This window comes from Novosphingobium colocasiae (assembly GCF_014652555.1).
GTDB lineage: Bacteria > Pseudomonadota > Alphaproteobacteria > Sphingomonadales > Sphingomonadaceae > Novosphingobium > Novosphingobium colocasiae.
Genome location: NZ_BMZA01000001.1, coordinates 1 through 48,137, shown reverse-complemented (window position 1 = coordinate 48,137; position 48,137 = coordinate 1). Strand labels below are relative to the sequence as shown.

The window sequence follows — 48,137 nt, the reverse complement described above, 5'->3', positions numbered from 1 at the left end:
GCCAATTGCCCAGTGAGCGCGAAGATCACGCGACCTTCTGGACTTCCGCCACGATCTTCTTGGCCGCATCGCCCAGATCGTTCGCCGGAACGATGGCAAGGCCCGAGTTGCCGAGGATTTCCTTGCCCTTCTCGACGTTGGTGCCTTCGAGGCGAACCACCAGCGGAACCGACAGGTTCACATCCTTGGCCGCGGCCACGATGCCCTCGGCAATGACGTCGCAGCGCATGATGCCGCCGAAGATGTTGACGAGAATGCCCTTCACGTTCGGATCGGCAAGAATGATCTTGAACGCCGCAGTCACCTTCTCGGTGGTGGCACCGCCGCCCACGTCGAGGAAGTTGGCCGGGAACATGCCGTTTAGCTTGATGATGTCCATCGTCGCCATGGCGAGGCCGGCGCCGTTGACCATGCAGCCGATATCGCCATCGAGCTTGATGTAGGCGAGGTCGTACTTGCTGGCTTCGATTTCGGCCGGGTCTTCCTCGGTCTCGTCGCGCAGGGCGAAGATGTCGGGGTGACGGAACAGCGCGTTCGAATCGAAGCTCATCTTGGTGTCGAGCACGAGCAGCTCGGCAGGCTTGGAGTCACTGGCCTTGCTTTCGACCAGCGGATTGATCTCGAGCATGTCGCAATCCATGGCGATGAACGCTTCGTAGATCTGCTTCGAGAGCTTCTGGGCCTGCTTGTTGAGATCGCCGGTCAGCTTGAGGGCAAAGGCGACGGCGCGGCCGTGGTGCGGCTTGAAGCCTTCAGCCGGATCGATGGTGACGGTGGTGATCTTCTCGGGCGTGCTGTGGGCAACCTCCTCGATGTCCATGCCGCCTTCGGTCGACACGATCATGGCGACGCGGCCGGTCTTGCGATCGACGAGCATCGAGAAATAGTATTCCTTGTCGATATCAACGCCGTCCGTCACGTAGAGGCGGTTGACCTGCTTGCCCGCATCACCCGTCTGGATGGTGACGAGGGTGTTGCCAAGCATTTCCTTGGCGAAAGCTTCAACTTCCTCGACCGACTTGGCGAGGCGCACGCCGCCCTTGGCGTCGGGGCCGAGTTCCTTGAACTTGCCCTTGCCACGCCCGCCGGCATGGATCTGGGCCTTCACCACATAGAGCGGCCCGGGGAGCTGCTTGGCGGCGGCGACCGCTTCCTCAACCGTGAGGGCGGGGATGCCGGCAGAAATGCCGACGCCATACTTCGCAAGCAGTTCCTTGGCCTGATACTCGTGAATGTTCATCGCGGTCTCGCCTTCTTGTGCTGATGTCCTGGGGGTGGCGCGGGGGGAAAGCCTTATTGCGGTGCCGCATAAGCATATCCCTTCGCACTTGAAAAGGCCCGTCTCGGAACGCGACGCTGCACTGCGGCGGCTTGGCGGCACAGAATGCTCGAAAGAAAAGGATTTCACTGGCCGCCGGGCTGGCGCAAGGACTGCCCGCATGATTGATCGCGCGCGACTCGAATCGATCGTCCGCGAAGCCGGACGGATCGCCCTGGCCGGATGGCCCGGAGACGGCCACGCGCTCGATCACTGGGAAAAGGACCCGGGCAGCCCGGTGTCGGCGATCGACCTCGCGGTCGATTCCTATCTCAAGAAAGAACTGGGGGCGCTGCTGCCCTCGGCCGGGTGGTTGTCCGAGGAAACGGTCGACGCCCCCGAACGGACGCTGGGCGATCTGGCGTGGCTGGTCGATCCGATCGACGGGACCCGCGATTTCATTGCCGGGCGCACCGGCTGGGCGGTATCGGTGGCACTGGTGAACACCCGCCGGCCGCTGCTCGGATATCTCTATGCGCCGGCGCGACGGCGGGACGAGGGTGGCGAGTTCTGGCATGCCGAGGCGGGCCAGGGTAGCTGGCGCAACGGCACCCGCCTGCGCGCCAGCGCCCGCACCGCATTGTCGGGCGCGCGGGTTCCGGCGGTCCGGCTGCCGATCGCCGATGCCGACCTGGTCATGGTGGACCAGCCCAATTCGATCGCGCTGCGCATGGCGATGGTGGCGGCGGGCGAGGCGGACCTGCTGGCAACGCTGCGCTGGGGCTTCGAATGGGACATCGCCGCCGCCGCGCTGATCGCCCGCGAAGCCGGCGCGGCGGTGACCGACGCCTTCGGCCAGCCGCTCAACTACAACAAGCACGATCCGCGCGCTTTCGGCGTGCTGGCGACATCACCCGCCATCCACCCGCAAGCGGTGGCCCGCCTGCGCGACCGCGCGCTGGCCTATGTCGGCCGGCCGTGATCGCACCCAACCTTGGCGCATGAAAAAGGGGAGCTGCGGTTGATGCCGCGGCTCCCCCCTGTCGGTTTTCGTGAGCGCTGCGGCCTTACTTGGCGGCGGCGGCCTCGTCGGTGGTCACCGGGGTGATCTTGATCTCGACCCGGCGGTTGAGCGCGCGGCCTTCGGGCGTATCGTTCGTGGCGACCGGCGTCGTTTCACCCATGCCCTTGGTCTGGATGCGGGCGGAAGAGACGCCGCGCGAGATCAGGTAGCGGGCGACGGCATCGGCGCGGCGCTTGGACAGGTCCATGTTGTAGGCGTCCGACCCGGTCGAATCGGTGTGGCCGTACACGTCGATGAGGCTGTTGGGATACTGCACCATCGATTGCGCGACCTTGTCGAGCGAGGCCTGGAAGCCGGGGCTGATCTCGGTCGAATTGACCGCGAAGGTGACGTCGGGGAGGTTGACCAGGATGCCGTCACCCTGCTGAGAAACGTCGATGCCCGAACCGGCGGTCTGTTCCTTCAGCTCCTTGATCTGCTTGTCCATCTGGTAGCCGACCACTGCGCCGGCAACGCCGCCGATGCCGGCACCGGCGATGCGCGCGGTCTTGCCGCCGATCACGCTGCCGAGCAGATAGCCAAGGCCGGCACCGCCGACGGTGCCGATGGCAGTGCGCGAAACCTTCTTCTCTCCGGTGTTCGGATCGGTGACGCATGCGGAAACCGCGACCAGCGAAAGCGCTGCTGCGGCGGAGGTGAACAGGCGCGATCTCTTCATGGAATGTGTCCCTTCCTAATTATGGCGATCCCGTGGATGCCTTGCTTCTTGCGTGCGATAGTGGACATGAATGCCCGATGGATGATTGGGGCGTAAACCGTTCGGGCTACGAAGTGTTCCCATGGAACAGTCGAGACCGGCTGCGGGAACCGAAACCCGCGCCCGCGCGCTTCGCATTGCCCGCAAACTCTGCTAGCGCCAGGCCATCGTGACGCCCTTTCCCTGGACCGACCTTTTCATCATAGCCGGGCTGATCCTGCTCAATGGCCTGTTCTCGATGTCGGAACTGGCGATCGTCTCCGCGCGCTCGGCGCGGCTGAAGGTCGCGGCGGACAAGGGCAGCGGCGGTGCCAAGGCCGCGCTGGCGCTGGCGGACCAGCCGGGCCGTTTTCTCAGCACCGTGCAGATCGGCATCACCCTCATCGGCATCGTCGCCGGTGCCTATTCGGGCGCGAGCCTGGGCGGGCCGGTGGGCGAACGGCTGCAACTGGCCGGGGTGCCGCCGCGCGCGGCCGGCGAAGCGGGCTTTGCGCTGGTGATCGTCGCCACTACCTTTGCCAGCGTGGTGATCGGCGAACTGGTGCCCAAGCAACTGGCCCTGCGCATGGCCGAGCCGGTGGCGCTGATCATGGCGCGGCCGATGGCCTGGCTGTCCACGGCGATGGCCCCGTTCGTATGGTCGCTCGACCGTTCCTCCACCCTCATCCTGAGACTGTTTTCGGTGCGCGGGGCAGGACAGGAACAGCTTACCGCCGAAGAGCTGCAGATGATCTTCGCCGAAGCCACCCGCACCGGGGTGATCGAGGAGGAAGAACGGGCGATGATGGCCGGCGTCATGCGGCTGGCCGAACGGCCTGTGCGCGAACTGATGACGCCGCGCAACCAGATCGACTGGATCGACATCAACGCCGACGAGGCCACGCTGCGCGCCTGTATCGAGGCTTCGCCCCATTCGCTGATGCCGATCGCCAGCGAAGGCACGCCCGACATGGTGCTGGGCGTGCTCAAGGTGCGCGATGCGCTGGCGGCGATGCTGGCCGGGCGACCATTCACCATCGCGGCGATGATGCGCAAGGCCGAAGTCATCCCCGACCAGCTCGATGCGATGGATGCGCTGCGCAAGTTGCAGACCGCAGAAGTGGCGATGGCGATGGTGCATGACGAATATGGCCACCTTGAGGGGCTGGTGACGCCTTCGGACATCCTCTCGGCACTGGCCGGCACTTTCGTCAGCCACCAGGACGAGGGCGATTCGCCGATGGTGGTCGAACGCACCGATGGTTCGCTGCTGGTCTCCGGCGCAATGCCGGCCGATGCCATGGCCGATCGGCTGGGGATGACCCTTCCCGAAACCCGCGAATACGCCACCGCCGCCGGGTTCGTGCTGGCGGTGATGAAGCGCATGCCGCACGAGGGCGATCACTTCGTGGAGCAGGGACGGCGGTTCGAGGTGATCGACATGGACGGCCTCAGGATCGACAAGCTGCTGGTCGAGCTGCCCGACGAAGACGGCAACGGCGATGGCGTGACCGGCGAGGGCTGAGCCGGCCGTGGGATGTGTTACTGCCTGACCGGGTTGGTCAGCCGGGCCATGATCGAGGCGACATAGGCGCGCGTTTCGCGGATGTTGGGGATGCCGCCGGCGGCAATCACCCGGTTCGGCCCGGCGTTGTAAGCGGCCAGCGCCTTTTCGATATTGCCGTTGAACGCATCGAGCTGCATCCGCAGATAACGCGCCCCGCCTTCAAGGTTGGCGGCCGGATCGGACGGGTTGATGCCCATCTGCGCCGCCGTGCCCGGCATCAGTTGCGCCAGCCCGCGCGCGCCCACGGGCGACAGCGCCACTTCGTTCCAGCGGCTTTCCTGCCAGACCACCGCTTCGAGCAGGGCCGGGCTGATATCGTACTTGCGGGCAAGGCGGGCGACCGCTTCGCGCCAGCGGGTCGGCCCGGCCGCATCCAGCGCCTCGGTGACGCTGGCCGGATGGAGCATGCCGTCAAACCGCGCGGTCTCGCCCGGCGTGGCGTCATCGATCGACACCGCCGTCCCGGCAAGCCCCATGGTGTCGCCCGGCAAGCCCGCAGCGGGCGGCAGTGCGGTGGGATCGCTCATCGCCGCGGGGCCACCGGCGGTCCAGCTATAGCCGGCGCTGCCGATCTCCATGACGTCGGCCCGCGCCGCTCCCGGCAGCGCCGCGCCGGTCATGCCCATAAGCAGGCAGCCAAGTTGCCATGTCCGCTTCAAGATTGCCGTCCCACCCGTCTGTCCGATCGAAACCCGCGCCGCTTATATCGCGGCGCAGCATGACTCTCAAGCACGTTGCGGGAAGCCAAGCGGGATCAAGGCAGTTGCAGCGCCGCCGCCACGTCCTGCCATGAGACCAGCTTGAAATTCTGCGCCGCCGGGGCGTTGTCGCCATCCTGCGCCACCATCAGCCCGTTCGGAAACGCCGGGCCGAAATCGCCGGGCAGCACTTCGATGCCGTCGGTGTCACTGGTTGCGCCGAACCGGCCGGGGGCGATGCGGAAGCGGCCAAGCAGGCGCGCATCGTCCGCCGCGAATACGGCATAGGCGTTGTCGCCCTGGCTGGAGGCGACAAGCAGCGTGCGGCCCGCGCCATCTCGGGTGACCGCCAGCCCTTCGACATCGTCCACCAGACCATCGGGCTGGCCGACGCCGGCGAAGCGCGTAGCCGTCAGCGTGGCGGGAGCGAGCGGCACCCGCCAGATGCCGGCGTCCTCTTCGGCGACGAACAGCGTGCCGGAGGCATCATCGACCACGCAGCCTTCCGATTGCGTCGCGAACTTCACGTCACGCAGATGTTCGGCCACGATCCGGCCCTGCGCCTCGACCAGCCGGCTTTCGGCGACGGTGCCGTCCTTCAGCACGACATAGGCGCGCGCCAGTTCGCCCGGGGCCCGCGCCGCCGCCATGCAGAAGCCATAAGCCTCGGCCGGAGCGTGGCCTGCGGGCAGGAACCCTTGCGTACCGGTGCCCGCCAGCTTGCCGGTGGTACCGTCCAGCCAGAACAGCGCGATGCGCGGCTCGGCCCGGTCGGTCCGGTCGCTGGCACCCACCAGGATGCGCCGGGTACCGTCGGTCAGCGTCACTTCCCGCAGATCCACGTTGTTGAGCGCACCAGCGGCGACGAAATCGCGCACCTTGCCATCAAGGCCATAGACATAGAGCCCGGCCTTCTTGTCCGTCCCGACGATCAGGCTCTGGGCCGGGTTGGCGGCATTGCGCCAGATCGCCGGATCATCGGCAGCATCGGCGGCGGCGGTGCCGACCGGAGCTGTCTCGCCCTTCGCGGCTACATCCTGCGCCGGGTAATACGGGCGCGGTGCCGTCGGCACGCTGGCGCAGGCGGCGGCGAGCAGGAGCGGCAGAACCGCCCCCGCCCCCATCAAGCCTCCCCGCATCAGAAGGTCACCCGCGCGCCGAACTTCACGGTGGAGCCGTATTCCTCGAACTGCAGCAGGCGACGGGCCCCGGCGAAGTTCTGATAGGCAAAATACTTGGCATTGTTCACGTTCACCCAGTCGGCGAACAGGCGCACGTTGTCGGTCAGCTTGTACTTGGCCGACAGGTCGAGCTGGAAGTGCTGCTGGACGTAGCGGTCGCCCTCCGGGTTGTCGCCCACCTCGTCGACGTACCCATCGCGGTAGGAGCCGGCAGCGCGCAGATCGATGGGGCCCTTGGTATAGCCCAGCACCACGTTGAACGTGTTCCTGGCGCTAGCCGGAAGCGAGATTTTCCGCGCGAACCCGTCTTCATCCTGCACCGTGCCGCGCGCGTCGGTGTAGGTGTAGTTCACCTGTGTCAGCAGACCGTCAAACGGTGCGGGCAGCATCGTGAACGCCTGATTGTAGCTGACCTCGAAGCCGACGATCTCGGCCTTGTCGCCGTTGGTCGGAATGGTAAGCTGGTCATACGTCGCGCCATTGAAGGTGAAATCGCTGTAGACCGTCTTGATGATGTAGTCGTCGATCGACTTGTAGAAGCCGTTGAACGACACCCCGGCGTTGTCGCTGAAGTAGTAGTCGAAGCCGAAATCCGCGTTCCAGGCCCGGTAAGGCTTGAGATAGGGGTTCCCCACCTCCGCTTCGTTATCTTCGTTGACCGTGAAGCGGGGCGCGATGTCCTTGAGGTTCGGGCGCATCAGGCTCTTGTAGACCGCAGCGCGCGCGACGAGGTTGCGCTGGGGGCTATAGCGCAGGGTCAGGCTGGGGAGCCAGTCGGTGTAGCTGCGCTCGAAGTGCACCGGCGTGACGGACGGCAGATCGAGGTTGTCCTCGTCGTCCACCACCAGATTGCCGTCCATTTCGTTGCGCGTGCGCTCGATGCGGACGCCGCCGATGACGCGCATCGTGTCGCTGTCCCAGCGCGCCAGCAGGTATCCGGCCAGGATGTCTTCCGAAACCGAATAGTCGCTGGTCGCCGAATCCAGCGCAGAAGCGTAATCGTTGATCGACAGATCGGCTTCATTCGCGCGGAACCAGTCGGCGGTTCCCCCCTTGAGCGCCACCGGCCCCATGTCGATCAGGCGATAGGTCTGGCTGCCCAGCACATCGGCCAGGGTGAAGTCCTTGGACTTCTTGTAGCGGATCATGTTGAAGTCATAGGACTTGTCGCGCCAGCGCGCCTTGCCGCCCGCCTGGATCGTGAAATCGCCGCCGTCCGCCGCGAAAGTGCGGGCGAGGTCGGCCTTGACCGCCCATTCCTCGTCCTGACTGTCGGACAGCGTGGTGAGTTCCACGCGGTTGAGCGTGTAACTGGCGGCGTCGTTCACCGCATCCGCGCCCGAGATGACGCTGTAGGTCGGGTAATACTTGCCGGCGTTGTCGAAATCGATCGCCACGCCCGATTCGTCGTCAAAGTCGGCCGCGAAGCGCACCGGATCGAGCGAGAAGGTCTCCTTCTCGGTCGACTTGGCATAACTGGCCGACCAGTCGAATTTCCAGGTGCCGGTATCGGTCTTGCTGCCCAGCACGACCGAACGGATGCGCTGACGCTCGAAGCGGTCCTTCAGATCGCGCTCGATGGTGATGTCGTTGTCGGCGCTGTCGAAGCTGACCATCGAACCGTCAGTGGCCGACGGGCCATCGTCCTCGAACGCGGACAGGTCGAACGTGGTGCGACGGCGGTATTCGTGATCGTCGAACTGCGACCAGTTGCCGCGCACATAGGCGGTCGTCGTGTCCGATGCGCGCCAGTCGAACGACAGCGCGCCGCTGATGCGGGTGCGTTCGACGTCGTAGTCGCGATATTCGAGCGATTCGCTGTACGGCGCGCCGTCGTCCACCTGCTTCCAGAAATCGCTCTCGACGTTATCGGTCTCGAACTTGCGCTTGTAGTAGCTGATGCCGCCGGCCACGCCGAAATCGTCGCCCAGCCGCTTGGAAAAGTCGAAGCTGCCCTTGGGCGTGGTCTTGCCGGAATAGTCGTTCCAGCTCCCTTCGGCGCTGACCGCGTAATAGTCCTTCTTGCGATCGAAGGCGCTGGTGGTGTTGATCTCGACCGATGCGCCGATGGTATCGCCGTCCATGTCGGGAGTGAGCGACTTCTTGACCTCGATCGATTCGATGATGTCCGAAGAGATCACGTCGAGCGCCACCTGGCGCACATCGCTTTCGGGTGAAGGCAGGCGCACCCCGTTGACCGAAGTGGAGTTGAGGTTGGGATCAAGCCCGCGCACCGAAACGAAGCGCCCCTCGCCCTGATCGTTGAGGATGTTGATGCCGGGGAGACGGCGCAGCGATTCCGCCGCGTTCTGATCGGGAAACTGGCCGATGGCATCGCGCGTCAGCACCGATTCGACCCCGTCCGCCGCCTTCTGCCGCGACAGCGCGCTGGTCATGTTGGCGGCCAGCCCGGTGACGAGGATATCACCGCCGCCGATCGCAGACAGCGTCAGGTTGCCGTCCACCCGGCCGCTGGCGGGTACCGCCACGCTGCGCGTGGTGATCTCGGCCCCGACATAGCGTGCCTCCAGCGTATATGTCCCGGCCGGCAGATCGGCGATCACATAACCGCCATCGCGACCGGTCTCGACCTCGCGGCCCAGTTCGACGACCCGTACCGTCGCCGATTGCAGCGCGCGCGTGCCGCCGGCGTCATAGACGTTGCCGACAATATCCCCGGCCTGGGCGATGGTCGCCCCCGAACAGGTGGCAAGCAGCCCGGCAAGAAGGCGAAGTGACGATTTCATGATGATCTGACCCCCTGATGGTCCGGATTGCTCCGGTCTGCGGGGGCGCAGATATGGTTCTAATGTGACACCAGCGTTCCGGTTACGCGACGGTTCGATGACAGGGGCGCAAGTTTTTGTTGCGACGCACAAGGGCGCGCGAGCGGCCGCCAGCCGGACGTCGGGGGCCACCAGTCTGTTGTGTAACGAAAATGGTGCTGCTGGGGAGGATTGAACTCCCGACCTCACCCTTACCAAGGGTGCGCTCTACCACTGAGCTACAGCAGCGGATCGAACGGCCGCGCGGGCCGTCTCCGGGCCCGGCGTGCCGGGCAGGCGCGGCCTATTGTCTGCGAGGGGGGAATTGTCAAGCGCTGCTTGCGCTTTGGCGGGCGCGGCGGCATGGCTGGGACATGGCAGACCGGTCAGACCCGCCCCCATCGCAGGCTACCCGCGAGCAGCGCCTTGCCGCGCGGCTGCGCGAGAACCTGCACCGGCGCAAGGCGCAGGCGCGCAGTCTGGCGCGGATGGAAGATGCCGCCACGCCGGTCGATCACCCCGATTCGCACGGGCTTCCCAAAAGCCGCCCCGAAAGCTAGGGGCACCTGATCGATATCGCGCGCGCGTTTCGGCCGGACCCGGGTTCTGCCGCAAGGCCCGCGCCCCGTCCGGGAGCCTTGTCCTTTGCCTCGTCTGATCCTTCTTCGTCACGGCCAGAGCCAGTGGAACCTTGAAAACCGCTTCACCGGGTGGTGGGACGTGGATGTGACCGAGAAAGGCGAGGCCGAGGCGCGCGCCGCCGGCGCGCTGCTCAAGGACAAGGGCATCCTGCCCGATGTCGCCTTCACCTCGGTCCAGACCCGGGCGATCAAGACCCTGCACTTCGCGCTTGAGGCGGCGGGCATCCTGTGGATCCCGGAAAGCAAGGACTGGCGGCTGAACGAGCGGCACTATGGCGGTCTGACCGGGCTCGACAAGGCCGAGACCGCCGCCAAGCACGGCGAGGATCAGGTCAAGGTGTGGCGTCGCAGCTTCGATATTCCGCCCCCGGTGCTGGAGCGCGGCAGCGAATTCGATCTGTCGAGCGATGTCCGCTACGCCGGGATCGACGTGCCGCAGACCGAAAGCCTGAAGGACACCATCGCTCGCGTCCTGCCCTATTACGAAAGCACGATCGTGCCGCACCTCAAGGCCGGGGCCACGGTGCTGGTCGCCGCGCACGGCAATTCGCTGCGCGCGCTGGTGAAGCACTTGTCGGGCATTTCCGACGAGGAGATCACCAGCCTCGAAATCCCGACCGGCCAGCCGATCGTCTACGATCTGGCCGACGATCTGGCGGTGCTTGACCGCTACTACCTGTCCGAGCGCTGATCCGGTGACCGCCGCGCCCGCGCCCGTCGCGATCATCATGGGCAGCCAGTCCGACTGGCCGACCATGAAGAAGGCTGCCGACATGCTCGACAAGCTGGGCGTCGCCTGGGACGCGCGGATCGTGTCCGCGCACCGCACGCCCGACCGGCTGGTCGCCTTCGCCAAGGGCGCGGAGGCCGAAGGGTTCAAGGTGGTGATCGCCGGGGCCGGTGGCGCGGCGCATCTGCCGGGCATGGTGGCGTCGATGACCCACCTGCCGGTGCTGGGCGTGCCGGTCCAGTCCAAGGCGCTGTCGGGGCAGGACAGCCTGCTGTCGATCGTGCAGATGCCCGCCGGCATCCCGGTCGGCACGCTGGCAATCGGCGAGGCGGGTGCGGCCAACGCCGGCCTGCTGGCCGCCGCAATCCTGGCATCCAACGACGCCGGGCTGACCGCAAGGCTCAAGGCCTTCCGCGCCGCGCAGACCGCCGCGATCGCCGAAAAGCCGGAATAAGCGCGAAACGGCGATGATCGAACCGGGCGCAACCATCGGCATCCTCGGCGGGGGGCAGCTTGGGCGGATGATCGCCGTGGCCGCCGCGCAACTGGGCTATCACTGCCACATCTACGCGCCCGAGCCCGAAAGCGCCTCGGTCGCCGCCGAGGTGGCGCTGCGCTATACCCAAGGGGAATACGACGATACCGCCGCGCTGGCCGCCTTCGCCGCCGACTGCGCGGTGGTCACATACGAGTTCGAGAACGTGGCGATCGGGGTGCTCGAACGGCTGGCGCTCGATGTCGTGCGGCCAAGCGTCAAGGCTCTGGTCACCGCACAGGACCGGATGAACGAGAAGACGTTCGTGACCGATCTGGGCGGCAAGCCGGCACCGTTCGCGGCGGTGGACAGCGCCGCCGATCTGGCCGCGGCGATGGCGCGGATCGGCACGCCCGGCATCCTCAAGACGCGGCGCGACGGCTATGACGGCAAGGGGCAGTGGCGGATCATGCATCCCGCCAATGCGGACGGGCTGGACCTGCCCGGCCAGCCGCTGATCTACGAAGGCTTCATCGATTTCTTCGCCGAATTCTCGGTCATCGCCTGTCGCGGCGGCGATGGCGCGGTGCGGTTCTGGGACAGCGCACGCAACGTCCACGAGAACGGCATCCTTGCCACCAGCACCGCCCCCGCCCCGGCCGAGGTGCTGGCGCAAGTGCCCGAAGCGCGCGCGCTCGCGGCGCGGGTGGCCGACGCGCTGGATTATGTCGGCGTGCTGACCTGCGAATTCTTCGCCACCACGGACGGCCCGGTGTTCAACGAAATGGCCCCGCGCGTCCACAATTCCGGGCACTGGACGATCGAGGGCGCGCTCACCAGCCAGTTCGAGAACCATGTCCGCGCGATCTGCGGCCTGCCGCTGGGCGATACCGCGCTTGCCGCCAAGGGCGTGGAAATGCGCAACCTGATCGGTGCGGCGGCGAACGACTGGGCGGCGATCCTTGCCGATCCGGCCAGCCACCTGCACCTTTACGGCAAGGCCGAAGCGCGCGAGGGCCGCAAGATGGGCCACGTGACGCGGCTCACACTCTGATGGTTACGCCCCGCTCCCCTTCATCCGTTCGTGTCAAGCGCAGTCGAGACACGCTGGCGTGGTGCTTGCGTGTCTCGACTGCGCTCGACACGAACGGGTAGGTTCGAAAACGTGCGCGATATCATCCTGGTCTATGCGCGGGCCGAAAACGGCGTGATCGGGCGCGATGGTGCACTGCCCTGGCATCTGCCCGCCGATCTGAAGCACTTCAAGGCGACGACGCTGGGCCCCGATGGCAAGGGGCTGCCGATGATCATGGGCCGCAAGACGTTCGACAGCTTTCCCGCCCCCCTGCCCGGCCGCCGTCATATCGTCCTGACCCGCGATACCACATGGCAGGCCACCGGGGCTGAAGTGGCGCACACCGTGGCCGACGCGCTGGCGCTGGCCGGTGAAGGCGACATTGCGGTGATCGGGGGGGCGGAGATCTATGCCCTGTTCGAACCGATCGCCACGCGGGTGGAGCTGACCGAGATCGCCGGGGCTTACGAGGGCGATACGGTGATGCCGCCGCTCGGCCCGCACTGGCACGAGAGCCGCCGCGAGGCGCACCCGGCCGAGGGCGCGCGCCCCGCTTACGCTTTCGTGACGCTCGTGCGCGGCCTATAGGCACCAGCCGACCATGATTCGCCTCGACAGCCGCCTCCCCGTCCCCGCAGACCTGCACGGTGCCGTCCTGGCGCTGGGCAATTTCGACGGGTTCCATCTGGGACATCAGGCAGTGGTCGGCGCGGCGCTGGACTGGGCGCGGGCCGAAGGGCGGCCGATGATCGTCGCCACCTTCGATCCCCATCCGATGCGGCTGTTCCAGCCCGATGCGCCACCGTTCCGGCTGACCACGCTGGACCAGCGACAGGACCTGTTCGGCGCGTTCGGTGCCGATGCCATGCTGGTGCTGCACTTCGATGCCGGCATGGCCGCGCTGTCACCCCGTGAATGGGTGGAAGACATGCTGGTCGGCCACCTGCGCGCGCGCGGGGTGGTGACCGGAGAGGATTTCACCTTCGGCAAGGGCCGCGCCGGCACGCCGAAGATTCTGGCCGAACTGGGCAAGCCGCACGGCCTGTCGGGTCGTGCCGTCGGCGCGGTGCGCGATGCCGACGGCGTCGTCTCTTCCAGCCGCATCCGGGCGGCGCTCCACGCCGGCGATTGCGCCACCGCCGCGCGGCTGCTGACCCGCCCTTTCGCGATTCGCGGCACCGTCCAGCATGGCGACAAGCTGGGCCGTACCATCGGGTTTCCCACCGCCAACATCGATATGGGCACCTATCTGCGCCCGGCTTACGGCGTCTACGCCGTCACAGGCCGCATGCCTGATGGACGCACCGTGGCGGGGGCGGCGAACCTGGGGGTGCGGCCGCATTTCGATCCGCCCAAGGAACTGCTCGAACCGCATTTCTTCGATTTTTCCGGCGATCTTTATGGCCAGGAGATCGAGGTGGCGTTCCGCCACTTCCTGCGGCCAGAGGCAAAGTTCGAAACGCTCGATGCGCTGACCGCGCAGATCGCGGCGGATTGCGAAAAGGCACGGGCGCTGTTGGCCGGGTAATCGACCGCCACCCGCCGGGCAGGCAAACTCCCAAATTGCGAAACGCCGCGCGCCCCGCTAAGGCCCGCCGGTTATGACCGAACAGCGCGACTATAGAAGCACCGTCTTCCTGCCGAAGACCGATTTCCCCATGAAGGCCGGGCTCCCCCAGAAGGAGCCGGGCATTCTGGCGCGCTGGTTGGAACAGGACATTTACGCCCGCACCCGCGCCGCGCGCGCCGGGCGCGAACAGTTCATCCTCCACGACGGCCCGCCTTATGCCAACGGCGACATGCACATCGGCCATGCGCTGAACCATATTCTGAAAGACATGGTGGTGCGCACCCAGACCCTGCTGGGCAAGGACGCGCCCTATGTGCCCGGCTGGGACTGCCACGGCCTGCCCATCGAATGGAAGGTCGAGGAGGAATACCGCAAGAAGAAGAAGAACAAGGACGAGGTCCCGGCGGTCGAATTCCGCGCCGAATGCCGCGCCTATGCCCAGAACTGGGTCAACGTCCAGCGCGAGCAGTTGAAGCGGCTCGGCGTCAACGGCAACTGGGACAAGCCGTACCTGACGATGGACCCGGAGGCCGAAGGCACCATCGTTTCCGAGCTGCTCAAGTTCGCCGAAAGCGGCCAGCTCTATCGCGGCGCGAAGCCGGTGATGTGGTCCCCGGTCGAAAAGACCGCGCTGGCCGAGGCCGAAGTGGAATACGAGGACATCACCTCGACCCAGATCGACGTGGCGTTCGAGATCGTTGAGTCGCCGATCGCGGAGCTGGTTGGCGCCTATGCGGTGATCTGGACGACGACGCCGTGGACGATCCCGGTCAACCAGGCTTTGGCGTATGGGCCTGAGGTTGAGTACACTTTAGAAGAATGCGATGATGGACGCCGCTATTTGGCGGCTGGGCCTCTTCAGGCGGCCATGCACGCTCGTGCTTGGGGAGCGTCTGAAGCTAGTGCAACTAAGCTGATTTGGCGCGGTAAAGGCTCCGAACTCGCCGGAACCATCGCCAGCCACCCCATGGCCAGTCTTTTCCGTCACCCCGGGCTTGACCCGGGGTCCCGCTCGAATGCGAGCGCGGCGCGGGAAAGCAGCGGGGCCCCGGATCAAGCCCGGGGCGACGGGGCTGAGGACGACACTTCTCCCCTCCCCTTCAGGGGAGGGGCCGGGGGTGGGCGCGCGCCGTCTGGCGCTGCGTCCGCCGAGAGCCCCCACCCCAACCCCTCCCCTGAAGGGGAGGGGCTTGCGGGTCTGAATCCGGAATCTCCGCTTGCCGAATTCTTCCTGCGCCCGCGCCCGTTCCTGCCCGGCGATTTCGTCACCACGGAAAGCGGCACCGGCCTGGTCCACATGGCCCCCGATCATGGCGAGGATGACTTCCTGCTGTGCAAGGAACACGGCATCAACCCGGTGTTCGCGGTGGAAGGCGACGGCAAGTACCGCGCCGACTGGGCGTGGCTGGGCGGCGAAGGCTCGGTCATCAATCCCAAGTTCAACGCGCCCGACGGGCCCATCTGCACCGCGCTTCGCGAAGCCGGCGGGCTGCTGGCGGCGAGCGCGGATTATAAACATTCCTACCCGCATTCGTGGCGTTCGAAGGCCAAGGTGATCTTCCGCTGCACGCCGCAGTGGTTCGTGCCGATGGACCAGCCTCTCCCCTCCCGCTTGCGGGAGGGGCCGGGGGTGGGCCTGTCGGACACCAGCGCTGCGGAAACAAGCCCACCCCTAACCCCTCCCGCAAGCGGGAGGGGGACGCTGCGCCAGACCGCGCTGGCAGCCATCGGCGATACCCGCTTCGTGCCAGACAAGGGCCGCAACCGCATCGGCGCGATGGTGGAAGGGCGGCCGGACTGGGTGCTTTCGCGCCAGCGCGCCTGGGGCGTGCCGATCACGCTGTTCGTTGATCGCAAGAACGGCCAGTACCTGGTCGACCCGGCGGTCAATGCCCGCATCGTAGCGGCCGTCCGTGCCGAGGGCGTGGACGCCTGGTCGGACGAACGCGCGCAGGAATATCTGGGCGATGCCTATCGCGCCGAGGATTTCGAGCGGGTGACCGACATTCTCGACGTGTGGTTCGATTCGGGCTCTACCCATGCCTTCGTGCTGGAATCGGGCAAGTGGCCCGAACTGCTGCGTCCCGATGGCTATGAAGGACCGCACGCCGACCTGTACCTCGAAGGGTCGGACCAGCATCGCGGCTGGTTCCAGTCCTCGCTGCTCGAAGCCTGCGCCACGCGCGGCCATGCGCCGTACAAGGCGGTGCTGACTCACGGCTTCACCATGGACGCCAAGGGCCTCAAGATGTCGAAGTCGCTTGGCAACACGGTCAGCCCGATCAAGGTGATGGAGACCAACGGCGCGGACATCATCCGCCTGTGGGCGCTCTCGGTCGATTACACCGAAGACCACCGCATCGGCGACGAGATCCTCAAGGGCGTGGCCGACCAGTACCGCAAGCTGCGCAACACCCTGCGCTATCTGCTGGGCGCGCTGGACGGGTTGAGCGATGCGGAACGCCTGCCGGTGGACCAGATGCCCGAGCTGGAGCGCTATGTGCTGGCGCTGCTGGGCAAGCTGGACGCCACCTTGCGCCAGGCGGTCGATGACTTCGACTTCAACACTTATGTCCGCGCGCTGCTGGATTTCTGCAACGAGGACCTGTCGGCCTTCTTCTTCGATATCCGCAAGGACTGCCTCTATTGCGACAGCCCGGCCGATCCCAAACGCCGCGCCTATCGCACCGTGCTCGACATGCTGTTCCACGCGCTGGTGCGCTATGCCGCGCCGGTGATCGTGTTCACCGCCGAGGAAGTCTGGCAGAGCCGTTACCCCGACAGCGACAGTGTGCACCTGCTGGAATGGCCGGAAGTGCCGGCGATCAACGCCGATGACGAGCGCTGGTCGGCGCTGCGCACCCTGCGTGCCGCCGTCACCGAGGCGATCGAGCCGTTGCGGCGTGAAAAGGTGATCGGATCGAGCCTGGCCGCCGAGGTCACGGTTCCGGCTTCCGCTCCCGAGGGCGATTTGGCCGAACTGTTCATCAGCGGGACAGTGCATCGCGGCGATGGAGAGGGCGTGTCCGTCGCGCCTTCTTCCGATGCCAAATGCGGCCGCTGCTGGCGGCATCTGCCCGATGTGGCCGAAGACGGCGCGCTGTGCGGGCGGTGCGAGGATGTGGTCGCCGAGATCGAGGCTGAAGCCTGATGGCCGATGCGGCTGCTTCGCCCTGGCGCGCCCGCGCGATGGGGCTGGTCCTGGCGCTGGTGGTCTATGCGATCGATCAGGGGATCAAGGCGTGGCTGCTGGGCCCGCTGCGCCTGCGAGATGTGGGCGTGATCGATCTGCTGCCGATCTTCGATCTGCGCTGGACCGCGAACCAGGGCGTCTCGCTCGGCCTGTTTACCGCCGACTCGATCGAAGGGCGGATCGCGCTGATCGCGCTGACCGGGGTGATCGCACTGTTCGTGCTGGTGTGGATGCTGCGCGAACGGGCGGCGGCCGATATCGCGGCGCTGGCGCTGGTACTGGGCGGGGCGCTGGGCAACATCACGGACCGCTATCTGCTGGGCCATGTCACCGATTATGCCGATCTGCATTTCGGGGAATTCCGCCCGTTCCTGATCTTCAATTTCGCCGATGCCGCGATTACCGTGGGCGTCCTGATTATTCTTGCCCGATCCCTGCTTTCGCGCGACAAGCCCGAAACGACAGCCGATACCTCTTCGAAAGAGCCGATCTGATGCCCATGAAAAAGCGTGCCATCCTCACCGCCGCCGCAGTCGCCACCGGCGCGCTGCTGCTTTCCGGCTGCGGCAGCACCGGCCTGTTCAACCGTGACCGTCCCGATGAATTCGCCGTGCAGCGCCAGGCGCCGCTGGTGGTCCCGCCCGATTTCTCGCTCTCCCCGCCCAATCAGGGGGAACCGCGCCCCAGCGACGACACGCTGCAGTCGCAGACGCTCGATGCGCTGTTCGGCGGCCCCCAGGCCCGGTCCGAGATCGAGAAGACCACGCTGGGCCTCGCCGGTACATCCTCGCCGGCGATCCGTTCGGTGGTGGGCGATGAAAACACCCACACCGTCGCCAAGGGCCAGGTGACCCGCCAGATCCTCGCCGCCCCGCAGGGAGATGGCCGCGATGCCCAGACGGTGATCGGCGGCTGATCCTTTCGGCGCAGTGCTGACCGGATAGGACAGCAATTCCGCCCATTTGCGTCTCCCCGGACAACGGATTGGTCGGTGTCGAGCGTGGCCAAAATGAAAAAAGGCCGGCCCATCAGGGTCCGGCCTTTTCGTTTGTCATGGGATCGCTGCCCTCACCCCAGCAGCTTCTTCGCGATTTCGCGCACTTCGCTGCCGATATCCTCCCGATCCAGCGCGATCGCCAGCGTCGCCTCGACGAAGCCGACTTTCGATCCGCAATCGAACCGCTTGCCGGCGAAGGTGACGGCGTGGAACGGCTGCACGCCGATCAGCTTGGCCATCGAATCGGTCAACTGGATCTCGCCGCCGGCACCTTTGCCCTGGGTTTCCAGCAGCCCCATGATTTCGGGCTGGAGGATGTAGCGGCCGGACACGATCTTGTTGGACGGGGCATCGGCCACCTTGGGCTTTTCGACCAGACCCTTGACCTCGGTCAGCGCGCCGTTCGATTCGCCCGGCGCGATCACGCCGTAGCTCGAAACTTCCTCAATCGGCACTTCGAGCACCGAGACGAGGTTGCCGCCCACCTCATTATAGGCTTCGACCATCTGCGCCATGCAGCCGGGCGAGCCGTACATCAGTTCGTCGGGCAGGAAGATCGCGAAGGGTTCATCGCCGATCACCGCGCGCGCGCACCACACCGCGTGGCCCAGCCCCAACGGCACCTGCTGGCGCACGGTGACGAGGTTGCCCGGCTGGATGCGGGTGGGATCGAGCGGTTCCAGGCTCTTGCCGCGCCCGGTCATCGTCGCTTCGAGTTCGTAGGCGGTATCGAAATGTTCGACGATCGCGGTCTTGCCACGGCCGGTGACGAAAACGAATTCCTCGATACCCGCCTCGCGCGCTTCATCGACAGCGTACTGGATCAGCGGCCGGTCGACGACGGGGAGCAGTTCTTTGGGGATCGCCTTGGTGGCGGGAAGAAAGCGGGTGCCGAGGCCGGCGACGGGGAACACCGCCTTGCGGACGGGTTTGCGGACTTTCGGGTCGGTCATGCGCGGATACTTGGCCTTCCAATGTTGCAATGCGGTTAAAGCGGCTTCGCAGGAGCGATGCAACCGCCTTGGGAAAAACTCGCAGGAGTTGTCACACGGGCCGGGCGGGATGATTGCCCGCGCCGCGTTTCGCGCTAAAGGCGATCCATGGACAAGATCATCATCCAGGGCGGACAGCGCCTTTCCGGCACCATTCCCGTATCGGGGGCCAAGAACGCAGCGCTGACGCTGCTGCCCTGCGCGCTGCTGACCGATGAACCGCTGACCCTGCGCAACCTGCCGCGCCTTGCCGATATCGACGGCTTCCAGCACCTGATGAACCAGTTCGGCGTCTCGACGATGATCGCCGGATCGCGGCCCGAGGATTTCGGCCGGGTGATGACGCTGCAGGCCACCCGCATCACCAGTTCGGTCGCGCCTTATGATCTGGTGCGCAAGATGCGCGCCTCGATCCTGGTGCTGGCCCCGATGCTGGCGCGGATGGGAGAGGCCACCGTATCGCTGCCCGGCGGCTGCGCCATCGGCAACCGGCCGATCGACCTGCACCTGAAAGCACTGGAAGCGATGGGCGCGAAGATCGAGCTGGCCGCAGGATATGTGAAGGCCATCGCCCCCGACGGCGGCCTGCCGGGCGGGCGCTATTCGTTCCCGGTCGTGTCGGTCGGCGCAACCGAGAATGCGCTGATGGCGGCGGTACTGTGCCGGGGCAAATCGACCCTCCACAACGCCGCGCGCGAGCCTGAGATCGTCGATCTGTGCAACCTGCTGGTGGCGATGGGCGCACAGATCGAGGGGATCGGCACTTCCGACATCACCATCCAGGGTGTCGACCGGCTGCACGGCGCAACCTACATGGTCATGCCCGATCGCATCGAGGCGGGCTCCTATGCCTGCGCTGCAGCCATCACCGGCGGTGACGTGCTGCTGAAGGGGGCCCGGATCGCGGATATGGAAGCGACCGTCCAGGCGCTGCGCGATGCCGGTGTCCATGTCGAGCCGCGCGCCGATGGCCTTTATGTCGCCGCTGACGGCAAGCTGAAGCCGGTCACCCTGTCCACCGCACCTTATCCGGGCTTCGCCACCGACATGCAGGCGCAGCTCATGGCGCTGCTGGCGCTGGCCGAAGGCTCCAGCGTGCTGACCGAGACCATTTTCGAAAACCGCTACATGCACGTTCCCGAACTCAACCGGATGGGCGCACGGATCGAGACCAAGGGCCGTACTGCCGTCGTCCACGGGGTCCAGAAGCTGACCGGGGCCGAAGTGATGGCGACCGACCTGCGCGCCTCGATGAGCCTGGTCATCGCCGGTCTCGCGGCAGAGGGCGAGACGCAGGTCCACCGTCTCTATCACCTCGACCGCGGTTACGAGCGGCTGGAAGAAAAGCTGGCGCTGGTGGGCGCGCAGATCGAACGGGTCGGCGGCGAATAAAGCGGCAGCGCGCAACCGCGCGCCCGATGGTGCGTTCCTCTGGGCACACACCCTGAAAGGAGCACTTCCATGGGACTGATCAAGATGGCCGTGGCCGGTGCGGCCGGCTATGCCCTTTACAAATATGCTACCCGCGAAAACGGGCAGGAAGTCTATGCCGGCGGTGCCCCGGTTCGCGATGCCGGGCCCGACGCCATGCAGACCCCGCCTAACCGTTGGAGCAAGACCGACCAGGCAATCGACGAAAGCTTCCCGGCCAGCGATCCGCCGTCGACTTATTGATCCGGCCGACCGGACAGTGAAAGGCGGCTCCCGCGCGGGGGCCGCCTTTTTCGCATCAGCGGCGGGACATGGTGGCGAGCCATACGCGGATGGCGCTGGCAAGGCCGGGCGGGGTCTGGGCCTCCAGCCGCTCGGCATCGATCCGCGCCACTAGCGCGTTGATTGGCACCCCCTGTTCGGCGGCGATCGCCTTCAGCAGGTCCCAGAACACCGGTTCGAGGCTGATCGAGGTCTTGTGCCCCGCAATCTCGATCGAGCGCTTGACGGGCGGATGATAAGGTGTGCTCATGGGGTGGGGGCATCACCCGCGAAGGCAATGCCCGTCATCCATCAATACATATGCTGGCCACCGTTGATCGAAAGGGTCGATCCGGTTATGAATTCGCCGTTTTCCGAGCATAGGAAGGCGCAGCCGCGGGCGATCTCGTGGGCATGGCCCAGCCGTCCGACTGGGATCTTGGCGACGATCTTTTCCAGCACCGGCGCGGGCACGGCAGCGACCATGTCGGTATCGATATAGCCCGGCGCGATGGCGTTGACGGTAACCCCGTACTTGGCCCCTTCCTGCGCCAGCGCTTTGGTGAAGCCGTGGATGCCCGATTTGGCGGCGGCATAGTTCACCTGTCCGTATTGACCGGCCTGTCCGTTGACCGAGCCGATGTTGACGATCCGGCCCCAGCCGCGTTCGCGCATGCCGGGAAAGCACGCCTTGGCCATGTTGAAGCAACCGCCGAGGTTGATTCGCATGACATCGTTCCAGTCATCGAACGTCATGCGGTGGAGCACGCCGTCTCGGGTGATGCCGGCGTTGTTGATGACGATATCGACCGGGCCGACATCCTGTTCGATCCTGGCGCAGCCTTCGAGCGTGGCTTCATGATCGCCGACGTCGAACTTGTAGGCGGCGATCCCGGTCCGTTCGGAAAAGGCCTGAGCCTTTTCGTCGTTGCCGGCATAATTGGCCACGACTGTGTGCCCACGGTCCTTCAGCGCCAGCGAAATCGCCTCACCGATCCCCCTTGTCCCCCCCGTCACGATTGCAACCCGTGCCATTTCGCCCCCTTCATTCCAAAATCCGCGTACCGCCCACGATGCTAAGAAATGGGCGCGCTGGTGGCAAGTATTGTGCGCGTCCTCATACAAAAAGATGAGACGGGGGAAGTGATGATGTACTTTACTATCGCGCCGACGGAAACTTGTGTCGCAAAGCGGCGATCAGAACCGGAACTGGGTACCAACGTAAACGGCTTGACTGTCCTGCTGCTTACCGTCGTTGAGGGGAACCAGCCGCTCGCGATCCTGTGAGTAGCGCACGCCGGCGGTGACATCGAGGTTCTCGGTCACACGGTATGCGCCGCCCAGATCGACCTCGCTGCCATCGCCGGAGAACGTGCGCGGGGAGCGGCCGGCGGCGCGCTTCTCGTCAAACGAGATGCGCGGCGAAAAGCGCGATTCGGTCGGCGTGGCACCGGGGGCCAGGCTGAAGGTCTTGAGACTGGGCAGATCGCCGGAACCGCGCGCGGCCGAAGGAGGCGGGTCCTGCGCAAAGTTCTGGTACCCGCGCGCGACCCCTAGGTTGAATGCCGTCTGCGATATGCGCAGCCGCGCCGGTTCGCTTTCGGCCAGCCCCCCGATCGCCTTGCCGCGCACGATGATCGAGCGCGCCACGCTGGGATCGACGCGCACCGCAACGGTGACCGAGCGGACCGAGCGGTCTGGCGTGCCGGCGGGCGTGAACGGCCAGCGCACGTTGCCGGTGCGGCTGGCAAGACTGCCCGCGCGACCGACGAGGTTTTCCGCTTCGGCCCCGAGATTGTCGATCGGGGTATTGCGACGCGCATCCGGCTGGAACGAGTTGCCGAAAGCGAGAACCGCGCTGGGCAGCGCCAGCAGGCCGACGCAGGCGAACAGCATCACGCCGGCGGTAGCGCCGCTGCGTCCCTGCTGGCCCTTGGCCTCAGCCGTTGTTCCCGAATTCACCTGTACGCTCCTCATGCGCCGCAACCGCGCTTCCTCACCCGTTCGATCGTGTCGCATCCTAGCTGAACCCGGCCTTGCCGTCACGCTGCGATCGCACGCGCGATGCATCTACTTGCCGCGTGCCTGCGGGCGGTTATAGAGGCGTTAAGCGGGCATGCCGGAAGGCCGGCGCCTTCGCAACAAGTCAGGAACCGGAAACGACTATGACAGGCATCACCGATACCGGCCGCACCAGGACGAGCATGCTGCTGCGCGCGGGGCTCTGCGCCACCGCGATCGTCGCCTTGGCCGGGTGCGGCGGCAAGAACCACCGGATGGCCGAACTCGCCCCCACGCAGGTGAACACGATCGGCGTCAACAGCTACCTGTGGCGCGCCAGTCTCGATTCGATTTCGTTCATGCCGCTCCTCCAGTCCGACAGCGCCGGCGGCGTGATCGTGACCGACTGGTACACCAACCCGAAGAACCCGGGCGAACGGGTCAAGGTGTCGATCATGATCCTCGACAAGGACCTGCGCGCCGATGCGCTCAAGGTCACCAGCGTGCGCGAAGTGGCAAGCGCGGGCGGCGGCTGGACCCCTGCCCCGGTGCAGGCCGCCACCGTCCAGAAGCTGGAAGACATCATCCTGACCCGCGCGCGCGATCTGCGCCGCAATTCGATGGGTGGCTGAGGCCAGCCACGCCGACCAAGCGCGCGGGTTGATGGGGCGGGTCCGCCCCGCCACCCGCGCAGGAGACAAGACTGTTATGACCGAGCGGTTCGATCCGGCGCAGGCCGACTTGCGCTGGCAGGCGGCGTGGGACCAAGCCCAGTGTTTCCGCGCCGACGACGCCTCGACCAAGCCCCGCAGCTATGTGCTGGAGATGTTCCCTTATCCGTCCGGGCGCATCCACATCGGCCACGTCCGCAACTATACGATGGGTGACGTGCTGGCCCGCTACAAGCGGATGCGCGGGCACGAAGTGCTCCACCCGATGGGCTGGGACGCCTTCGGAATGCCGGCCGAGAATGCGGCGATGGAAAAGGGCGTCCACCCGGGCGGCTGGACCCGCGAGAACATCGCCAACATGAAGGCGCAGCTCAAGCGACTCGGTTTCGCGCTCGACTGGAGCCGCGAGATCGCGACCTGCGAGCCGGAATATTACGGCCACGAACAGGCGCTGTTCCTTGACCTGTACGCCCACGATCTGGTCTACCGCAAGGAAAGCGCGGTCAACTGGGACCCGGTCGACATGACCGTGCTGGCGAACGAACAGGTGATCGACGGGCGCGGCTGGCGTTCGGGCGCGCTAGTCGAGAAGCGCAAGCTTTCGCAGTGGTTCCTGAAGATCACGGACTTTGCCGACGAACTGCTCGAAGGCCTGTCCACGCTCGACAAGTGGCCCGAGAAGGTGCGGGTCATGCAGGAGAACTGGATCGGCAAGAGCCAGGGTCTGCAGTTCGCTTTCGACCTATCGAACGGCGATACCCTTCCGGTCTACACGACCCGGCCCGACACCATCTTCGGGGCCAGCTTCTGCGCCGTTGCCGCCGATCATCCGGTGGCGCAGGCGGTGGCGGCAGCCGATCCCGCTGCGGCGGAATTCATCGCCCTGTGCAAGCAGGGCGGCACCACCGCGGCCGAACTTGAAACCGCCGAGAAGCTGGGCTTCGATACCGGCATCACCGCGCGGCACCCGTTCACCGGGGCTGACCTGCCGGTCTACATCGCCAACTTCGTGCTGATGGAATACGGCACCGGCGCGATCATGGCGGTCCCCGGCCACGACCAGCGCGATTTCGATTTCGCTACCAAGTACGGCCTGCCGATCCTGCGAGTAGTCGCGGCCAGCGCCGATGACGCTGCACGTCCGTTCGCCGGCGAGGCGGAGGCCGGCGACGGCATCTGCGTCAATTCGGGGTTCCTCGACGGGATGGCCGTGGCCGAAGCCAAGGCCGCCGTCATCGCGCGGGCGGAACAGGGCGGCTGGGGCGAGGGGAAGACCGTGTGGCGCCTGCGCGACTGGGGTGTTTCGCGCCAGCGCTATTGGGGCACGCCGATCCCGTTCATCCATTGCGAGATCTGCGGCGTGGTCCCGGTGCCCAAGAAGCACCTGCCGGTCACCCTGCCCGACGACGTCGACTTCGCGACCCCCGGCAACCCGCTCGACCGGCACCCGACCTGGAAGCACGTCGATTGCCCGCAGTGCGGCCACCCTGCCCGCCGCGAGACCGACACGCTCGACACGTTCGTCGATAGCTCATGGTACTTCCTGCGCTTCGCCAGCCAGCCCGCCGATGCGCCGTTCGACCCGGCAAAAATTGCCCAGTGGCTTCCGGTTGATCAGTATATCGGCGGGATCGAGCATGCGATCCTCCACCTGCTCTACGCCCGGTTCTGGACCCGCGCACTGGCGCGCATCGGCAAAATCGAAGTGCAGGAACCGTTCGCCAGCCTGTTCACGCAAGGGATGGTGACGCACGAGGTCTACAGCCGCGAAGAGGGCGGCCGCGACGTGTTCTTCGGCCCTTCCGAGATCGTGCGCAGCGGCGATGGCGCGACACTGAAGGCGGATGGCCAGCCGGTAACGGTCGGCAAGGTCATCAAGATGTCCAAGTCGAAGAAGAACGTGGTCGATCCGGACGAAATTGTCGCGACCTATGGGGCCGACGCAATCCGTTGGTTCATGCTGTCCGACAGCCCGCCCGAGCGCGACCTGCCGTGGTCCGAAGCCGGGATCGAAGGCTGTGCCCGCTTCGTCCAGCGGTTGTGGCGGCTGTTCGCCCAGTATGATGCCTCGGCCACCGGCGAGGACAAGGCGCTTGATCGCAAGACGCACCAGACCATCGCCGCGGTCGCCCAAGACATCGAGGCGCTGGGCTTCAACAAGGCGGTCGCCCGCATTTACGAGCTGACCGGCGCGACCGAAAAGGCCGCGCCTTCGGCCAGCCGCTCCGCCGCGATCCGGGCGCTGCTGCTGCTGATCGGGCCGATGATGCCGCACCTGGCGGAAGAAGCCTTCGCCGGGTTCGGCGAAGGGCTGGTGGCCGAAGCGGCTTGGCCCGATGTCGATCCGGCCCTGCTGGTGGACGACGAGGTGACCATCGCCGTTCAGGTCAAGGGCAAGCTGCGCGATACACTCACCGTCGCCAAGGGTACGCCCAAGGACGATCTGGAGGCGCTTGCCCTGGCGAGCGAGAAGGTGCAGCGTGCGCTGGATGGAGCTCCCGTGCGCAAGATCATCGTCGTCCCTGACCGTCTCGTGAACCTCGTCGCGTGAAGCGGCCCGCATGCATCCTGGCCGCCGCGCTGGCCCTGCTGGTCGCGGGCTGCGGCCTGTCGCCGATGTACGCCGGCGGCGGCAGCGGCACGGTAGCGCGCGGGCTCGCGTCGATCGATGTCGCGGCCATCGAAGGGCAGGCCGGCTGGCTGGTGCGCAACGAGCTGGTCGACAAGATGGGCGCCGGCCGATCCGACGGCGCGCCGCGCTACCGGCTCGACGTGCGGCTGGACGACAAGCTCGAAGCCTTTGCAGTCCTGTCCGACGACACCGTGGGCCGCGAGCGGCGGACGCTGCGGGCGCGGTACCAGTTGGTCGATCTGTCTACCGGCGCGGTTGTCCTCGATGCCAGCGACGGTTCGGATGCCGGCATCGACGTGGTCGGGGCCGATTATGCGACGATCGCGGCCGAGCAGACCGCGCTGGAAAACCTGGCCCGCGATGTCGCCGCGCGGATCGTCATGCGGGTTTCCCTGCACTTGCGCGGGACCGGGAAATAAGCGCCGTGCGCTCGTGAAGGCCAGCAGCAAGGATTTCGCCGGGCTGGCGGCCCGCGCCGCGCGCGATGCGCGGATCTTCTTCTTCTGCGGCCCCGATGAAGCCGGTGCCGCCGATGCCGCCGACAGGATCGCCGCACTGCTGGCCGATCCGGGCGAGCGCGTGGAATTGGCCGGAGCCGATCTGCGCAAGGACCCCGTGCGGCTGGGCGACGAGGCGCGCTCGAACTCGCTGTTCGGCGGCAGCCGCCACATCTGGGTGCGCGCGCAGGGCGACGAAGCGCACGATGCGGTGCAGACGCTGATCGGCAGCGAGGTGGAGCCCTGCCCGGTGCTGATCGTCGCCACCGGGGCGACCGACAAGTCGCGCACCGCCAAGTTGCTGGCCGATCGCCCCGATGCGCTGGTGGCGATGTTCTGGCCACCCGATCTGGCGGCGGTGACCAGCGCCGTCAGGGCGATGGCGAACGGGGCCGGGCTCAAGCTGGGATCGGACCTGGCCGAGCGGATCGCCCGCGCCGCCGGGCTCGATACGCGGGTCGCGCGGTCGGAAGTGACCAAGCTGGCGCTCTATCGCGATGCCTCGGCCGAATCGCCCCAAGCGCTGACCGCCGCCGATCTCGACGCCGTGGCCGCCGCCACCGAGGACGATGATTTCGCCGCGCTGGTCGATGCAGTGCTGGGCGGACGGCGGCAGGCGATCGGCCCCGAACTGCGGCGGATGCGCGAATCGGGGATGAATCCGGTCGGCCTGCTGCTGGCATTCGAACGCCGCGCGGCGCAACTGGCGGCGCTGGCCTCGCGGCTGATGCCGGGCATGGACCTGGGCAATTTCCTGCGCGGCGAAGCGGCGGCGCGGCGGATTTTCTGGAAGGACCAGCCGGCGATCGCCGAGCAGTTGCGAATCTGGCGCGGGAATCGACTCGAACGGCTGGTCCTGCATCTTATTGCACTGCACCAAAAACTGCTGTCGTCGAGCCAGGATTCGGAGCTGTTGCTGGCCGAAGGGCTTGTCCATATCGGCCGAACCGCCTGTGCCGTTACAAAACATCCGACAAAAGAAACGGCTTAACGGAATCGACTTTCCCTTTGCGTCGGGCCAACCTAGGTCCTATACCTATTGCAGTGCAGCATTCTTCCGCTGATCTTCTGCATGACAGGGCAGTCCTAAGGGGGGCTATCGGCGGCAAGCGGCGATATGGGGAGTGCTGATTTCATGAACGCACCGATCAGTGTGCGCCCCGTTGTGACTGAGCGGAGTCATGTCGATGACTTGCTCGTCGCGCCCTCGCTCGAACGACGGCGTCTGCAATGCTACCTGGCGATACTTGTGGGCGATGTCGTCGCCATCCTCTGCGCCTTCGGGCTGACCGGCTATCTCGAATTCGGCCGCCCCGGCATGGCGGAATCGCTGATTCAGGCGCAAGTCATCCTGCCGCTGTTCATCACCATCGCGCTTTATAACGGCTCCTATTCGATGGACACGCTGCGCTATCACTGGCGCGGCCTGTTCAAGGCGCAAGTGGCGCTGCTGCTGGCGATGGTCACCGTTGTCTTCGTTCACTTCCTGGCCAAGACGTCGAGCGACTTTTCCCGCTTCGCCTTCCTCAGCGGCTGTGCGCTGGCACTAATGACGGTGGCGTGGCTGCGGCTGCAGATGCGCAGCGTGGTCGGCTGGCGCTGCGGTGCCAATGTGATGAACGAACTGGTCGTCGATGACGGCGGGCCGATGGTCAAGCTGCCCGGCGCGATCCGCATTTCCGCCGCCGCCATGGGCATCCGCCCCAACCTTTCGGACCCGCAGACCCTCGACCGGCTTGGCCTCGTGCTGCGGAACATCGACCGCGTGATCGTCAGTTGCCCGCCCGAACGCCGGGCCGACTGGGCGATGATGCTCAAGGGTGCCAACGTCGATGGCGAAGTGCTGGACGATGAAGTGGTGCGGCTGGGCGCGCAAGGCGCGCGGGTATCGAACGGTTATGGCCTGTTGATGGTCTCGGCCGGCCCGCTGGGCCTGCGCGATCGCGCGCTCAAGCGGCTGTTCGATGTGACCTTTGCCGCTTCGGCGATCTTCGCGCTGTCACCGCTGCTGATTGCGGTGGCGGTGGCGGTGAAGTTGCAGGACGGCGGGCCGGTGTTCTTCACCCAGCGCCGCATGGGCCGGGGCAACCGCTTCTTCAACATGTACAAGTTCCGGTCGATGACCCAGGCCTTGTGCGATGCGCAGGGGAATGTCTCGGCGTCGAAAGACGATCAGCGGATTACCCGCGTCGGCAAGTTCATCCGCTCGACCAGCATCGATGAACTGCCGCAGCTCTTCAATGTGCTGTTGGGTGACATGAGCCTGGTCGGGCCACGCCCGCATGCCACCGGTTCGCTGGCCGGCGAGAAGCTGTTCTGGGAAGTCGACCAACGCTACTGGCAGCGCCACTCGCTCAAGCCCGGCCTCAGCGGGCTGGCCCAGGTCCGCGGCTTTCGCGGCGCGACTGACCATGAGGCCGATCTGGTCAACCGCCTCCAGTCCGATCTCGAATATCTCGAAGGCTGGACGATCACCCGCGATATCCAGATCCTGTTCCTGACCCTGCGCGTCCTGGTCCACGACCGGGCCTTCTGAGGGCCCGGTTCCCTACCGGATAGGACCGCCTGTGGGTGGTCAGCGCCCAGACCCAAGCGCGTCAAATCTCACCATTCTCCGTTCGTGTCGACACGAACGGAACTTGTGGCGGTGATTAACCCCCCGATGCTCCCGCCGCCGCGTCAGTTCTGCTTGGGGACGCTGAACGTACCGGTGACGCGCCCGCCCGATGCCGACGAGGTGTTGGTGTTGAGATCGATCACGAAGCGGCCACCGCGCAAGGTGTCGCCGTTGCCGCGCTTGAGCGAGGCGTTGCCGACCATGGTGATGATCTTCTTGTTGAAATCATAGATGCCGACATCGCCGGTCGCCAGCTCGTCACCGCGCGTGACGACCACGCCGCCGCTGGCCGTAATGCGTTGCAGCTTGAGCGAGGAACCGCTCGCCAGATCGACGATCGTGCGCGCCGCGCGCAGCCGCAGATCGGCCTGCTTCACATCCACATTGCCGGTCAGGATCACGCGATCCTGCTTGTCCTGCAGCTCGATCCGATCCGCCGAATAATCGACCGGTGCGTTCGAATTGTGCCCCCCGAAGCTCTGCGCATCGGACCGGGTCGTCACCGCAACGGCGGCGGTACCGGCAACCGACAGGGCAAGCAGGGCGCGCAGAAACGGGCGGTTCGCGGTGAGAGCGTTCACTTGGGTATCCTCATCTTGCCCGGTGTCATGTGCAGGTGCGCGCCGCCTTCGAGGACGACGGTGCGGTTTTCGAGATCGGCGGTGATCCGCTGGGCGGTGAAGGTGCCGCTGGGCAGCGTGCCCGCCACGCCGCCGCCGCCAACCGCCCGCTTGTTCTTGATGTCGATTGCGACGTTATTGGTGGTCATCCGGTACCCGTCAGCGGCATCGAACTGGACCGGGCCATCGACGTTCATCTGTTCAGCGTGGTAATCGTACACCCCGCGCCCGGCGCGAATATTCGCCGGGCCGTCGTTCAGCGCGATCTGCGCCACCAGGTTCTCCATGGCGACCTGCGGCACCTGCGCCGAGCGCTGCACGGCGCTGCCGGCGGTGACGAAGAACGCGCGGTTGCGGTTGTCCTTGCCGCTGTAGCGGGCATCGTTGACCGCCAGCCGTTCACGGGTGATCGCCACCTTGTTGCGATCGAGAAGGAAGCTGACTTCGCCGCGCGGAGACAGGGGAGCCAGCACCATTACGGCGACCATCACGCCGATGCCGGCGGGCAGCGCCTTGGCGAGGAAGGCGACGAGGCGATCATGCGAACCACCGGGCCGGGCGAACTGGCGCCGCCGGCTCATGATCCTGATCGACTCGACCGACATGCGCGCCTCGCCTCAGGCCGCTGCGTGGCTGAAGATATCGTGCTCCGGCCAGCCGGCAAGGTCCAGTTGCGCGCGCGCCGGCAGGAAATCGAAGCAGGCCTGCGCCAGCGCGGTGCGCCCTTCGCGGGCCAGCCGTTCGACAAGGATGGTGTGCATCGCGTGCAGATAGCGCACATCGGAAGCGGCATATTCGCGCTGCGCCTCGGACAGTTCCGGCGCGCCCCAGTCGCTCGACTGCTGCTGCTTGGATACTTCCTTGCCAAGCAGTTCGCGCACGAGGTCCTTGAGGCCGTGGCGATCGGTATAGGTGCGCACCAGCTTGCTGGCGATCTTCGTGCAGAACACCGGTGCCGCGGTCACGCCCAGGTAATGCTCCACGGCGGCGAGATCGAACCGCGCAAAGTGATAGAGCTTGAGCCGGGCGGGATCGGCCAGCACCGCCTTGAGGTTGGGCGCGGCGAAATCGCTGCCCGGCGCGAACCGCACCAGATGCTCATCGCCCTGCCCGTCGGATATCTGCAGCAGGCAGAGCCGGTCACGCGGGGTGATGAGCCCCATCGTCTCGGTATCGACAGCAACCGGACCGGGTGCGAGTATCCCTTCGGGGAGATCTTCTTCGTGGAGATAGACAGCCATGGCCTTCCGGTGCTTAGGGATTGCGCCGGGATTGCGCAATGGGCGCTGGCCCTGCACCCGGTCGAATCGCGGCATGCAACGGGTGCCGCGACAGGGAGATTTCAGCACCATGTCCGATCCCGCAGACCGCACTGCCGAAGCCGTGCCGCAAGGCTGGCGCGCGGCACTGGGCCCGGCGCTCGCCACCCCCGAAGCGCGCCAGCTTGGCCGCTGGCTGCGCGGGCAGGAGGCCGATGGCCGCACCATCTATCCACCGCGCGGGTCGCGGCTGGCGGCGCTGGAGCTGACCCCGCTCGATGCGGTGCGGGTGGTGATCCTGGGGCAAGACCCTTACCACGGCCCGGGACAGGCGCACGGTCTCGCCTTCTCGGTCGCGCACGGGGTGAAGGTGCCGCCATCGCTGATGAACATCTACAAGGAACTGCGCAGCGATTGCGGCATCGAACCACCCGGCCACGGCAATCTGGAACACTGGGCCCGGCAAGGCGTGCTGCTGCTCAACAACGCCCTTACGGTAGAGGCCGGGCAGGCCGGATCCCACCAGAACCGGGGCTGGGACGCGATCACTGACGCGGCCGTCGCAGCGGTTGCCGCCAAGACCGAGCCGTGCGTATTCCTGCTGTGGGGCAGTCACGCGAAAAAGAAGGCGATGCGTGTACCCGGCCTTGGCTCAAGCCACCATCTGGTGCTGACCGCCCCGCACCCCAGCCCGCTGTCGGCCCATTCCGGGTTCCTCGGCTGCCGCCACTTCAGCCAGGCCAATGCCTTTCTCGAAACGCACGGGCGCGGCCGGATCGACTGGTAGCGCCCTGCCCGCTCAGGCGGCGGCGCTGTAAGGCGATCGACCCGGCGGCGGCCCGATCGCCACGCCCACCGAACTGCTGCGGCGCATCGCTTGGTCGACCACCGCCCCTTGCGGCCGGTCCTCATTGATGCGGGTACGGAAGGTGGACATCATCCTGGTCAGGCTCTGCGCCTCGCTTTCGAGGCTGCGGGTGGCGGCCGTGGTTTCCTCCACCATCGCCGCGTTCTGCTGGGTCATCCGGTCCATTTCGTTGACGGCGGTGTTCACCTGATCGAGACTGCTCGCCTGATCGCGCGCGGAATCGGTCATCCTCCCGATGAGGGCGTGCAGCTCGCCCACTTGCGCCACGATTTCCTCCAGCTTGGTCCCGGTCTGGCCGACCAGTTCGACGCCGTGGCCTACTTGCGTCGAGCTTTTATCGATCAGCGCCTTGATGTCCTGTGCCGCATCTGCCGACCGCTGCGCCAGCGCGCGCACCTCGTTGGCGACGACGGCAAAGCCCTTGCCGGCATCCCCGGCCCGCGCGGCTTCCACCCCGGCGTTGAGGGCCAAGAGGTTGGTCTGGAATGCGATCCCGTCGATGACGTTGATGATCGAGGAGATTTGCTGCGACGACTGTTCGATCATCGCCATGGCCCCGATCGCCTCACGCACCACCTCGCCGCCCTCGCTGGCCCGGCGATGCGCGCCGGATATCGCTTCCTGGGCATCGGCCGCGGTCCCGGCATACTGACGCACCCGGCCGTTCACGTGGTTCATCGCTGCCGCCGTCTCTTCGAGGCTGGCCGCCTGCTGCTGGTTGCGCACGGCAAGATCGTCCGAGGCGGCCCGGATCTCGGCGATCGCACGCATCACGCTGCCCGCCCCGACGCGCACCGTGCCCATCACCCCCGCCAGTGCTTCCAGCGCCGAATTGAAATTCTCGCGCAGTTGCTCGTAAGCTGCGGGGAAATCTTCGTCCTCGATGCGGTATTCCAGGTCCTTCTCCGCCAGCTTGCGCAAGCCGCTGGTCAGCGCACGCACGACGGCCTGCTGCGCCGCGTCCGCCTCGCGCTTGGCGATGCCGGACTTGCGGAACACCTCCATCGCCCGCGCCATCGATCCGAATTCGTCGGTTCGCGAGAGGCCATCGATGGCCATGTCATAACTGCCGCCGGCCAGGCTCCCGATCAGCCGCACATTCTGGCTGAGCGGCGCGATCATTCGCTGCTGGAGCACGCGCGCCGCCCACAGGATTGACCCCACGACACCCAGCCCGGCCAGCGCGCTCAGTGCCAGCAGAATGCCAACCGTCCAGCGATCCCGCACCATCGCCGCCTCGCTCACCTGCCGCGACAGGGCAACAAGGGCGACGACGTCCTGGTGCTGACGATCGTAGATCGGGGCCAGCACGGTGCGGTGGATGCGCCGGACCTGCTCGGCATCGCCGGCGCGGACCGCTGGGGCGAACCGGCTGTCCACCGCGTTCCAGAAGACGTCGGCGGTGGCGATCACCCGGCCGAGCTGCGGGCGGACGGTTTCCGGCACGGCGGCACCGGCCCAATAGGCTTTGCGCTGCTCGAACTCCGCTTTGAGCCTGGCCATGTCCGCCAGCGCAGGCGCAGCTTGCCGAGGATCTTCGGCCGCCAGTGTCGCCAGCAGATAAGGTTCGACCACATAGGCAGGCGGCGGCAGGATATCGGCCAGCATCTCATCCTGCAGCGCGTGCTTGCGCTGGATCGGCCCGCCGAACCTCACTTGCGCCACCGCCAACGCCGTGAGCAGCACAGCCACCACGATCAGGGCGACGAGCCGCCCGCTGGCCCTGCGGATCTGGTCCTTGATCATGCGCGCATCACACCCTTCGCAAGAGCGGCTGCGGGATGGGCAGCCGGCAAGACAGGGAGGTGAACTACGCTGCGGTTAGGTAAGGACGCCCCAATGGCGGACAGGTGAATTGCCGGACCGGGCGGTTTACGGCCCGCAAAGAAAAGGGGCGGATTGTGGCCCGCCCCTCTCGTTCCGGTTCGATGGTCGCGCGATCAGCGCGGGAGTTCGGTGACCCCCATCAGCGCCTCGTCCACGGAACGGGCGCACTGGCGACCCTCGCGGATCGCCCAGACAACCAGGCTCTGGCCGCGACGCATATCGCCACAGGCGAAGATCGCCTCGTCGCTGGTCTGGTACTTTTCGGTATTGGCCTTGATGTTGCCACGCGGATCGAGATCGACCGCCGCCTGATCGAGCAGGCCGACCTTGCGCGGACCGGTGAAGCCCATCGCCAGCAGGATAAGGTCCGCCTGCAGCGTGAATTCGCTGCCGGCGACTTCGACCATCTTGCCGTCCTTCCACTCGACCCGGGCGCATTCGAGACCCTTGACGTCGTTGTCACCCACCACGCGCTTGGTCAGCACGGCCCAGTCCCGGGTCGCACCTTCCTCGTGGCTGGACGAGGTGCGCAGCTTGAGCGGCCAGAACGGCCAGGACAGCGCCTTGTCTTCCATGACCGGCGGCTTGGGCATGATTTCGAGCTGGGTGACCGATGCCGCGCCCTGGCGGTTGGAGGTGCCGACGCAGTCCGACCCGGTATCGCCGCCGCCGATGACGATGACGTGCTTCCCGGTGGCGGTCAACGAACCGCGCGGGGCGGCGCGCAGTTCATCGTCGCCGGCGTTGCGCTTGTTCTGCTGCATCAGGAATTCCATCGCCAGCCGCACGCCCGGCAGCTCGGAACCCGGAATATCGAGCCGGCGCGCTTCCTCTGCACCGCCGGCCAGCACGATCGCGTCGAAATTCTCTTTCAGCGAATCGACCGAGACGTGGACGCCCACTTCGACGCTGGTCTTGAACACCACGCCTTCGGCTTCCATCTGCGCCGCGCGGCGGTTGATGAGGTGCTTTTCCATCTTGAAGTCGGGAATGCCGTAGCGCAGCAGCCCGCCCACCCGGTCGTTCTTCTCGAACACCGTCACCGAATGGCCGGCGCGCGCCAGTTGCTGGGCACAGGCCATGCCGGCGGGGCCGGAGCCGACCACGGCGACCGACTTGCCGGTCTTGCCCTTGGCGGGGCGCGGGGTGATCCAGCCTTCCTGCCACCCCTTGTCGACGATGGCGCATTCGACCGTCTTGATGGTGACCGGCTGGTCGATGATGTTGAGCGTGCACGCCGCCTCGCACGGGGCGGGGCAGATGCGGCCGGTGAACTCGGGGAAGTTGTTGGTCGAGTGGAGGACTTCCAGCGCGTTGCGGAAATCATCCTCGTAGACCAGGTGGTTCCAGTCCGGGATCATGTTGTTGACCGGACAGCCGGTGTGGCAGTGCGGCACGCCGCAGTTCATGCAGCGCGAGGCCTGATCCTTGAGGGCGTCAGCCGCCAGCGGGATCACGAACTCCTTGTAGTTCTGGAGGCGGTCGGCGACCGGACCGTACTTGCGGTCGTGGCGGTCGTGCTCGAGGAAGCCGGTTTCCTTGCCCATCTTGATTGCGATCCTTGAATTATTCAGCGGCGACGGAGGCGGCGGCGTTACGCTCGGCTTCCATCTGCTTGAGCGCCTTGGCGTAGTCGCGCGGCATCACCTTGACGAACTTGGCCACGGTGCCGGCCCAGTCATCGAGCAGCGCCGCCGCCCGCTTTGATCCGGTGTGCAGCTTGTGCCGTTCGAGCAGGATGCGCAGCCGTTCGGCATCGTGGCGCAGCATGTCGCCCATGCCGAGGTCAGTGACGCTGGCGGTGCGCTGCTGCGGACGGCCGGTGCCCTCTTCCTCGTCGGCGTCCGCCGTGAAGCGGACCAGATCGACCATCGCCTTGTTGCACAGGGCATCGAAGGTGCCGTCGGGGTCGTAGACATAGGCGATCCCGCCCGACATGCCCGCCGCGAAGTTGCGCCCGGTCTTGCCCAGCACGCAGACGACGCCGCCGGTCATGTATTCGCAGCCGTGATCGCCGCAGCCTTCGACAACCGCGATCGCGCCCGAATTGCGCACGGCGAACCGCTCGCCACCGACGCCGTTGAAAAACGCCTCGCCGGAGATCGCGCCATAGAGGACGGTGTTGCCGACGATGATGTTCTCGGTCGGCTCGCGATCGACATGGGTCGGCTGGCGCACGATCACGCGGCCGCCCGACAGGCCCTTGCCGACATAATCGTTGGCATCGCCGGTCAGGTCCAGGGTGACCCCGTGGGCCAGCCAGGCACCGAAGCTCTGCCCGGCAACCCCGGTCAGCGTCACGTGGATGGTGTTGTCCGGCAGGCCGGCATGGCCATGAACCTTGGCCACCTCGCCCGACAGCATCGCGCCGACGGTGCGGTTGACGTTGATGATCGGCTTTTCGATGCGCACCGGCTCGCCCTTGGCGATGGCGTCCTTGGCGGCATCGATCAGCGCATTGTCGAGCGCGTTCTCCAGCCCGTGGGTCTGGGTCTGGGTCCAGTTGAGCGAGGGGCTGTCACCCAGCGGGGCCTGGTAGAGGATCTTCGACAGATCGACGCCCTTGGCCTTCCAGTGGGTGATCGCCTTCTTCATGTCGAGCCGGTCAACCCGGCCGGTCATCTCGGCGATGGTGCGGAAGCCCAGTTCCGCCATGATCGCGCGCAGTTCCTCGGCAACGAAGAAGAAGTAGTTGATCACGTGTTCCGGCTGGCCGGTGAAGCGCGCGCGCAGCACCGGGTCCTGCGTGGCGACGCCGACCGGGCAGGTGTTGAGGTGGCACTTGCGCATCATGATGCAGCCGGCGGCGATCAGCGGCGCGGTGGCGAAGCCGAACTCGTCCGCGCCGAGCAGCGCGGCGATCGCGACGTCGCGTCCGGTGCGGATGCCGCCGTCCGCCTGCACCGCGATGCGGCTGCGCAGGTTGTTGAGGATCAACGTCTGCTGGGTTTCGGCAAGGCCGATTTCCCACGGGCTGCCCGCGTGTGTCAGGCTGGTCAGCGGCGAAGCGCCGGTGCCGCCTTCGTAACCCGAGATCGTGACGTGATCGGCGCGCGCCTTGGAGACGCCCGCCGCCACCGTGCCCACGCCCACTTCGGACACCAGCTTGACCGAGATGCGCGCGACCGGGTTCACGTTCTTGAGATCGTGAATGAGCTGCGCGAGGTCTTCGATCGAGTAGATGTCGTGGTGCGGCGGCGGCGAGATCAGGCCAACACCGGGGGTGGAGTGGCGAGTCTTGCCGATGATCTTGTCGACCTTGTGGCCGGGAAGCTGGCCGCCCTCGCCGGGCTTCGCGCCCTGCGCCATCTTGATCTGGATATCGTCGGCATTGACGAGGTATTCGGTGGTGACGCCGAACCGGCCCGAAGCGACCTGCTTGATCGCCGAGCGCAGATTGCGGCCATCCGCCGTCGGCTGGAACCGCGCGGGATCTTCGCCGCCTTCGCCGGTGTTCGACTTGCCGCCGATCTGGTTCATCGCCGCGGCCAGCGTGGTGTGCGCTTCCCAGCTTATCGAGCCGTAGCTCATCGCGCCGGTGGCGAAGCGCTTGACGATCTCGCTCGCCGGTTCGACCTCGTCGATCGACAGCGGCGTTTCGGCGGGCACGAAATCCATCAGGCCGCGGATTGTCAGCATGCGGGCCGACTGATCGTTGATGGTCTGGGCGAATTCCTTGTACTTTTCCGGCACGTTTCCGCGCACGGCGTGCTGGAGCAGGCCGATGTTGGTGCTGGTCCAGGCGTGTTCCTCGCCCCGGATGCGCTGCCCATAGATGCCGCCGACATCGAGCATGTTGGCGTAGATCGGGTTGTCACCATAGGCGGCCGCATGGCGGCGCACGGTTTCCTCGGCGATTTCGGCCAGGCCGGCACCTTCGATGGTGGTGGCAGTGCCGGTGAAGTACGCCTCGACGAACGCCGTGGACAGGCCCACCGCATCGAAAATCTGCGCACCGCAGTAGGACTGATAGGTGGAAATGCCCATCTTGGACATGACCTTCCGGATGCCCTTGCCGATGGCATAGATATAGTTCTTGCGCGCCTGCTCCGCCGAAACCGGCAGGTCCTTCTTGACGCGCGAGGCTTCGATCGTCTCGAACGCGACATAAGGGTTGATCGCTTCGGCACCATAGCCGGCCAGCGCGCAGAAGTGCTGGACTTCCCGCGCTTCGCCGGTTTCCACGACCAGCCCGGTCTGCATGCGCAGGCCCTGGCGGACGAGGTGGTGATGGACGGCGGCGGTCGCCAGCAGCGCCGGCATCGGGATGCGATCGGGGCCCTGCGCCCGGTCGGACAGGATCAGGATGTTCTTGTCGGCCAGCACCGCTTCGGTGGCGGCCCAGCACATCTCCTTGATCGCCAGTTCCAGGCCTTCGGCACCAGCGGCGGCGTCCCAGGTCATGTCGATGGTGGCGGTACGGAAAGCCCCGTCCAGCGCCGCTTCGACCGAACGGATCTTGGCGACGTCCTCATCCGTCAGGATCGGCTGGCTGACTTCAAGGCGCTTGTGACTGCCCGCGTCATGGCCGAGCAGGTTCGGGCGCGGGCCGATCATCGACACCAGCGACATCACCAGTTCCTCGCGGATTGGGTCGATCGGCGGGTTGGTGACCTGCGCGAAGTTCTGCTTGAAATAGTCGTAGAGCAGGCGCGACTTGCTCGACAGCACCGGGATCGGCGTGTCGGTACCCATCGACCCGATCGGATCGTCAGCCTCGACCGCCATCGGTTCGAGGAAGCGGGTCACGTCTTCCTGAGTATAGCCGAAGGCCTGCTGGCGATCGAGCAGCGTGCCGGTCGGCTGCGGCAGCTCGGCCAGCTCCGGCTCGATCACGTCGAGGTCCTTGAGGTTGTACTGCGCCTTGGCCAGCCATTCCTCGTAAGGTTCGGCTTCGGCGAGCTGGGCCTTGATTTCCTCATCCTCGATGATCCGGCCCTGCTCGAAGTCGATCAGCAGCATGCGGCCGGGCTGGAGACGCCACTTGCGCACGATGTTGTCTTCCTTGATCGGCAGCACGCCGCTCTCGGATGCCATCACGCACAGGTCATCGTCCGTGACGAGGAAGCGCGCGGGGCGCAGGCCGTTGCGGTCCAGCGTGGCGCCGATCTGGCGGCCGTCGGTGAAGGCCACGGCGGCCGGGCCGTCCCATGGCTCCATCAGCGCGGCGTGGTATTCGTAGAACGCGCGGCGTTCGGCGCTCATCAGCGGGTTGCCGGCCCAGGCTTCGGGGATCAGCACCATCATCGCATGGGCGAGGCTGTAACCACCGGCCAGCAGCAGTTCGAACGCATTGTCGAGGCAGGCGGTGTCCGACTGGCCATGCGGGATCAGCGGCCACATCTTGTCAAGGTCGGAACCCAGCAGCTCGCTTTCCATGGTGCGGCGGCGGGCGTTCATCCAGTTCACATTGCCGCGAACGGTGTTGATCTCACCGTTGTGGGCCATGAAACGGAACGGGTGCGCCAGCTTCCAGCTCGGGAAGGTGTTGGTCGAGAAGCGCTGGTGAACGAGGCCGAGCGCGGAGACGAACGCGGGGTTGCGCAGATCGTCGTAGAACGAGCCGACCTGGGTCGCCAGCAGCAGGCCCTTGTAGACGATGGTCCGGCTGGAGAAGCTGGGCATGTACAGCTCGGTGAGGCCGGGCAGATCGTGCTTCACGGCCAGCGCATCGAGCGGGTTCTGCGTCTGCTTGCGGATCGCCAGCAGCTTGCGTTCGAAGGCGTCCTGATCGGCGCAGTTCTCACCCCGGCCGACGAAGCACTGGCGGATCACCGGCATCGAACCGATGACGGTCTTGCCCAGGCCATCCAGCGTGACCGGCACATCGCGCCAGCCGAGCAGGGACTGGCCTTCCTTCTTGATGAACTTTTCGAATTTGGCGACGACGAAATCGCGCGCCGCCTCGTCCTGCGGGAGGAAGCACATGGCGACCGCATAGTCACCGGCGGCGGGCAGGTTCACGCCGGCACCGGCGGCCCAGGTGCGGAACAGCGCATCGGGCAACTGGGTGAGAATGCCGGCACCATCGCCAAGCAGCGGGTCGGCACCCACCGCGCCGCGATGGTCGATATTTTTCAGGATTTCCAGTGCCTGGGTAATGATGGCGTGGGTTTTTTCGCCCTTGATATGGGCGACAAAGCCCACACCGCAGGAATCATGTTCGTTGCGCGCATCGTAAAGGCCCTGGGGCTTAGGAAATCCCATCGATAAACATCCGTCCTGACATTTGCCGGAGCCCCCTTCGCAAGGGGAGGTACGCGCGAATCGCGCGCGCGCTCATTGACGAAGTGACCCCAAATTCCCCTTGCCGATTGCGCGCCGTGTTTGCAACCGCGAAGGAACGAATCCTTAACAAGTCCAGCCCGTGTTCACCCCGGCCCGCCGCAGATGCTATCGCTGTTGCAGGTGCAAAAAGCACTTCACCCGCCCAGCGCAAGGGCCGGACGGGTGAAGCAGGTTGCGGTTATGGTGCAGGTGCGAAGGCGGCCGGTGCCGCCGGATGTGCGGAGGTCAGGCCGCTCCGCTCATCCGCTGCAGCGTGGCCAGTGCCGCCCGCAGCGCCTTTTCGGTGTCTGCCGGAGTGGCCGGGCCGGTGCCCGATCCCGGCCGGTCGAACGAGCGCTGGGCATCCGTGATCGGCGAGGGTGCATCGCTGTAGGCGGGCGAGGGGCTGGCGAACGGCGGCGGCGACATCGCGCCTTCGCCGGGGAAGATCACCACCGGTTCGATGGCGACGCTCTCGGGCTCCTCGATCCGCACGAAACGGGGCTTGTCGGCCGCCGGGCGCGACAGGTCGAGCAGCGAAGAATAGCCGGCTTCCAGCACATCCTCATCCTGCCCGCTGATATCGTCGGCCGCATCGGGCTGGTCCGGTTCGTTTGCCGTCACTGGCTCTACGGCAAAGGCATCGGGCGCGCGCAGGATATGGCGGGGCGGGTGGTATCCGGGAAGCGCTTCATCGTCTTCGGGCTCGTCGAACGCAAGCGGACGCATCGCCTGGGGCAATTGCGGACGAACAAACGGCGCGGGCTCGTCGAACGCCGGCTCGGGCGCAGCGTCGAAGGCCGGCGCTTCGTTCGGGAGCGGGTCAGCGACCATCTCCGGGCCGTTGAACTGGGGGGAATCGAACTGGGGGGCAGCGGCTTCGAACGGGGCTGCTTCGAAAGGAGCGGCCGCAAACGGCGCGCCTTCAAACGGGGCGACTGCCGGTGGCGCGAATTCGGGCGCAGCCGCTTCGACCGGAGCCGGTTCCACCACCGCCTCACGGGCAGCGGCGGCAAGACGGCGCTGCTGTTCCATCGCCAGCGCCAACCGCTCCAGCAGCTCCACGTGCGACAGGGCATCCAGCTCGGCGTGGGCGATCCGGTCGGCCGCAGAAGGGCCGGATTGTTCGGCCGCTTCGCATGCGGGTGCCGCGAATACGTCGGCTTCAGGCGCGTTCGGCTCGATCGGATCGGGAGCCGCAGCCCAAGCCGTATCCGGTTCGTAAGCGGGGGCATGGTCAAACTGCGGAGCCTGGTCAAAATGCGGCGCAGGGTCGACCGCCGGGGCTTCATCGGCGAAAGCTACGGGGCTGTCTTTGATCGCCGCAGGCGGTGCGAACAGCGGCTGCGGTTCGGCGGCGTGGTCGGCGACCGGCGCGGTCTCTTCGGTTTCCTCGCCCCATTCGCCAAGGCCGATGCGCGGCAGCAGATCGAAGCCGGGCGTGACGACCGGGACAGGTGCACCGAACAGCGGCGCGCTGCGGGCGCGCGCACCATCATCGGCGCGGGCCTTGATCTCACGGGCGTAGGTCTGGAACAGGCGGTTTTCCAGCACCTTGAGCGCGGGCGCGGTTTCGCGCGGGGTGAACTGGTCAGCCGAAGCATCGTCATCGCGGTCGCGACCGACGAAGGCCGGGGTCGGTTCCGTCACGACAGGTGCTGGCGGAACGAAAGCCGGGGGCGTGAATGTCGGCGGCGTAAAGGCCGGCGCTTCGAAGGCCTCGGGCTCGGGCGCAGGCGCGGGAGCATCGACCACCACGTCCGAAGCCTGGGCGGCAGCATCCTCGAACCCGTCCAGATCGAATTCGGCAAGGTTCAGGATGCGGGCCTGCTGCCCCGGCAGCGGCGCATGATCGGACACCGGATGATTGGTGTTATCTTCGTGCAGCGCCAGCGCGCGGCGGCGCGATGCGCCGAACGTGCGCGGGGCGACGGGCGCTTCCGGCTCGGCGCGATCCTCGATCGGTTCCGCTGCGGGGCCACGGCGGCGTGCCTGGGGCGCATCGGCAGGGCGAGCCAGCCGGCGCGCGGCCAGGCTGCCGATCACACCGCCCAGCGCGGTCATCGCCAGCGAGATCAGGATGCGGGTGGTGGTGCCCAGCGGCGGCGCGGCCATCGGGATGATCTTGTCGATCCCGCCGGCAACCACCGCGTGTTCGATCAGCGAGGGCCGGATGGCAAGGCTGGCAAGGCCGAAGGCAGCGCCGAACCACAGCGCGACGATCGCGGGGAACAGCGGATGCTGGCTGATCGGCTGGCTACCGGACTGCGCTTTCGTCTGGCCGCCGGTGAACTGGCTTTGCGTCTTGTGGCCCAAGATATCCGTCCTGTTTTTCATTGCGGGCTGTGGGGCGCGGACGGTCAGGCCGCCGCGCCAAGCCCGGCTTGATGCCCCGTTCGTATCAAGCTTTGGTAAACGTCTTGATAACGCCAGCCATTCTGCGCCCAGTCATGGCGCGATTCTACGTGATTGCGCCCATTTCGGCGGTAACCATCCCACGAATCGCGCGCTTCGAGCAACCGGGCCAGCGCATCGGCGCAGGCGGCGGGGTTATCGGGAGCGAACAGCACCCCGGTCTCGCCATCGGTCATCAGTTCGCGGTGACCGCCGACGTTGCTGGCGGCGACGAGCTTGCCCTGCGCCATCGCCTCCAGCGGCTTGAGCGGGGTGACCAGATCGGTCAGGCGGCTTTTCTTGCGCGGATAGGCCATCACATCGGCGAGCGCATAATAGCGGTCCACCTCGTGGTGCGGGACCCGGCCGATGAAGCGGATGGCATTTGCCGCTGGCGAAGCCTCGGCCTGCGCCCGCAGCGCCGCCTCCATCGGCCCGCCGCCGACCATCAGCAGCCGCGCATCGGGCTGGCGGGCGATCAGCGCCGGCATCCCCGCGATCAGGTCGTCCAGTCCCTCGTAATCGTAGAAGCTGCCGATGAAACCGATCACCGGGCAGCGCCGGCCGTCAATCTCGAACCCCAGCTCGCGCGCCAGGCCCGCCTCGCGCGCGGCCGGCTTGCCGAACAGCGCCAGATCGACGCCGTTCGGCATGATCGTGATCTTGCTCGCCGGAACCCCGCGCCCGACCAGATCGGCGCGCAGCCCGTCGCAGATCGTCACCACCGCGTCGGCTTCGCGCACGACATGCGTTTCCAGCGCTCGGATCAGCCGGTATTTGAGCGAACCCTCGCTGCCGGTGCCGTTGCCGACCGCGGCGTCTTCCCAGAAGGCCCGGATTTCATAGACCAGCGGTATGCCGAGCTTGCGCGCCACCTTCAGCGCGGCCTGCCCGCCCAGCACCGGCGAATGCGCGTGCAGCACGTCGGGCCGCCAATCCTGAACCACTTTCTCGATACCGCGCGCAAACAGGGCAATCTCGCGCCATTCGCGCAGGCCTGCGGGGCCGGAAACAGCCCCGGCGGTGCGGTGGAACAGCAGACCGTCGTGCACTTCGGCGGCAGCGCCGTCGCCCGCCTCGTTGTAGCGCGGGCCGGTGACCCCGCGCACTTCATAGCCCATGCCTTCCTGCGCCTTGAGGATCGCGCGGGTGCGGAAGGTATAGCCGCTGTGGATCGGCAGGGAATGGTCGAGGACATGGAGCACGCGCGTCATGGGCCTTGTTCCTAGCGGGTAACGCTTAACGCCGCGTCAACTTGGCGGTGCTATCGCCGCAAGCCATGATCGACATCCTCGCCCTTGCCATCAGCCACGGGCTGCTTGCCCTGGCGGTCTGGCGGCTGATGTGGCGCGACGACCTCTATTACGACGACGGCCCCCCGCCGCGCCGGCTGCACGGCCGCGCCCCCGACATGCGCGGGCCCGGCGATGCGGAGGCATCGGGCGATGATTGACCTGGGCTTTACCGCCTTCTTCCTGCTCCTCCTGGCGGCCGGCTTCAAGCGGCCGTTCGTGTGGGTTCTGCTCTATCTCTACGTCGATATCGTCCAGCCGCAGGTCATCTCTTGGGGCATCCTCTCGCACATCCCGGTCTCGCTGATCGCTTTCGGCGCGGCGTTCCTGGGATGGCTGCTGATGGACGACAAGCGCGACGCGCGCTTCACCATGCGTCAGGGCCTGCTCCTCGCCCTGCTGCTCTACTGCGGCTATACCACGCTGACCGCCGCCTACCCGCTCGACGCACCGGAAAAATGGTCGTGGGTGTGGAAGGCGCTGCTGTTCGCCATCTTCCTGCCGCTGACGCTGCGCACCCGGTTGCGGCTGGAGGCGGTCGCCCTGGTCATGGTGCTGGCGGCCAGCGCGCTGATCATCGACGGCGGACTGAAGACGGCGGCGGGCGGCGGCGGTTACGGCAGCCTGCGCATCTTCGTCGATAGCAACAGCGGCCTGTTCGAAGGATCGATCATCTCGGCGGTGGCCATCGCGATCATCCCGATCGTGGTCTGGCTGGCGCGCTACGGCACGATCTTCCCGAGCGACTGGCGCGTCTGGACCTTTGCCGCAGCCCTGATTTTCGCCTGCGCGCTGATCCCGGTCGGCACCCAGGCGCGCACCGGTCTCGTCTGCCTGGCGATCCTTTGCATGCTGTATCTGCGCACCGCCAAGCACCGCTTCCTGATCGCGGGCGTGATGGCGGCGGGCCTGGTGGTCGCGGTGCCGTTTCTGCCCAAGGCCTTCATGGATCGCATGGGCACGATCCAGAACCACCAGTCCGACCAATCGGCCGGAACCCGGCTGGCGATGTGGAAATGGACCTGGCAATACGCCAAGGACCACCCGATGGGCGGCGGCTTCTACGCCTATCAAAGCGCGGTCGTGAAATACGAGACGGTGGTGGCCCAGACGGTCGGCTCCACCACCACGGTCACCACCGGCGAGGTGGAGGAACAGGGCCGCGCCTATCACTCCAGCTATTTCGAGATGCTGGGCGAACAGGGCTTCCCGGGGCTGGGATTGTGGCTGCTGCTCCAGCTCACCGGCCTTCTGCAGATGGAAATCATCCGCCGGCGCTGGCGCAAACGGACCGGCCCGGATGAGGCCTGGGTGGCACCGATGGCGGTGTCGTTGCAACTGGGGCAGGTGGTTTACCTGATCGGCTCGGGCTTCGTCGGCATCGCGTTCCAGCCCTTCGTGCTGATGCTGATCGGGCTGCAGTGCGGTTTGTGGAGCTATATCAAGCGGATCGAACAGCCGTTAACCAGCCGTACCGCCCGCCCGCGCGCCGACGCCGGGGCCCCGTCGCGGCTGCGCGGTTTCGGCGAAGTCCCGGTCCCCGCGCCGATTCCCTGACCGGAAAGTTCACTAGGGAACGCTCCCTAGGCATTTTCCATAGTTCTGCGCAAATATCGCCCAAAGGCAGGCGTTTACGGCAAATTAACCTTTAACCTTCATAGCTCATATGGTTAATACACGGCAATGTCCGTTTAGGCACAATTAGCCTCGCGGATGCTGGGGCACAGAAGGGGGATACCCAATGCGAGTGCTGTTGATCGAGGACGAACCGACGACTGCGCGGGCCATCGAGCTCATGCTGACTGCTGAAGGTTTCAATGTCTATTCCACCGACCTGGGCGAAGAAGGCCTGGATCTCGGCAAGCTGTATGATTACGATATCATCCTTCTGGACCTCAACCTGCCCGACATGCACGGGTACGATGTGCTCAAGAAGCTGCGCGTCGCCAAGGTCCAGACCCCGGTCCTGATCCTCTCCGGCATCTCCGAAATGGACTCCAAGGTCCGCTCGTTCGGCTTCGGTGCCGACGATTACGTGACCAAGCCCTTCCACCGCGAAGAACTGATCGCGCGCATCCATGCCGTGGTCCGCCGCAGCAAGGGCCATTCGCAATCGGTCATCCGCACCGGCAAGCTGATCGTCAACCTCGATGCCAAAACGGTCGAAGTCGATAGCGCCCGCGTCCACCTGACCGGCAAGGAATACGCGATGCTGGAACTGCTCTCGCTGCGCAAGGGCACCACGCTGACCAAGGAAATGTTCCTCAACCACCTTTATGGCGGGATGGACGAGCCGGAACTCAAGATCATCGACGTGTTCATCTGCAAGCTGCGCAAGAAGCTCGCGCATGCCTGCGGCGGTGCCAACTATATCGAGACCGTGTGGGGCCGCGGCTATGTGCTCCGCGATCCGGAAGAGGCGGTCGAGGCGGCCTGATCGCCCCTTCCTTCAAGCGATATTCTGCGGCCTGCCCCTCGGGGCGGGCCGTTTTTGCGTGGGGCGCGTTGCCCGAGGCGAGCGGTTATGCGATGAGTCGCGCATGAAGAATGTTCTTTTCGTGTGCTCTCAAAACAAACTAAGAAGTCCCACTGCCGAACATATCTTCGCAGAACATCCATCCATTGAAGTAGCGTCGGCAGGGACCAACTCCGACGCCGAAAATCCGCTTACCGCAGAGCTGGTCGAATGGGCCGATATCGTCTTCGTCATGGAGAAGACGCATCGCAACAAGGTGCAGAAGCGTTTTCGCAACGCCCTGAAGACCGCGCGCGTCATCTGTCTCGATATCCCGGATGACTACGAATTCATGGACGACGAGCTCATTGCGCTGTTGAGGGCGAGGGTTCCCCGGCACCTTCCGTAGAATCATTTTCAGACAATCTACGTAGTCGCCGCGAAGCCACAGTTATTGATTCTCGACTCCTTCGCTGCCACTGGCCATTTTTTCACCGAGAAGCCGCCATGACAGCCTACAAATCCGGCGATCCGACCACGCTGAACCGCCTCTACGGGCGCGCCAAGGGCAAGCCGCTGCGCGCCGGGCAGCAGGCGCTGGTCGACACCCTGCTGCCGCGGATCGCGGTCCCGGCCGAGGGCGAGGTGACCGCCGAGGCGCTGTTCGGCCACCCCTGCACGCTGCATTTCGAGATCGGCTTCGGCGGCGGCGAGCATATGGCGGCGCGGGCCGACATGCTGCCCGATCACGGCTTCATCGGCGCGGAACCCTTCGTCAACGGCGTGGCGCAGGCACTGGTCCATGTCAGCGGCGATAACGGCGCGCGCCAGCCACTCGGCAACGTGCGCATCCACCACGGCGATGCGCTCGAAGTGCTGGCGCGCATCCCTGACGGCGCGCTCTCTTTCCTCTACCTGCTCCATCCCGATCCCTGGCCCAAGGCGCGCCACGCCAAGCGGCGGATGATGAACGACGGCCCGGTCAACCTGTTCGCGGCCAAGCTGAAGCCCGGCGGCGAATTCCGCTTCGGCACCGATCACGCGGTGTACCTGCGCCACGCGCTGATGGTGATGCAGCGCCACACCGATCAGTTCGAATGGCAGTGCGAAAAGCCGCTCGATTTCCAGAAGCGCCCCGGCGGCTGGCCCGAAACCCGCTACGAGAACAAGGCGCGCACCGTTTACGGGCATGAGGTCTGGCACTTCCGTTGGAGGCGGAAATAGGTCAATGGCTTATTTTTGTGAATCTTTGAAATTCATATAGTTATATACGATATTGCACGCCACGCTATCCGGCGATTTCCGCCACGGTGATTGCACGGTGCTTACTTTTGCGGTACACAAGGTATTGCAATGGCGACCGGCAGGATCAGCAAACGAACGCTTGATGCGTTCCAATCGAGCGGGATGACCGGCTTCCTTTGGGATGAAGATCTCAAGGGGTTCGGGGTGAGGGTCGCAGCGTCCGGTGCTGCATCCTACGTTATCCAGTTTCGCATGGGTGGCCGTGAATCGCCGACACGCCGTTATACCATCGGCACCAATGGTTCGCCCTGGACGCCTGCCACAGCCCGCGAAGAGGCCATCCGCCTTCTCATTCTCGTCGCGCGCGGCATCGACCCGATGGAGGAAGACAAGAAGCGACGCCGGGAGGCAGTGGATCTCGCCTTCTCGAAATATGCCGATACGTTCAGCGCTGCGTGCAAAGGCAAGGGCTGGAAGACCTTGGTCAACCGCTCCATCCGGCTCCACCTCAAGCCAGTACTAGGCAATAAGCCGTTGCCGACAATCACGCGATCCGATGTGGTAGCTGTCTTCGATCGCATGCCGGAGGAGCAGACCGCGAATAAGCGCAATGTGTTTGCTGTCCTTCGGCACCTGTTCAAATGGGCGGTAAGCCGAGGTGACATACTGCACAGCCCAATGGAGGGCATGGAAACGCCGCTTCCTGTCAAGCCGCGCGACCGGTGGCTGCTGGATGCCGAAATCAAGCAGATCTGGGAACAAGCTCCAAAGACCCACAAGTGCTTCGTAAGCGATGTGCTCAGACCACGGCGATCCATGGCATGAGGTCGCCCACTGCGATTGCTGGATAGCCAGCGGCCAGCCTGGAGAGGGTATCGGTGAGCCAAGTGTGCGGGTT

Annotated in this window: 43 protein-coding genes and 1 tRNA gene; 25 read left to right on the top strand and 19 right to left on the bottom strand. The window is 65.9% G+C overall.

What is annotated here, in order from left to right; genetic code table 11:
- Positions 1-25: 25 nt before the first annotated feature.
- On the bottom strand, positions 26-1,240 hold the full coding sequence (sucC, locus tag IE122_RS00220) for an ADP-forming succinate--CoA ligase subunit beta (protein ID WP_189619084.1): 1,215 nt from the start codon (positions 1,238-1,240) through the stop codon (positions 26-28).
- Positions 1,241-1,439: 199 nt separating this feature from the next.
- Here sucC and IE122_RS00215 point away from each other — a divergent pair, with 199 nt between their 5' ends.
- On the top strand, positions 1,440-2,240 hold the full coding sequence (locus IE122_RS00215) for a 3'(2'),5'-bisphosphate nucleotidase CysQ (protein WP_189619083.1): 801 nt from the start codon (positions 1,440-1,442) through the stop codon (positions 2,238-2,240).
- 85 nt (positions 2,241-2,325) lie between these two features.
- Here IE122_RS00215 and IE122_RS00210 read toward each other — a convergent pair whose 3' ends face one another.
- Positions 2,326-3,000 (bottom strand): YiaD family glycine zipper/OmpA-like lipoprotein, encoded by a 675-nt coding sequence (locus tag IE122_RS00210; protein WP_189619082.1) that lies wholly within the window; start codon positions 2,998-3,000, stop codon positions 2,326-2,328.
- A 208-nt stretch (positions 3,001-3,208) separates the two neighbouring features.
- Between IE122_RS00210 and IE122_RS00205 the strand changes: the two genes are divergently transcribed.
- Positions 3,209-4,543, top strand: coding sequence for a hemolysin family protein (locus IE122_RS00205; RefSeq protein ID WP_189619081.1), 1,335 nt, complete (start codon positions 3,209-3,211; stop codon positions 4,541-4,543).
- Positions 4,544-4,560: 17 nt separating this feature from the next.
- Here the strand turns inward: IE122_RS00205 and IE122_RS00200 are convergent, their stop codons facing one another.
- The 4 genes from IE122_RS00200 to IE122_RS00185 all read right to left on the bottom strand — a co-directional run bounded on the left by IE122_RS00200 (position 4,561) and on the right by IE122_RS00185 (position 9,478).
- Complete coding sequence (locus tag IE122_RS00200) at positions 4,561-5,205, bottom strand: lytic transglycosylase domain-containing protein (protein ID WP_229813595.1); 645 nt, start codon at positions 5,203-5,205, stop codon at positions 4,561-4,563.
- 134 nt (positions 5,206-5,339) lie between these two features.
- Positions 5,340-6,407: a phytase gene (locus IE122_RS00195; RefSeq protein ID WP_229813594.1), complete on the bottom strand. Its 1,068-nt coding sequence runs from the start codon at positions 6,405-6,407 to the stop codon at positions 5,340-5,342.
- A gap of 14 nt (positions 6,408-6,421) precedes the next feature.
- Positions 6,422-9,211: a TonB-dependent receptor gene (locus IE122_RS00190; RefSeq protein WP_189619079.1), complete on the bottom strand. Its 2,790-nt coding sequence runs from the start codon at positions 9,209-9,211 to the stop codon at positions 6,422-6,424.
- Positions 9,212-9,403: 192 nt separating this feature from the next.
- Positions 9,404-9,478 (bottom strand) — tRNA-Thr (locus tag IE122_RS00185).
- A 125-nt stretch (positions 9,479-9,603) separates the two neighbouring features.
- Here IE122_RS00185 and IE122_RS00180 point away from each other — a divergent pair.
- The 9 genes from IE122_RS00180 to IE122_RS00140 all read left to right on the top strand — a co-directional run bounded on the left by IE122_RS00180 (position 9,604) and on the right by IE122_RS00140 (position 17,829).
- The gene (locus IE122_RS00180; RefSeq protein WP_189619078.1) at positions 9,604-9,789 is read left to right on the top strand and encodes a hypothetical protein; all 186 of its coding nucleotides are present in this window, start codon (positions 9,604-9,606) and stop codon (positions 9,787-9,789) included.
- 85 nt (positions 9,790-9,874) lie between these two features.
- The gene (gene gpmA, locus IE122_RS00175) at positions 9,875-10,561 is read left to right on the top strand and encodes a 2,3-diphosphoglycerate-dependent phosphoglycerate mutase (RefSeq protein ID WP_189619077.1); all 687 of its coding nucleotides are present in this window, start codon (positions 9,875-9,877) and stop codon (positions 10,559-10,561) included.
- A 37-nt stretch (positions 10,562-10,598) separates the two neighbouring features.
- Entirely contained in the window at positions 10,599-11,054 is a 456-nt protein-coding gene (gene purE, locus IE122_RS00170; RefSeq protein ID WP_189619701.1) for a 5-(carboxyamino)imidazole ribonucleotide mutase, read from the top strand.
- Positions 11,055-11,067: 13 nt separating this feature from the next.
- Positions 11,068-12,129: a 5-(carboxyamino)imidazole ribonucleotide synthase gene (locus IE122_RS00165; RefSeq protein ID WP_189619076.1), complete on the top strand. Its 1,062-nt coding sequence runs from the start codon at positions 11,068-11,070 to the stop codon at positions 12,127-12,129.
- Between the two features lie 111 nt (positions 12,130-12,240).
- Positions 12,241-12,738 (top strand): dihydrofolate reductase, encoded by a 498-nt coding sequence (locus IE122_RS00160; protein ID WP_189619075.1) that lies wholly within the window; start codon positions 12,241-12,243, stop codon positions 12,736-12,738.
- A 13-nt stretch (positions 12,739-12,751) separates the two neighbouring features.
- Positions 12,752-13,678 carry a bifunctional riboflavin kinase/FAD synthetase gene (locus IE122_RS00155; protein ID WP_189619074.1) on the top strand — a complete coding sequence of 309 codons (927 nt, stop codon included), beginning with the start codon at positions 12,752-12,754 and terminating at the stop codon, positions 13,676-13,678.
- A 73-nt stretch (positions 13,679-13,751) separates the two neighbouring features.
- A complete protein-coding gene (locus IE122_RS00150; RefSeq protein WP_189619073.1) occupies positions 13,752-16,871 on the top strand; it encodes an isoleucine--tRNA ligase in 3,120 nt (1,039 codons plus the stop codon).
- A complete protein-coding gene (gene lspA / locus IE122_RS00145) occupies positions 16,871-17,407 on the top strand; it encodes a signal peptidase II (protein ID WP_189619072.1) in 537 nt (178 codons plus the stop codon). The genes IE122_RS00150 and lspA overlap by 1 nt, the downstream gene beginning before the upstream one ends.
- Complete coding sequence (locus tag IE122_RS00140; protein WP_373299073.1) at positions 17,407-17,829, top strand: DUF3035 domain-containing protein; 423 nt, start codon at positions 17,407-17,409, stop codon at positions 17,827-17,829. The genes lspA and IE122_RS00140 overlap by 1 nt, the downstream gene beginning before the upstream one ends.
- Positions 17,830-17,981: 152 nt before the next feature.
- Here IE122_RS00140 and IE122_RS00135 read toward each other — a convergent pair whose 3' ends face one another.
- Positions 17,982-18,863, bottom strand: a complete 882-nt coding sequence (locus tag IE122_RS00135) for a UTP--glucose-1-phosphate uridylyltransferase (RefSeq protein WP_189619071.1) — start codon at positions 18,861-18,863, stop codon at positions 17,982-17,984.
- Positions 18,864-19,010: 147 nt separating this feature from the next.
- Between IE122_RS00135 and murA the strand changes: the two genes are divergently transcribed.
- On the top strand, positions 19,011-20,294 hold the full coding sequence (gene murA / locus IE122_RS00130) for a UDP-N-acetylglucosamine 1-carboxyvinyltransferase (protein WP_189619070.1): 1,284 nt from the start codon (positions 19,011-19,013) through the stop codon (positions 20,292-20,294).
- 69 nt (positions 20,295-20,363) lie between these two features.
- Positions 20,364-20,576, top strand: coding sequence for a hypothetical protein (locus IE122_RS00125; protein ID WP_189619069.1), 213 nt, complete (start codon positions 20,364-20,366; stop codon positions 20,574-20,576).
- A 55-nt stretch (positions 20,577-20,631) separates the two neighbouring features.
- Here IE122_RS00125 and IE122_RS00120 read toward each other — a convergent pair whose 3' ends face one another.
- The 3 genes from IE122_RS00120 to IE122_RS00110 all read right to left on the bottom strand — a co-directional run bounded on the left by IE122_RS00120 (position 20,632) and on the right by IE122_RS00110 (position 22,556).
- On the bottom strand, positions 20,632-20,865 hold the full coding sequence (locus tag IE122_RS00120) for a ribbon-helix-helix domain-containing protein (protein WP_189619068.1): 234 nt from the start codon (positions 20,863-20,865) through the stop codon (positions 20,632-20,634).
- 41 nt (positions 20,866-20,906) lie between these two features.
- A complete protein-coding gene (gene phbB, locus IE122_RS00115) occupies positions 20,907-21,629 on the bottom strand; it encodes an acetoacetyl-CoA reductase (protein ID WP_189619067.1) in 723 nt (240 codons plus the stop codon).
- A 162-nt stretch (positions 21,630-21,791) separates the two neighbouring features.
- Positions 21,792-22,556: a Rho GTPase-activating protein gene (locus tag IE122_RS00110; RefSeq protein WP_229813593.1), complete on the bottom strand. Its 765-nt coding sequence runs from the start codon at positions 22,554-22,556 to the stop codon at positions 21,792-21,794.
- A 203-nt stretch (positions 22,557-22,759) separates the two neighbouring features.
- On the opposite strand from IE122_RS00110, the gene IE122_RS00105 reads away from it, so the two are divergent.
- The 5 genes from IE122_RS00105 to IE122_RS00085 all read left to right on the top strand — a co-directional run bounded on the left by IE122_RS00105 (position 22,760) and on the right by IE122_RS00085 (position 28,931).
- The gene (locus tag IE122_RS00105; protein ID WP_189619066.1) at positions 22,760-23,227 is read left to right on the top strand and encodes a DUF3576 domain-containing protein; all 468 of its coding nucleotides are present in this window, start codon (positions 22,760-22,762) and stop codon (positions 23,225-23,227) included.
- 76 nt (positions 23,228-23,303) lie between these two features.
- Positions 23,304-25,817 carry a leucine--tRNA ligase gene (gene leuS / locus IE122_RS00100; protein WP_189619698.1) on the top strand — a complete coding sequence of 838 codons (2,514 nt, stop codon included), beginning with the start codon at positions 23,304-23,306 and terminating at the stop codon, positions 25,815-25,817.
- Between the two features lie 65 nt (positions 25,818-25,882).
- Complete coding sequence (lptE, locus tag IE122_RS00095) at positions 25,883-26,317, top strand: LPS assembly lipoprotein LptE (RefSeq protein WP_189619697.1); 435 nt, start codon at positions 25,883-25,885, stop codon at positions 26,315-26,317.
- A 13-nt stretch (positions 26,318-26,330) separates the two neighbouring features.
- Positions 26,331-27,386 carry a DNA polymerase III subunit delta gene (gene holA, locus IE122_RS00090; protein ID WP_189619065.1) on the top strand — a complete coding sequence of 352 codons (1,056 nt, stop codon included), beginning with the start codon at positions 26,331-26,333 and terminating at the stop codon, positions 27,384-27,386.
- A gap of 144 nt (positions 27,387-27,530) precedes the next feature.
- A complete protein-coding gene (locus IE122_RS00085) occupies positions 27,531-28,931 on the top strand; it encodes a sugar transferase (protein WP_189619064.1) in 1,401 nt (466 codons plus the stop codon).
- A 143-nt stretch (positions 28,932-29,074) separates the two neighbouring features.
- On the opposite strand, the gene IE122_RS00080 is transcribed toward IE122_RS00085, so the two are convergent.
- From IE122_RS00080 to IE122_RS00070, 3 genes are read right to left on the bottom strand one after another with little or no spacing between them, the layout of a single operon-like run.
- Positions 29,075-29,593 (bottom strand): LptA/OstA family protein, encoded by a 519-nt coding sequence (locus tag IE122_RS00080; RefSeq protein WP_229813592.1) that lies wholly within the window; start codon positions 29,591-29,593, stop codon positions 29,075-29,077.
- Positions 29,590-30,237, bottom strand: coding sequence for an LPS export ABC transporter periplasmic protein LptC (locus IE122_RS00075; RefSeq protein WP_189619063.1), 648 nt, complete (start codon positions 30,235-30,237; stop codon positions 29,590-29,592). Before IE122_RS00075 ends, IE122_RS00080 begins: the two co-directional genes overlap by 4 nt.
- Positions 30,238-30,249: 12 nt before the next feature.
- Positions 30,250-30,873 carry a ribonuclease D gene (locus IE122_RS00070; RefSeq protein ID WP_189619062.1) on the bottom strand — a complete coding sequence of 208 codons (624 nt, stop codon included), beginning with the start codon at positions 30,871-30,873 and terminating at the stop codon, positions 30,250-30,252.
- 109 nt (positions 30,874-30,982) lie between these two features.
- On the opposite strand from IE122_RS00070, the gene IE122_RS00065 reads away from it, so the two are divergent.
- The gene (locus IE122_RS00065; protein WP_189619061.1) at positions 30,983-31,678 is read left to right on the top strand and encodes a uracil-DNA glycosylase; all 696 of its coding nucleotides are present in this window, start codon (positions 30,983-30,985) and stop codon (positions 31,676-31,678) included.
- Between the two features lie 12 nt (positions 31,679-31,690).
- Here IE122_RS00065 and IE122_RS00060 read toward each other — a convergent pair whose 3' ends face one another.
- From IE122_RS00060 to IE122_RS00040, 5 genes are all read right to left on the bottom strand, one after another.
- Complete coding sequence (locus IE122_RS00060) at positions 31,691-33,505, bottom strand: methyl-accepting chemotaxis protein (RefSeq protein ID WP_189619060.1); 1,815 nt, start codon at positions 33,503-33,505, stop codon at positions 31,691-31,693.
- A 194-nt stretch (positions 33,506-33,699) separates the two neighbouring features.
- Positions 33,700-35,133 carry a glutamate synthase subunit beta gene (locus tag IE122_RS00055; protein WP_189619059.1) on the bottom strand — a complete coding sequence of 478 codons (1,434 nt, stop codon included), beginning with the start codon at positions 35,131-35,133 and terminating at the stop codon, positions 33,700-33,702.
- 19 nt (positions 35,134-35,152) lie between these two features.
- A complete protein-coding gene (gene gltB, locus IE122_RS00050; protein ID WP_189619058.1) occupies positions 35,153-39,793 on the bottom strand; it encodes a glutamate synthase large subunit in 4,641 nt (1,546 codons plus the stop codon).
- 306 nt (positions 39,794-40,099) lie between these two features.
- A complete protein-coding gene (locus IE122_RS00045) occupies positions 40,100-42,169 on the bottom strand; it encodes a hypothetical protein (RefSeq protein WP_229813591.1) in 2,070 nt (689 codons plus the stop codon).
- Positions 42,170-42,213: 44 nt separating this feature from the next.
- Complete coding sequence (locus tag IE122_RS00040) at positions 42,214-43,461, bottom strand: TIGR04063 family PEP-CTERM/XrtA system glycosyltransferase (protein WP_189619056.1); 1,248 nt, start codon at positions 43,459-43,461, stop codon at positions 42,214-42,216.
- Positions 43,462-43,526: 65 nt separating this feature from the next.
- On the opposite strand from IE122_RS00040, the gene IE122_RS00035 reads away from it, so the two are divergent.
- From IE122_RS00035 to IE122_RS00010, 6 genes are all read left to right on the top strand, one after another.
- Positions 43,527-43,700, top strand: coding sequence for a hypothetical protein (locus IE122_RS00035; protein ID WP_189619055.1), 174 nt, complete (start codon positions 43,527-43,529; stop codon positions 43,698-43,700).
- Positions 43,693-45,096, top strand: coding sequence for a putative O-glycosylation ligase, exosortase A system-associated (locus IE122_RS00030; RefSeq protein WP_189619054.1), 1,404 nt, complete (start codon positions 43,693-43,695; stop codon positions 45,094-45,096). The genes IE122_RS00035 and IE122_RS00030 overlap by 8 nt, the downstream gene beginning before the upstream one ends.
- A gap of 184 nt (positions 45,097-45,280) precedes the next feature.
- The gene (ctrA, locus tag IE122_RS00025; RefSeq protein ID WP_189619053.1) at positions 45,281-45,976 is read left to right on the top strand and encodes a response regulator transcription factor CtrA; all 696 of its coding nucleotides are present in this window, start codon (positions 45,281-45,283) and stop codon (positions 45,974-45,976) included.
- Between the two features lie 103 nt (positions 45,977-46,079).
- On the top strand, positions 46,080-46,403 hold the full coding sequence (locus tag IE122_RS00020; RefSeq protein WP_189619052.1) for a low molecular weight protein tyrosine phosphatase family protein: 324 nt from the start codon (positions 46,080-46,082) through the stop codon (positions 46,401-46,403).
- Between the two features lie 98 nt (positions 46,404-46,501).
- Positions 46,502-47,218 (top strand): tRNA (guanine(46)-N(7))-methyltransferase TrmB, encoded by a 717-nt coding sequence (trmB, locus tag IE122_RS00015; RefSeq protein WP_189619051.1) that lies wholly within the window; start codon positions 46,502-46,504, stop codon positions 47,216-47,218.
- A gap of 90 nt (positions 47,219-47,308) precedes the next feature.
- Positions 47,309-48,064: an Arm DNA-binding domain-containing protein gene (locus IE122_RS00010; RefSeq protein ID WP_229813590.1), complete on the top strand. Its 756-nt coding sequence runs from the start codon at positions 47,309-47,311 to the stop codon at positions 48,062-48,064.
- Here the strand turns inward: IE122_RS00010 and IE122_RS18295 are convergent.
- On the bottom strand, positions 48,039-48,101 hold the full coding sequence (locus tag IE122_RS18295) for a hypothetical protein (RefSeq protein ID WP_229813699.1): 63 nt from the start codon (positions 48,099-48,101) through the stop codon (positions 48,039-48,041). The two genes, IE122_RS00010 and IE122_RS18295, sit on opposite strands and share 26 nt — an antisense overlap.
- Positions 48,102-48,137: the final 36 nt, after the last annotated feature.

Excerpts from the sequence above, each read along its gene's own strand:
- sucC (WP_189619084.1), bottom strand. The coding sequence starts at position 1,240 with ATGAACATTCACGAGTATCAGGCCAAGGAACTGCTTGCGAAGTATGGC.
- IE122_RS00215 (WP_189619083.1), top strand. The coding sequence starts at position 1,440 with ATGATTGATCGCGCGCGACTCGAATCGATCGTCCGCGAAGCCGGACGG.
- IE122_RS00210 (WP_189619082.1), bottom strand. The coding sequence starts at position 3,000 with ATGAAGAGATCGCGCCTGTTCACCTCCGCCGCAGCAGCGCTTTCGCTG.
- IE122_RS00200 (WP_229813595.1), bottom strand. The coding sequence starts at position 5,205 with ATGACCGGCGCGGCGCTGCCGGGAGCGGCGCGGGCCGACGTCATGGAG.
- IE122_RS00195 (WP_229813594.1), bottom strand. The coding sequence starts at position 6,407 with ATGGGGGCGGGGGCGGTTCTGCCGCTCCTGCTCGCCGCCGCCTGCGCC.
- IE122_RS00190 (WP_189619079.1), bottom strand. The coding sequence starts at position 9,211 with ATGAAATCGTCACTTCGCCTTCTTGCCGGGCTGCTTGCCACCTGTTCG.
- IE122_RS00180 (WP_189619078.1), top strand. The coding sequence starts at position 9,604 with ATGGCAGACCGGTCAGACCCGCCCCCATCGCAGGCTACCCGCGAGCAG.
- purE (WP_189619701.1), top strand. The coding sequence starts at position 10,599 with ATGGGCAGCCAGTCCGACTGGCCGACCATGAAGAAGGCTGCCGACATG.
- IE122_RS00165 (WP_189619076.1), top strand. The coding sequence starts at position 11,068 with ATGATCGAACCGGGCGCAACCATCGGCATCCTCGGCGGGGGGCAGCTT.
- IE122_RS00155 (WP_189619074.1), top strand. The coding sequence starts at position 12,752 with ATGATTCGCCTCGACAGCCGCCTCCCCGTCCCCGCAGACCTGCACGGT.
- IE122_RS00150 (WP_189619073.1), top strand. The coding sequence starts at position 13,752 with ATGACCGAACAGCGCGACTATAGAAGCACCGTCTTCCTGCCGAAGACC.
- lspA (WP_189619072.1), top strand. The coding sequence starts at position 16,871 with ATGGCCGATGCGGCTGCTTCGCCCTGGCGCGCCCGCGCGATGGGGCTG.
- IE122_RS00140 (WP_373299073.1), top strand. The coding sequence starts at position 17,407 with ATGCCCATGAAAAAGCGTGCCATCCTCACCGCCGCCGCAGTCGCCACC.
- IE122_RS00135 (WP_189619071.1), bottom strand. The coding sequence starts at position 18,863 with ATGACCGACCCGAAAGTCCGCAAACCCGTCCGCAAGGCGGTGTTCCCC.
- murA (WP_189619070.1), top strand. The coding sequence starts at position 19,011 with ATGGACAAGATCATCATCCAGGGCGGACAGCGCCTTTCCGGCACCATT.
- IE122_RS00125 (WP_189619069.1), top strand. The coding sequence starts at position 20,364 with ATGGGACTGATCAAGATGGCCGTGGCCGGTGCGGCCGGCTATGCCCTT.
- IE122_RS00120 (WP_189619068.1), bottom strand. The coding sequence starts at position 20,865 with ATGAGCACACCTTATCATCCGCCCGTCAAGCGCTCGATCGAGATTGCG.
- phbB (WP_189619067.1), bottom strand. The coding sequence starts at position 21,629 with ATGGCACGGGTTGCAATCGTGACGGGGGGGACAAGGGGGATCGGTGAG.
- IE122_RS00105 (WP_189619066.1), top strand. The coding sequence starts at position 22,760 with ATGACAGGCATCACCGATACCGGCCGCACCAGGACGAGCATGCTGCTG.
- leuS (WP_189619698.1), top strand. The coding sequence starts at position 23,304 with ATGACCGAGCGGTTCGATCCGGCGCAGGCCGACTTGCGCTGGCAGGCG.
- lptE (WP_189619697.1), top strand. The coding sequence starts at position 25,883 with ATGTACGCCGGCGGCGGCAGCGGCACGGTAGCGCGCGGGCTCGCGTCG.
- IE122_RS00085 (WP_189619064.1), top strand. The coding sequence starts at position 27,531 with ATGAACGCACCGATCAGTGTGCGCCCCGTTGTGACTGAGCGGAGTCAT.
- IE122_RS00075 (WP_189619063.1), bottom strand. The coding sequence starts at position 30,237 with ATGTCGGTCGAGTCGATCAGGATCATGAGCCGGCGGCGCCAGTTCGCC.
- IE122_RS00070 (WP_189619062.1), bottom strand. The coding sequence starts at position 30,873 with ATGGCTGTCTATCTCCACGAAGAAGATCTCCCCGAAGGGATACTCGCA.
- IE122_RS00065 (WP_189619061.1), top strand. The coding sequence starts at position 30,983 with ATGTCCGATCCCGCAGACCGCACTGCCGAAGCCGTGCCGCAAGGCTGG.
- IE122_RS00060 (WP_189619060.1), bottom strand. The coding sequence starts at position 33,505 with ATGATCAAGGACCAGATCCGCAGGGCCAGCGGGCGGCTCGTCGCCCTG.
- IE122_RS00055 (WP_189619059.1), bottom strand. The coding sequence starts at position 35,133 with ATGGGCAAGGAAACCGGCTTCCTCGAGCACGACCGCCACGACCGCAAG.
- gltB (WP_189619058.1), bottom strand. The coding sequence starts at position 39,793 with ATGGGATTTCCTAAGCCCCAGGGCCTTTACGATGCGCGCAACGAACAT.
- IE122_RS00040 (WP_189619056.1), bottom strand. The coding sequence starts at position 43,461 with ATGACGCGCGTGCTCCATGTCCTCGACCATTCCCTGCCGATCCACAGC.
- IE122_RS00035 (WP_189619055.1), top strand. The coding sequence starts at position 43,527 with ATGATCGACATCCTCGCCCTTGCCATCAGCCACGGGCTGCTTGCCCTG.
- IE122_RS00030 (WP_189619054.1), top strand. The coding sequence starts at position 43,693 with ATGATTGACCTGGGCTTTACCGCCTTCTTCCTGCTCCTCCTGGCGGCC.
- ctrA (WP_189619053.1), top strand. The coding sequence starts at position 45,281 with ATGCGAGTGCTGTTGATCGAGGACGAACCGACGACTGCGCGGGCCATC.
- IE122_RS00020 (WP_189619052.1), top strand. The coding sequence starts at position 46,080 with ATGAAGAATGTTCTTTTCGTGTGCTCTCAAAACAAACTAAGAAGTCCC.
- trmB (WP_189619051.1), top strand. The coding sequence starts at position 46,502 with ATGACAGCCTACAAATCCGGCGATCCGACCACGCTGAACCGCCTCTAC.